Annotated in this window: 43 protein-coding genes, 2 pseudogenes and 1 CRISPR repeat array (1 of these 46 running past the window's edge); of the genes and pseudogenes, 29 read left to right on the top strand and 16 right to left on the bottom strand. The window is 61.9% G+C overall.

Annotated features, from left to right (window positions below; genetic code table 11):
- The 12 genes and pseudogenes from AB3X39_RS06895 to parC form a co-directional block, all read left to right on the top strand.
- Window positions 1–1025: the 3' portion of a choice-of-anchor D domain-containing protein gene (locus AB3X39_RS06895; RefSeq protein WP_369416625.1), read on the top strand. It extends 865 nt beyond the left edge of the window; 1025 of the gene's 1890 nt are visible here — the last part of the coding sequence; its start codon lies beyond the left edge, outside the window; the stop codon is at window positions 1023–1025.
- A gap of 42 nt (window positions 1026–1067) precedes the next feature.
- A complete protein-coding gene (locus tag AB3X39_RS06890) occupies window positions 1068–2993 on the top strand; it encodes a choice-of-anchor D domain-containing protein (protein ID WP_369416624.1) in 1926 nt (641 codons plus the stop codon).
- 321 nt (window positions 2994–3314) lie between these two features.
- The gene (locus AB3X39_RS06885; protein ID WP_369416623.1) at window positions 3315–4295 is read left to right on the top strand and encodes a choice-of-anchor D domain-containing protein; all 981 of its coding nucleotides are present in this window, start codon (window positions 3315–3317) and stop codon (window positions 4293–4295) included.
- A 119-nt stretch (window positions 4296–4414) separates the two neighbouring features.
- The gene (locus AB3X39_RS06880) at window positions 4415–4921 is read left to right on the top strand and encodes a TlpA family protein disulfide reductase (RefSeq protein WP_369416622.1); all 507 of its coding nucleotides are present in this window, start codon (window positions 4415–4417) and stop codon (window positions 4919–4921) included.
- Between the two features lie 21 nt (window positions 4922–4942).
- A complete protein-coding gene (locus AB3X39_RS06875) occupies window positions 4943–5185 on the top strand; it encodes a DUF4266 domain-containing protein (RefSeq protein WP_369416621.1) in 243 nt (80 codons plus the stop codon).
- The gene (locus tag AB3X39_RS06870) at window positions 5172–6350 is read left to right on the top strand and encodes a DUF3570 domain-containing protein (protein ID WP_369416620.1); all 1179 of its coding nucleotides are present in this window, start codon (window positions 5172–5174) and stop codon (window positions 6348–6350) included. The genes AB3X39_RS06875 and AB3X39_RS06870 overlap by 14 nt, the downstream gene beginning before the upstream one ends.
- Before the next feature lie 35 nt (window positions 6351–6385).
- Complete coding sequence (locus tag AB3X39_RS06865; protein WP_369416619.1) at window positions 6386–7342, top strand: FAD:protein FMN transferase; 957 nt, start codon at window positions 6386–6388, stop codon at window positions 7340–7342.
- Window positions 7343–7478: 136 nt separating this feature from the next.
- Window positions 7479–9380 (top strand): protein-disulfide reductase DsbD, encoded by a 1902-nt coding sequence (dsbD, locus tag AB3X39_RS06860; protein ID WP_369416618.1) that lies wholly within the window; start codon window positions 7479–7481, stop codon window positions 9378–9380.
- 108 nt (window positions 9381–9488) lie between these two features.
- Window positions 9489–10007 (top strand): ribonuclease E activity regulator RraA, encoded by a 519-nt coding sequence (gene rraA / locus AB3X39_RS06855; protein ID WP_369416617.1) that lies wholly within the window; start codon window positions 9489–9491, stop codon window positions 10005–10007.
- Between the two features lie 18 nt (window positions 10008–10025).
- Window positions 10026–10565 (top strand): annotated as a pseudogene (locus AB3X39_RS06850) (DUF1186 domain-containing protein); the annotation flags it as partial.
- A 387-nt stretch (window positions 10566–10952) separates the two neighbouring features.
- A pseudogene (locus AB3X39_RS06845) lies at window positions 10953–11027 on the top strand (SEC-C metal-binding domain-containing protein); the annotation flags it as partial.
- Between the two features lie 13 nt (window positions 11028–11040).
- Window positions 11041–13374, top strand: coding sequence for a DNA topoisomerase IV subunit A (gene parC, locus AB3X39_RS06840; RefSeq protein ID WP_369416616.1), 2334 nt, complete (start codon window positions 11041–11043; stop codon window positions 13372–13374).
- Here parC and AB3X39_RS06835 read toward each other — a convergent pair.
- The 5 genes from AB3X39_RS06835 to cas7g all read right to left on the bottom strand — a co-directional run bounded on the left by AB3X39_RS06835 (window position 13371) and on the right by cas7g (window position 22017).
- Window positions 13371–14024, bottom strand: coding sequence for a DUF2238 domain-containing protein (locus tag AB3X39_RS06835; RefSeq protein ID WP_369416615.1), 654 nt, complete (start codon window positions 14022–14024; stop codon window positions 13371–13373). The two genes, parC and AB3X39_RS06835, sit on opposite strands and share 4 nt — an antisense overlap.
- A 235-nt stretch (window positions 14025–14259) precedes the next feature.
- Window positions 14260–15733: direct repeats of the CRISPR family, unit length 37 nt; unit sequence GCTTCAACGATGCCCAGCCAGCGGTTGGGTAATGCGG.
- Between the two features lie 114 nt (window positions 15734–15847).
- Window positions 15848–16792 carry a type I-G CRISPR-associated protein, Cas3-extension family gene (locus AB3X39_RS06830; protein ID WP_369416614.1) on the bottom strand — a complete coding sequence of 315 codons (945 nt, stop codon included), beginning with the start codon at window positions 16790–16792 and terminating at the stop codon, window positions 15848–15850.
- Complete coding sequence (gene cas3g, locus AB3X39_RS06825; protein WP_369416613.1) at window positions 16785–19430, bottom strand: type I-G CRISPR-associated helicase/endonuclease Cas3g; 2646 nt, start codon at window positions 19428–19430, stop codon at window positions 16785–16787. The genes AB3X39_RS06830 and cas3g overlap by 8 nt, the downstream gene beginning before the upstream one ends.
- Window positions 19427–20818, bottom strand: a complete 1392-nt coding sequence (gene csb2 / locus AB3X39_RS06820; RefSeq protein ID WP_369416612.1) for a type I-G CRISPR-associated protein Csb2 — start codon at window positions 20816–20818, stop codon at window positions 19427–19429. Before csb2 ends, cas3g begins: the two co-directional genes overlap by 4 nt.
- Window positions 20819–20826: 8 nt before the next feature.
- Window positions 20827–22017 (bottom strand): type I-G CRISPR-associated RAMP protein Csb1/Cas7g, encoded by a 1191-nt coding sequence (gene cas7g / locus AB3X39_RS06815; RefSeq protein WP_369416611.1) that lies wholly within the window; start codon window positions 22015–22017, stop codon window positions 20827–20829.
- Window positions 22018–22359: 342 nt separating this feature from the next.
- Here cas7g and bioA point away from each other — a divergent pair, with 342 nt between their 5' ends.
- From bioA to AB3X39_RS06795, 4 genes are read left to right on the top strand one after another with little or no spacing between them, the layout of a single operon-like run.
- Window positions 22360–23724 (top strand): adenosylmethionine--8-amino-7-oxononanoate transaminase, encoded by a 1365-nt coding sequence (bioA, locus tag AB3X39_RS06810; protein WP_369416610.1) that lies wholly within the window; start codon window positions 22360–22362, stop codon window positions 23722–23724.
- Window positions 23721–24965: an 8-amino-7-oxononanoate synthase gene (locus tag AB3X39_RS06805; protein WP_369416609.1), complete on the top strand. Its 1245-nt coding sequence runs from the start codon at window positions 23721–23723 to the stop codon at window positions 24963–24965. The genes bioA and AB3X39_RS06805 overlap by 4 nt, the downstream gene beginning before the upstream one ends.
- Window positions 24962–25723, top strand: a complete 762-nt coding sequence (bioD, locus tag AB3X39_RS06800) for a dethiobiotin synthase (protein WP_369416608.1) — start codon at window positions 24962–24964, stop codon at window positions 25721–25723. The genes AB3X39_RS06805 and bioD overlap by 4 nt, the downstream gene beginning before the upstream one ends.
- Window positions 25720–26943: a cytochrome P450 gene (locus tag AB3X39_RS06795; RefSeq protein ID WP_369416607.1), complete on the top strand. Its 1224-nt coding sequence runs from the start codon at window positions 25720–25722 to the stop codon at window positions 26941–26943. The genes bioD and AB3X39_RS06795 overlap by 4 nt, the downstream gene beginning before the upstream one ends.
- Here the strand turns inward: AB3X39_RS06795 and AB3X39_RS06790 are convergent.
- The gene (locus tag AB3X39_RS06790; protein WP_369416606.1) at window positions 26907–27140 is read right to left on the bottom strand and encodes a hypothetical protein; all 234 of its coding nucleotides are present in this window, start codon (window positions 27138–27140) and stop codon (window positions 26907–26909) included. The two genes, AB3X39_RS06795 and AB3X39_RS06790, sit on opposite strands and share 37 nt — an antisense overlap.
- Before the next feature lie 128 nt (window positions 27141–27268).
- Here AB3X39_RS06790 and AB3X39_RS06785 point away from each other — a divergent pair, with 128 nt between their 5' ends.
- The gene (locus tag AB3X39_RS06785; protein WP_369416605.1) at window positions 27269–27997 is read left to right on the top strand and encodes a response regulator; all 729 of its coding nucleotides are present in this window, start codon (window positions 27269–27271) and stop codon (window positions 27995–27997) included.
- The gene (locus AB3X39_RS06780; RefSeq protein ID WP_369416604.1) at window positions 27994–29376 is read left to right on the top strand and encodes an ATP-binding protein; all 1383 of its coding nucleotides are present in this window, start codon (window positions 27994–27996) and stop codon (window positions 29374–29376) included. The genes AB3X39_RS06785 and AB3X39_RS06780 overlap by 4 nt, the downstream gene beginning before the upstream one ends.
- Here the strand turns inward: AB3X39_RS06780 and AB3X39_RS06775 are convergent.
- Window positions 29358–29909, bottom strand: a complete 552-nt coding sequence (locus tag AB3X39_RS06775; RefSeq protein WP_369416603.1) for a hypothetical protein — start codon at window positions 29907–29909, stop codon at window positions 29358–29360. The two genes, AB3X39_RS06780 and AB3X39_RS06775, sit on opposite strands and share 19 nt — an antisense overlap.
- Window positions 29910–30182: 273 nt before the next feature.
- A complete protein-coding gene (locus tag AB3X39_RS06770; protein WP_369416602.1) occupies window positions 30183–30953 on the bottom strand; it encodes a lytic transglycosylase domain-containing protein in 771 nt (256 codons plus the stop codon).
- 224 nt (window positions 30954–31177) lie between these two features.
- On the opposite strand from AB3X39_RS06770, the gene AB3X39_RS06765 reads away from it, so the two are divergent.
- A complete protein-coding gene (locus AB3X39_RS06765) occupies window positions 31178–31873 on the top strand; it encodes a response regulator transcription factor (protein WP_369416601.1) in 696 nt (231 codons plus the stop codon).
- A gap of 2 nt (window positions 31874–31875) precedes the next feature.
- Entirely contained in the window at window positions 31876–33321 is a 1446-nt protein-coding gene (locus AB3X39_RS06760) for a sensor histidine kinase (RefSeq protein WP_369416600.1), read from the top strand.
- On the opposite strand, the gene AB3X39_RS06755 is transcribed toward AB3X39_RS06760, so the two are convergent.
- Window positions 33246–33716, bottom strand: a complete 471-nt coding sequence (locus tag AB3X39_RS06755; protein WP_369416599.1) for a disulfide bond formation protein B — start codon at window positions 33714–33716, stop codon at window positions 33246–33248. The two genes, AB3X39_RS06760 and AB3X39_RS06755, sit on opposite strands and share 76 nt — an antisense overlap.
- A gap of 62 nt (window positions 33717–33778) precedes the next feature.
- Window positions 33779–34255 (bottom strand): RidA family protein, encoded by a 477-nt coding sequence (locus AB3X39_RS06750; RefSeq protein ID WP_369416598.1) that lies wholly within the window; start codon window positions 34253–34255, stop codon window positions 33779–33781.
- A 71-nt stretch (window positions 34256–34326) separates the two neighbouring features.
- Between AB3X39_RS06750 and AB3X39_RS06745 the strand changes: the two genes are divergently transcribed.
- The 7 genes from AB3X39_RS06745 (at window position 34327) to AB3X39_RS06715 (ending at window position 46557) form a co-directional block, all read left to right on the top strand.
- Window positions 34327–36750 carry a DNA internalization-related competence protein ComEC/Rec2 gene (locus tag AB3X39_RS06745; protein ID WP_369416597.1) on the top strand — a complete coding sequence of 808 codons (2424 nt, stop codon included), beginning with the start codon at window positions 34327–34329 and terminating at the stop codon, window positions 36748–36750.
- 60 nt (window positions 36751–36810) lie between these two features.
- Entirely contained in the window at window positions 36811–38244 is a 1434-nt protein-coding gene (locus tag AB3X39_RS06740) for a circularly permuted type 2 ATP-grasp protein (RefSeq protein ID WP_369416596.1), read from the top strand.
- A gap of 2 nt (window positions 38245–38246) precedes the next feature.
- Window positions 38247–39203, top strand: a complete 957-nt coding sequence (locus tag AB3X39_RS06735) for an alpha-E domain-containing protein (RefSeq protein ID WP_369416595.1) — start codon at window positions 38247–38249, stop codon at window positions 39201–39203.
- Window positions 39204–39220: 17 nt separating this feature from the next.
- Complete coding sequence (locus AB3X39_RS06730) at window positions 39221–42703, top strand: transglutaminase family protein (RefSeq protein WP_369416594.1); 3483 nt, start codon at window positions 39221–39223, stop codon at window positions 42701–42703.
- Between the two features lie 81 nt (window positions 42704–42784).
- Entirely contained in the window at window positions 42785–45328 is a 2544-nt protein-coding gene (locus tag AB3X39_RS06725) for a circularly permuted type 2 ATP-grasp protein (RefSeq protein ID WP_369416593.1), read from the top strand.
- A complete protein-coding gene (locus tag AB3X39_RS06720; protein WP_369416592.1) occupies window positions 45325–46257 on the top strand; it encodes a transglutaminase family protein in 933 nt (310 codons plus the stop codon). The genes AB3X39_RS06725 and AB3X39_RS06720 overlap by 4 nt, the downstream gene beginning before the upstream one ends.
- Window positions 46258–46368: 111 nt before the next feature.
- Complete coding sequence (locus AB3X39_RS06715; RefSeq protein ID WP_369416591.1) at window positions 46369–46557, top strand: hypothetical protein; 189 nt, start codon at window positions 46369–46371, stop codon at window positions 46555–46557.
- 45 nt (window positions 46558–46602) lie between these two features.
- Here AB3X39_RS06715 and AB3X39_RS06710 read toward each other — a convergent pair whose 3' ends face one another.
- The 6 genes from AB3X39_RS06710 to gabT are packed head-to-tail and all read right to left on the bottom strand — an operon-like array spanning window position 46603 to window position 54053.
- Window positions 46603–47904: a class I SAM-dependent methyltransferase gene (locus tag AB3X39_RS06710; RefSeq protein WP_369416590.1), complete on the bottom strand. Its 1302-nt coding sequence runs from the start codon at window positions 47902–47904 to the stop codon at window positions 46603–46605.
- Window positions 47905–47962: 58 nt separating this feature from the next.
- Window positions 47963–49579, bottom strand: a complete 1617-nt coding sequence (locus AB3X39_RS06705) for an Eco57I restriction-modification methylase domain-containing protein (RefSeq protein WP_369416589.1) — start codon at window positions 49577–49579, stop codon at window positions 47963–47965.
- The gene (locus AB3X39_RS06700) at window positions 49567–50544 is read right to left on the bottom strand and encodes a XamI family restriction endonuclease (RefSeq protein ID WP_369416588.1); all 978 of its coding nucleotides are present in this window, start codon (window positions 50542–50544) and stop codon (window positions 49567–49569) included. Before AB3X39_RS06700 ends, AB3X39_RS06705 begins: the two co-directional genes overlap by 13 nt.
- Window positions 50537–51499, bottom strand: a complete 963-nt coding sequence (locus tag AB3X39_RS06695) for a hypothetical protein (RefSeq protein WP_369416587.1) — start codon at window positions 51497–51499, stop codon at window positions 50537–50539. The genes AB3X39_RS06700 and AB3X39_RS06695 overlap by 8 nt, the downstream gene beginning before the upstream one ends.
- A complete protein-coding gene (locus AB3X39_RS06690) occupies window positions 51492–52682 on the bottom strand; it encodes an acyl-CoA dehydrogenase (RefSeq protein ID WP_369416586.1) in 1191 nt (396 codons plus the stop codon). The genes AB3X39_RS06695 and AB3X39_RS06690 overlap by 8 nt, the downstream gene beginning before the upstream one ends.
- Before the next feature lie 30 nt (window positions 52683–52712).
- Window positions 52713–54053, bottom strand: a complete 1341-nt coding sequence (gabT, locus tag AB3X39_RS06685) for a 4-aminobutyrate--2-oxoglutarate transaminase (protein ID WP_369416585.1) — start codon at window positions 54051–54053, stop codon at window positions 52713–52715.
- A gap of 132 nt (window positions 54054–54185) precedes the next feature.
- Between gabT and alaS the strand changes: the two genes are divergently transcribed.
- Complete coding sequence (gene alaS / locus AB3X39_RS06680) at window positions 54186–56903, top strand: alanine--tRNA ligase (RefSeq protein WP_369416584.1); 2718 nt, start codon at window positions 54186–54188, stop codon at window positions 56901–56903.
- A 32-nt stretch (window positions 56904–56935) separates the two neighbouring features.
- Window positions 56936–57568, top strand: a complete 633-nt coding sequence (locus tag AB3X39_RS06675) for a hypothetical protein (protein ID WP_369416583.1) — start codon at window positions 56936–56938, stop codon at window positions 57566–57568.
- Window positions 57569–57671: the final 103 nt, after the last annotated feature.

Here is a 57671-nt window from a genome sequence, read left to right as displayed (position 1 = left end):
GTCATGCCGCTTTCACGGTCAGCCACACTTGCGGTACCAGCTTGGCGGCCACGGGCAGTTGCGTGATTTCCATCCGCTTTGCGCCCACAGTCAGCGGTGCTGTTTCTGGCACCCTGAGCTTGGTCACCAACGCCGGCAGCTCCCCCAACACGGTCACGTTGAGTGGTACCGGCGTTGCACCCGTGGTGACTGCACCTGTGGTGTCGCTTTCACCCGCGATCGGGCTCAACTTCAGTGCGACGGTGGGGACACCGACGCTTGCGCAAACGGTCACTTTGACCAACAGCGGTACAGCTGCATTGGTCATCAACAGCATCTCTGCCACCAACGCGGCCTTCACAGTCAGTCATACCTGTGGCATCAGCGTGGCGGTGGGTGCGAGTTGTGCGATCAACATCGTTTTCACGCCTGCGGTGGCTGGTCAAACTCCGGCCAATGTGGTGATTGCGACCAACGCCAGTTCGACTGCCAGCACCGTGGCGATGGTCGGCACGGGCATGGCTGTGGGTGTACCGACAGCGTTGCTGCATTGGGACAGTCCGGTGCCGTTCAGCTTTGGAACTTCGGTGGCTGTGGGCACGAGCTTGTCGCACACCTTCACCCTGAGTAATGCGGGCACTGTGGCTGCCAACTCGGTGTTGCTGGCGTTGAATGGCACAGATTTGGCTGATTTTCAGATCACCGGTCCTTGTTTAGCGACCGGTGGAGTCACCTTGGCTCCGTTGAGTAGCTGTCAGATCACCGTCACTTTTGCCCCGACCACGGGCGGTGCCAAGTCTGTGAGCCTTGGGGTGACGGGCCAAGGCGGCACGCTGCCGACAGCACTTGCCTTGAGCGGTACCGCTTTGGCTTCGACATCTGGCCTGACGGGTGCTGGGGTGACGCCGAACAACACGTCGTCTGCTGCCGCCTCATCCGGTGGTTGCACCTTGGGTGCGGCTGATCAGCCGATCGATCCCCTGTGGCTGTTGATCCTCGGCGCTGCGGCTTGGGTGCTGCGTCGCCGTCGTTTTTTTCCTGTCTGACCCCGCGAGGGTTCCTTTTCAACCTCGATTGAGAGATCACACATGACCTTGCGCTCCTCTTCTCGTGCCTTTTCTCGCACGGCCACCGCTGGTGCTATCACCGCCCTTACTTTGATGACCATGGGGGGTGGGGCAATGGCGCAGGTGGTGCCTAGTGCTACGAATGGTGCAACTCTTTACGCAACTAAGATGTGTACGAGTTGTCATACTGCACCTCCAAAATTGACCGATAGCAATCTTGTCTATTCGGGTGCTAGTGCCGCACGGATTAAGAATGCGATTTATGGAGCAGGGCTAGATAGCAAGGGACGCATGACGGCTGGTGGTGGACAGATGGGCCTGTACATGGCGACGGGCTTCATACCTCTGGCGGATGCTGATTTGAATGACTTGGCTGCTTACATCGCGCAGTCGGTCAACAGTGCAACGTATCCCTTGCAGTGCGTGGCTTCATCCGCGACGACCCCAACCACTGCGAGCCCTGCTACGACGGCGGCCTGCCCGGTGCCAACATCCCCAGCGGTTTCTTTGTCCAGCACTGCCCAGGCCTTTGGCAACATCCAAGTGGGTGCCACGGGAACGGCAACCATCACCGTCAACAGCACGGGCACAGGGGCTTTGAGCATCACCTCGATCGCGATGGTGGCTGGTAGCAACGCGGCTTACAGCGTCTCGGCACAAACCTGTGGCACTGTGCCAGCCACGATCGCTGCGACCAGCGGTACGTGTACGGTCACGGTGCAATTCGCACCGACCGTTGCGGCCGCCGCAACCGGCACCCTCAACATTGCCACCAGCGCCGGCACCCAAACGGTAAGTTTGTCGGGCACGGGCACGGCTGTTCCTACGCCTGTGGCTGGGTTGTCGTCGAGTGCTGCGCAGGCTTTTGGCAATGTGAATGTGAATGCAACCGGCGCGGCCAAGACCATCACGCTGAGCAACTCGGGTAACGCTGACCTGACCGGCATCAACATCACCGTCCCGGCTGGTTTCACCAGCTCGACCACCTGTGCGGCGACTTTGCCCGCAGCGACCAGCTGTGACATCACCACCAATTTCGCGCCGACAACAGCCGGCGCAGCCAGTGGTAACCTGAGCATCGCCACCACCAATGGCGGCACACATACGGTGGCTTTGAGCGGCACGGGGACAGCGCCAGCCATCACCCTGAGTGCATCGAGCCTGAGCTTCACCGCCTTGGCGGGTGGCACAAGCGCCGTGCAACATGTCACCCTGACCAATTCAGGTAACGGTCCGTTGACGATCTCGGCGGTGGGCCTGCCTGCTGGGTTCTCGGCCTCCGCAAACACCTGTGTTGCCACGATTGCCGCTGCAGCGACTTGCGGTTTGGATGTCACCTTCACGGGTGCTGCTTTGGCGGCCACAGGCACCGCTGCTGCCGTGACCATCACGTCGGATGCTGCCACCAGCCCGACCTTGAACCTGACGGGCAACACCCTGGCAGCCAACGCTCCAGTGCTGACTTGGTCTGGCGCCTTGGCTGGGGTGGCCGCTCCTAGCGTGACCGTGGGCACGGCCGTGACCACCGGCACCACGACCACGCAAACCATCACACTGAACAACGTTGGTCAATCGGCTACGGCTCAAGCTCTGACAGTCAACCTGATCGGCGCGAATGCGGCGGATTTCACCGCCAGCGGTACCTGCCTGACCGCAGCAGCGGTGCCGACGACCACCGGCAGCAACAGCTGCACGGTGATCGTGAGCTTTGCACCGACCAGCGCCGGCACCAAGACGGCCACGCTGACGGTCAATAGCCTTGATGGTTTGCCGCCGGTTTCGGTGGCGTTGAGTGGCACGGCCGTGGCTCCGGCTGCTGCACCGTCCTCCAGCGGCGGTGGTTGCACCTTGGGTGCAGCTGATCAGCCGATGGATCCGCTGTGGATGCTGATGCTGGGTGGGGCTGCTTTGGTGTGGCGTCGTCGCGCTAGCCGCCAAGCTGTGTAAAAAGTCCGGTGTGAGGTGCGGGGGCGGTGGTGGCTGATAAGCAACAACTCAGACAAACGCTACCCCCCATCGTTACGATTCTGTCTATGGCATTTCCTCAAATCTGAGCAACCGACACACCGACTATTTATGCGCACAACTCACCGCCAGCTCGCTTCACTGACCTCTTCGTTGCGTCCGCTCTTGTCCACGCTGTTGGTGGCTTCAGCCTTCGGCTCGGTTTCCGTCAATGCGATGGCGGCCAGTGCCACGTCGGGACAGAGCCTTTACACGGCGGGTAGTTGTTTTGCATGTCACGGAAGCACGCCCGGGACATTGAACATGTCCAAAATTTGGAACGGTGTCAGTGCACAGGCCATCAAAAACGCATGTGGCGTCAAGATGGTGTGTCCGTCCATGACCGACAGCCAATACAACGATCTGGCCATGTACATCGCCACAGCGCGTGGTAACGCTGCTTTGGCGACCTGCATCGGTGGTAGTTGCAACCCCTTGCCGGCTGTGACTTTGAGTGCCACGGCCTTGGCTTTTGGCAGCGTGGATGTGGCTCGTCAGAATGCGGCATCGCGGACTAAAACCATCACGGTGACCAACAGCGGTCAAGGTACCTTGAACGTGACTTCGGCCAACTTGACGTCTGGTACGCAATTCACCAAGGTGGCCGGTGCAGATACCTGCACGGGGGTTGCGGTGGCGCCTGCGGCGACGTGCTCCGTGGGTGTGCTCTTCACACCGACAGGGTTGGGTACCCCGGTGCAAGACACCCTCACGCTGACCACCAATGCAACACCCACGACCAACGTGGTCACGATGAGCGGGCAGGGCACCAATGTGCTGGCGCCCTTGAGCTGGTCGAGCACCACGGTGGCAGCTTCCAATACGACCGTCGGTTCGACCAGTGCTGCTTTGACAGCCACTTTGACCAACGTTGGCGGCCCGGACTCAGCTTCTGTGGTCGTGCCCTCGCTGGCTTCCGCCGACTTCACGGCGCTGACGGGGACTTGTCTGACGGTGGGAACCTTGGCCGCCAATGCCTCTTGTACCCTGAGCACCACCTTCCAACCGACGACAGCCGGTGCCAAGACTGCGACCCTTGATATTACGACCACCGGCCAAGTGCCCGGCACACTGACTTTCAGCGGTACGGGCTTGGCTCAGGCCACGGCCGGTAACAACGCTGGCGGTGGTGGCTGCACCCTTGGCGGCGCTGATCGTCCGATGGATCCGCTTTGGGTACTGATGCTCGGTGGCGCTGCTTTTGTTTTGCGTCGGCGTCTGCCCGGTGCCAAGGTCGCACGTTAAGGTACTGGCTGACCCGAAAGGTTGACCCCTATCCGGCACAAGAGTCGGGTTTGGCGGGCCGGTGCGAGAGTACCGGCCCGTTTTTCAAAGTCTTTTTTAATTTTGTTCAGGACTGAACCATGAAACGTCTGATTGCTCTTGCCTTTGCGGCGGCTGCCGTTGCTACCGCTCCGATGAGTGCCATGGCCGCCCATGCGGGCGAAGTTGCGCCCGAGATCCATGTGGATAGCGCCAAAGGCGCCCTGAATCTGGCTTCGTTCAAGGGCAAGGTGGTGTACCTCGATTTCTGGGCCTCGTGGTGTGGCCCCTGCAAGCAATCCTTCCCGTGGATGAACGATATGCAGACCAAGTACGGTGCCAAGGGTTTGCAAGTGTTGGCCGTCAACTTGGACGCCAAGAAGGCCGACGCTGAAAAGTTCCTGCTCGATACGCCCGCCAGGTTCCAAGTTGCCTTCGATCCCAAGGGCGAAGCACCGCGCACCTACGGCATCAAGGGCATGCCCACCGCTGTGTTGATCGGCGCTGACGGCAAGGTCATTGAGCAACACGGTGGCTTCCGTGAAGAAGACCGGGCGCACCTTGAAGAGCAAATCGTCAAGGCACTGGCTGCGGCCTCGGCCAAGTGAGTTGAACCCTAGGAGATCCCCATGACCCTTTCGATGACATGGCAGCGCCGCGTCGGTGTGGCCAGCGTGATGCTGGTTGCCCTGCTGGCCGGTTGCAGCACCTTCCAGCCGCCCCAGCCTTGGGAAAAGGCCGATCTGGCCAAAAAAGAGATGACGATGGAGACCGATGCTCTGGATCAGGGCTACGTCCAGCACATCTATAGCAGCAAGGAAAATGCATCGGGTGGTTATGGGGTGGGCGGAGGTGGCTGTGGCTGCAACTAAGAACGAAAAGAACGCGACTGGGGCTGCTGTGGATGCACCACGTCCTTTGGGTGCGTTGGCCTTGGCCGCTTTGGCTTTGCCCGGTGTGATGCCTCAAGTGGCGCACGCTGAGCTGGCCCCAGAGCAGGCGACGTTGTCGGTCAAGTGGCTCAACTACCACGACGCCCAACCCGGTTTGGACCGGATCAACGTCAATGCGACCTCGCTCAACCTCGTGGCTCCCATGGGTCACCGCTGGTCGTTTGACGGTACCTTGGTGCGCGATCAAGTGTCTGGTGCCACACCGCGCTCCCACACCGATATCTCCAGTGCGACCAAAGTGGTCGGCGGGGTGGGCGGCATGCATGACACCCGCAATGAATACGGCGGCAAGATCACGCATTACTTCGAACGAGCAGCGGTGGGTGCCGGGATTTCGCACTCGGCGGAGCACGATTACGTGTCCGATTCTTGGTCAGTGGATGGTCGAATCGCCAGCGATAACCAGAACACGACGTGGAATGCCGGTATCGGCGGCTCCAACGATTCGATCAACTCGGTCAATCAAGTCGCTGTGGGCAAGACCAAAACCTCGATGGATTTCATCGTTGGGATGACCCAAGCTTGGAGTCCGTTGGATTTGGTTCAGGTCAACTTGAACATGAAGACGGCCAACGGTTATCTGAACGATCCCTACAAGAATTTCGACCAACGCCCCGAAAACCGTGATGCCACGGTTGTTTTGGTGCGCTGGAACCACCATTTCACCAACCGTGGCACCACCTTGCGCAGCAACTATCGCTATTACAGCGATACCTACGGCATCAAGGCACACACGGTCGATACCGCTTATGTGATCCCGGTGAACGACAACCTTGTCGTGACCCCGAGTGCACGCTACTACGCACAAAAGGCGGCGTCGTTCTATTTCGATCCTGTCGCCGGCAATCCGTATTGGTCACCCACCGGGCAAGCCTTCTTCTCGGCGGATCAGCGTCTGTCGGCCTTTGGTGCCGTCACTGCGGGAGCGAAGGCGGAGTACCGCATCAATCAGCACTGGAGTGCCGACGTCAAGTACGAGCTCTACAAGCAGATGGCGGGCTGGCGTCTCACCGGTGCGGGTTCGCCGGGCGTGGATGCCTTCACTGCCTCGTTCCTGCAAATCGGGGCGAGCTACCGCTTCTGATGCCTGATGCTCGGCACTGATTCGATGCTGCTGTGTTGACCAACGCTGCATTGCCCAAATCCCAACTGGTTCGGCCGGAAGGCCATCCAGCGGGGCCGGAATTCGGCTTCGAATTCATGGCCATGGGCTCGCCGTGTCGGCTCAGGCTGGCTCGGCTCGACGAGGCCAAGGCGCGCGCTTTGGCGGAAGAGGTGGTGGCGGAAGTGCGGCGTATCGAAGCCAAGTTTTCGCGCTACCGCGCTGACAGCGTCGTGTCGCGCATCAATGTCAGCGCGGGCAGTGGTCAGGCGGTGGCTGTGGATGCTGAAACGGCCGCGCTGCTCAACTTGGCCTCCAAGCTTTATCTGGGCAGCCAAGGCCGCTTTGATATGACGTCAGGCGTGCTGCGTCGGGCGTGGAATTTCCGCACCGACCGCATCCCGACCCAAGCTGACATCGATGCCGTTTTGCCTTGCATCGGCTGGGACAAAGTGCATTGGCATGAAAGTTCACGCCGTATCGAGCTGACCCAGCGCGGTATGGAGCTGGACTTTGGCGGTCTGGGCAAGGAATACGCCGCAGACCGTGTGGCCACGCGGCTGATCGACGCGGGAGCCACCAGTGGCTTCGTCAACCTGGGTGGCGACATCCGGGTGCTGGGGCCTCAGTCGGACGGTTTGCCTTGGCGCATGGGCATTGCGCATCCACGTGTGGATGGCGCGGTGATTGCGGGCATCGATTTGTCGGGCGGCGCTTTGGCCACCAGTGGTGACTATGAGCGCAGCATCGAACACCAAGGGCGGCGTTATTGCCACATCCTTGATCCGCGCACCGGCTGGCCGGTGAGCTATTGGCGTTCTGTCAGCGTGGTGGCGCCGGGCTGCTTGGCTGCCGGGGCGCTGACCACAATTGCGATGCTGCTTGAAGGTGACGCCTTGGATTTCCTGCGGGGGCAGGGCGTCGGCTTTCTCGCGATCGATCAAGACGGTCACATCACCCAAGAGGGTGTATGAGGCTCAGCGTTCTTTTCCCAGCATTCTTTTGAGTCCTTCTTCAACAACCGAGAAAACCATGAATCCACGCATTGTTCTGGGGGCCGCCGGGGGCGGATGGACCCTGCAGTTGCACCAACGAGCGAGAGAGCTGCTGATGGCTGCACTCGCCTTGACGTTGCTCTTTTTGCAAACCTTGGTGCCGGCACAGGCCGCAGAAGAGTTTTTGGAGCCCGATCAGGCCTTCAAGCTCAGCAGCCGAGTGGCGGATGCCCGGACCCTGGAACTGCGTTTTGAAGTGGCCAAGGGCTACCACTTGTACCGTGAACGCCTGAGCTTTGAAGCGGCTCCGGCGGCTGTGGTCTTGGGTCAGCCGGTGCTGCCGGCCGCGATCAAGAAGTTTGACGAAACTTTCGGCAAGGAAGTTGAGATCTATCACGACACCTTGATCGTGGGTCTGCCGGTGCAAGCCGCTCCTGCCGATTTCAAGCTCAGCGTGGGCTATCAAGGGTGTGCCGAGAAGGGCCTGTGCTACCCACCGCGCACCCAAGTGCTGCGTGTCAGCAGCACGGGTGGGGCCCTGAGCAGCGTGCAGATTCTGAGCGATGACGAAGCCGCTCGCTTCGACCCGGCTGCCAGCGCTCCGGCTCAGTTGCTGACGGGTTCGGCCATGACCCCGGTTGCTGCGGCTCCGCAAGTTGCCGCCGTCGAGGTTTCGCCGGCTTCCACACCTGCGGTCAAGAAGTCAGAAGGTTCGGGCATCGACGCTGCGTTGCGCTCGGGCAGCTTGCTGACCGTCGTGGGCGTGTTCTTGCTGGCCGGTCTGCTGTTGTCGTTCACGCCTTGCGTGCTGCCGATGGTGCCTATCCTGTCCTCGATCATCGTCGGTCAAGGTGAAAACGTTTCGCGTCTGCGGGGCTTCACGTTGGCCGTGGCCTATTCGCTGGGCATGGCGCTGGTCTACACCGCCTTCGGTGTGGCTGCGGGTCTGGCCGGTGAAGGTTTGGCGGCTGCGCTGCAAAAGCCGGGCGTGTTGCTGGGCTTTGGGGCCTTGCTGGTGACGTTGTCGATGTCGATGTTTGGTTTCTATGAGCTGCAAATGCCCAGCTTCATCCAGACCCGTTTGACGGAAAAGTCGAGCCAGATCGAAGGTGGCAGCTACATCGGCGTGTTCTTGATGGGCGGCATGTCGGCCCTGATCGTGGGTCCTTGCGTGGCAGCTCCGTTGGCCGGCGCGCTGGTCTACATCAGTCAAACCAAGGACGTGCTCTTGGGCGGTTTGGCGCTGTTTGCGCTGGCTTGCGGCATGAGCACCCCGTTGCTGCTGGTGGGCCTGTCGGCGGGCTCCTTGCTGCCGCGAGCTGGCGGCTGGATGGACGGCGTCAAGCGCTTCTTCGGTGTGATGCTGATCGCGGTGGCGATTTGGATGATCACCCCGGTGCTGCCGACGTGGCTGCTGATGCTGGCTTGGGCGACTTTGCTGCTGATCAGTGCTTCGTTCATGCACGCCTTTGACAGCCTGCCGTTGCATGCGACCGGCGGTTCACGCTTCATCAAGGGGCTGGGCATCATCATCGCCATCGTCGGTGGCATGCAATTGGTGGGCGCACTCTCGGGCGGTCAAGATCCGATGCAGCCGCTGGCTCACCTGATCGGTAGCAGCCACGCTGGCGCTGCCGGTGAGGGCGCTGCGGTGGCCAAGGGTCCGAGCTTCAAGCGCATCAAGTCGGTGGCTGAACTCGACGCCGCTTTGGCCAGCGCTGGCAAGCCGGTGATGCTCGACTTCTTTGCCGACTGGTGCGTGGCTTGCAAGGAGTTCGAGAAGTTCACCTTCCACGATCCGCGCGTCCAAGCCAAGCTGGCGGGTGTGTTGCTGCTGCAAGCCGACGTCACGGCCAACTCGGCCGACGACAAGGCGCTGATGAAGCGGTTCGGTCTCTTTGGCCCTCCCGGCATCATCTTCTTTGATGCCAAGGGGCAAGAAGTGGCCGGGGCGCACGTGATCGGCTATCAACCGGCCGATCAGTTCCTGCAAAGCCTCGGCCAAGCTGGGATCTAAAGCCCCGACAAGGCCCGACCGATCTTGAGCTGACACCTGTTTTGTCAGCTTGATGCGAAGAAGCCGTGCTCCACTGCACGGCTTCTTTTTTTTATTGGGATGACTTCCATGACCCCGTCTTCGCTGTCTTCGCTGTTGGCTTCTCCGCAGTCCACCTGCGACCTTTGCGATACCCACAAGGGCGACGGCAGCGGCGCTTTTCGCGTTTTGCCGCCGGTGTTTCGCTCCTTTGGCGGTTGGCGGCACTTTGCCGGCCCGGTGGTCACCGTCAAATGCTTTGAGGACAACACCTCCGTCAAAGCCTTGCTCGAAGGCCCCGGCTTGGGTCGGGTGCTGGTGGTCGATGGTGCGGCCTCGCTGCGCCGGGCCTTGATCGGCGGCAACATCGCCGCCGCTGCGGCCAAGAACGGCTGGGCCGGGGTGGTGGTGGATGGCTGCGTGCGGGATGTGGCCGAGCTGGCCCAAGCGCAAGTCGGCATCGTGGCTTTGGCCGCTATGCCGCTGCCGACCGAGCGCCGCCAAGCCGGTCAGGTCGATGTGGCGGTGCAAATTCAAGGCGTCTGGGTGCGTCCCGGCGACCACTTGGTGGCCGACGACGATGGCATCGTCGTCATGGCTGCGGTTTAATCGCTCCCTTTGAGAAAGATGGCTGCTTTGAACACGTCCTTTTTGCCTCCTGATGCTGCTGCGACCCCTTTGGCCGACTGGCCGGCCCTGCGGGCGCAGATTGAGACGATCACCGAGCTCTATCCCGAAGCGGCCATGGCGCAGCTCGACGCCCAGCGCGCCGCCTTCGCCGAGCCTATGGTGCAAGTGCTGATCGATGTGGCGGCCGACCCTGAGCCAGCGTGCATGCCGGACTACGCCTTGCACATGCTGGCGATGCACTGGCTGGCCGTGGGCCGCGATACCCGTGCCTATGCGCCGCTGATCGCCATCGGCCGGCTCGACGCGCACTTGGTGATGGATGAGCTGCTGGGGGACGTGGTGCATCAAAGCTACGGCCGCTGCTTGGCGGCGGTCTGTGACGGCCATCTGGAGCCGTTCAAAACGCTGATCGAAGACGACAAGGCCTCGCTTTGGGTGCGCATGGCCGCGCTCGACGGCTGGGCGGTGCGCGTGCTCGAAGGCGACGCCGAGCGCGCTGAGCTGATCGCGTATTTGCAAGATCTGGGCACGCGCGAAGCCGAGCGCCAAACCGCGCTGCGCGCTGCCGGTCAAGGCCCAGCCCCGGCCACCGATGAAGATCTGGGGGATCTGACCTTGCTCGACGCCGTGGCGACGGTGGCGGCGGACATCAGCGCCCAAGAGCTGGGCCCGCAACTCAAGGCGTGGATCGACAGCGGCGTGTTGCACGAGGAATTCGCCGACTGGGCTTACCTTGAAAAGAACCTGAACACGCCCTTGGAAGAGCATGTGCGCGAAATGCGTGACAACGGTCGGGGCTACCCCGTCGATGTGCAAACCGAAGTGGCGTGGTGGTATCACCCCACCGAAGTTGAAGATGAAGGCGTCGGTGCGGCCTATGCCCGCGAAGCCCTGAGCGAGTTGCCACAACCCTTTGTGCGCGAAACCCCCAAGGTCGGCCGCAACGACCCATGCCCCTGCGGCAGCGGCAAAAAGTACAAAAAGTGCCATGGGGCTTGAGGGTATGAGCGTGATGGAAGACACCCCAAGCGCCGACGCCCTGACCTTGGCGCATTACGCCGAGCGGGCTTACCTGGAGTACGCCTTGAGCGTGGTCAAGGGGCGGGCGTTGCCGGATGTGTGCGACGGCCAAAAGCCGGTGCAGCGGCGCATTCTTTACGCCATGCATCGCATGGGTTTGGCGACGTCGATCTCCCGTGGCACAGCCGGGGCAACGGGCGTAAGTGCTGCAAGTGGTGCGAGGCCGGTCAAGAGTGCGCGGGTGGTGGGCGATGTGCTGGGGCGTTTCCATCCGCACGGTGACCAAGCGGCCTATGACGCCATGGTGCGCATGGCGCAGGACTTTTCGCTGCGCTATCCGCTGATCGACGGCCAAGGCAACTTTGGCAGCCGCGACGGCGACGGTGCGGCGGCGATGCGCTACACCGAAGCGCGTTTGGCCCCGATTGCGCGCTTGTTGATGGACGAGATCGACGCCGGAACGGTCGATTTCATGCCCAACTACGACGGCTCGACCGAAGAGCCGCGCCAGCTGCCGGCGCGGTTGCCTTTTGTGCTGCTCAACGGTGCTAGCGGCGTGGCGGTCGGTTTGGCCACCGAGATCCCGAGCCACAACCTGCGCGAAGTGGCCGCCTTGGCGGTGGCGTTGCTGCGTGACGCGAGCTTGTCGGACGAGGCGATGTACGCCCTTTTGCCGGGGCCCGACTTTCCCGGCGGGGCGCAGATCATCGCCAGCAGCGAAGAAGTGCAAGCGGCATACCGCAGCGGGCGCGGCTCGATCAAAGTGCGGGCGCGCTGGGTCATCGAAGAGCTGGCACGCGGGCAGTGGCAATGGGTGGTGACGGAGTTGCCGCCGGGCACCAGCTCGCAAAGAATTCTGGAAGAAATCGAGGCCCTGACCAACCCCAAGATCAAGCTGGGCAAGAAGGCGCTCACGCCCGATCAGGTGCAGCTCAAGGCTTTGGTGCTGAACGTGCTCGACACCGTGCGCGATGAGTCGGGCAAAACGGCGGCGGTGCGTTTGGTGCTGGAGCCGCGCAGTCGCACCACCGATGTCCAAGAGCTGATCGCGTTGCTGTTGGCCCACACCAGCTTGGAAACCTCGGTGCCGATCAACATGACCATGATCGGTCTGGACGGTCGGCCGGTGCAAAAGGGCTTGCGCACCATCGTGCAAGAGTGGCTCGACTTCCGCCAAGTCACGCTGCGGCGTCGCAGCCAGCACCGCTTGGATCGGCTGCTGGAGCGCATCCATGTGCTTGAAGGTCGGCAGATCGTTTGGCTGAATCTGGACGCTGTGATCCGCGTGATCCGCGACAGCGACGAGCCCAAGGCCGCTTTGATCGCGCAGTTCGCCCTGAGCGAGCGCCAAGCCGACGACATCCTTGAAATCCGTCTGCGTCAACTCGCCCGCTTGGAGCATTTGAAGATCGAGCAGGAGCTGGCCCAGCTGCGCAGCGAGCAGCAGCAGTTGGAAAACCTGCTGGCGCACCCTGAGGTCTTGCAGCGGCACATGATTCGGGAGATCGAGGCCGACGCCAAGCAGTACGGCGACGAGCGCCGCACCTTGATTCAGGCCGAGAAAAAGACCGTGACCGAGTTGAAAGTGCTCGACGAGCCGGTGACGGTGGTCATCAGCCAAAAAGGCTGGGTGCGCAGCCGCCAAGGCCATGGTCACGAGGCCAGCGCCTTTGCGTTCAAGGCGGGCGATGGCCTGTACGCCACCTTCGAGTGCCGCACCGTCGATCCGCTTTTGGTGCTGGGCAGCCACGGCCGGGTCTACACCGTGGCCGTCAGCAGTTTGCCGGGCGCGCGCGGCGACGGCCAGCCCATCACCAGCTTGATCGACCTTGAGCCCGGCACCCAGCCGCTGCACTACGTGGCCGCCGCGCCCGAGACGCGCTTTTGGTTGGCTCAGAGCGGTGGCACCGGCCTGATCGCCAGCGTGGCCGACATGGTGAGTCGTCAAAAGGGCGGCAAGAGCTTCCTGAGCCTTGAGCCTGGCGAGCAGCCCCTGCGCCCCATGCGCCTCAGCGCCAGCCACACCCAAGCGGCGTGCCTGAGCCGCAGCGGTCGCTTGTTGGTCTATCCGCTGACGGAGCTGAAGCACCAACCCGGCGGCGGCCGAGGCCTGACCCTGATCGGGGCCACCGACCCGCTCACGGACCCGCTGATCGCCGTTCAACCCTTCCACCTGAGCCTGCGCCTCACCGGCCAAGGCCGAGGTGCCAAAGCGCGCGACGACGAACTCAAAGGCGCCCGCCTCGCCACCCACACCGCCAAACGCGCCCGCCCCGGCGTGGTGGTGGCCGGGTTTGTGAAGGTGGAGGCGATGGCCGCTGATTAAGCCTCACGCTGCTTGGGGGGCGGGGTCTTGCCCCCCATCGCTGCGATTTGCCGATCCTGAAGACGGGTCAGCGTCAGCAGCGCCGCCACCGAGCCCAGCAGGGCAAAGAACATGTCCGATTGGGTATCCCACGGGTCTCCTTGGGTGCCAAGGAATTCATCCGCGCCTTGCCCCATGGCGAGGGCTGCGCCCCATTCGATCAGTTCATAGGTCGCGCTGATGGCCATGACGACGCAGATGGCCAGAAAAACCACCATCTTGCGACCTTGCACAAAGCCGCCCCGGAGCAAGATTTCCCGCGCCACCAGCGCCGGCACCAGTCCTTGGAAGAAGTGACCGATCTTGTCGTAAGGGTTGCGATGCAAGCCCAGCAGCTGCGCGATCTCAAACCCTAATGGCACCCGCGCATAGCTGTAAGCCCCGCCCACCATCAACACCACCGCGTGCCAAAAAATCAGGACGTACAGCAGTGAACTGAGCGGGAAGCGGCGGTAGCTGAGAAGCATCACCGGCACCGCGATCAAGATCGGTGCGATCTCCATCCACCACGTCGCCCGGTCATAGGGTCGCACCCCCGACCAAGCCAGCAAGGCCAACATCAGGCCCAAAGCGATAAGCAACCAGTGATGGCGTTGGGTGTGGTTGTGCATGGCTTTCTCCCGATGTGAAACAGCTGATGCGTTGATTCTGCGTATGGCGAGCGCTTTCAGGCCTTGATAAGGCGCAGAGGATGGTGATCTTGATCGCTGCGTCATCCCCCAGCCCGCGTTTGCGGGCGAGGGGAGTGTTTTTTACCGTTCGCCCTGAGCTTGGTCGAAGGGCCCGAGAACCACACCACCGTTCGGGCTGAGCTTGTCGAAGCCCAGCCTGCTTGGCTCTTACCCAACCCAAACGATGCCCAGCCAGCGGCTGGGTAATGCGGTGCCTTCTTGGCTGCGCTTGGCGGCCGAGTCGTAGCTTCAACGATGCCCAGCCAGCGGCTGGGTAATGCGGGGGTGCCTATGGCAGCAGGCGGAGCCACGTTATAGGTGCTTCAACGATGCCCAGCCAGCGGTTGGGTAATGCGGAACATTATCTTTACTGATTTGTTTGATAGCTTCAGCTTCAACGATGCCCAGCCAGCGGTTGGGTAATGCGGTGGAGCAGGTGCGGAATGGCAGCAATTGATGATCAGCTTCAACGATGCCCAGCCAGCGGTTGGGTAATGCGGATGCACGTCTTGCAGCCGAAAAGCTCGCCTACGCGCTTCAACGATGCCCAGCCAGCGGTTGGGTAATGCGGATGCGGCGCACCGTCCGCGATCAGATCCAATAGCCTGCTTCAACGATGCCCAGCCAGCGGTTGGGTAATGCGGAAGATGCCATGGTCATAGCTTTTCCTTTTTACGCTGTGCTTCAACGATGCCCAGCCAGCGGTTGGGTAATGCGGCCGTACCGCCCCAAGGGGTGGATTCGTCTTTCGGGCTTCAACGATGCCCAGCCAGCGGTTGGGTAATGCGGGCCCTCTCACGCTACTTTGCGACCAAGCTGGTCGAAGCTTCAACGATGCCCAGCCAGCGGTTGGGTAATGCGGCCGTACCGCCCCAAGGGGTGGATTCGTCTTTCGGGCTTCAACGATGCCCAGCCAGCGGTTGGGTAATGCGGTGGTGGTCATATGTCAGTCCTTGCAGGGCATGGGTGCTTCAACGATGCCCAGCCAGCGGTTGGGTAATGCGGAAACAGCATGTTCCGCTCGAACTCCGAGCCAGTCTGCTTCAACGATGCCCAGCCAGCGGTTGGGTAATGCGGCTGGCCAATGGGACGATGCGCAGGCCGAGTTGATGCTTCAACGATGCCCAGCCAGCGGTTGGGTAATGCGGCCCCAAGCCGCGCCACCTGGGCGCGCCAAGCGCCTGCTTCAACGATGCCCAGCCAGCGGTTGGGTAATGCGGCCCGACCACACCGCCGGGGCTGTGACGGTGGCTTGCTTCAACGATGCCCAGCCAGCGGTTGGGTAATGCGGGACGATTAAAGCGGTGCGGCGAACAGGGGCCTTGAAGCTTCAACGATGCCCAGCCAGCGGTTGGGTAATGCGGCTTGATAACCTTCATCCTTCAAAAACTTGATGGCTGCTTCAACGATGCCCAGCCAGCGGTTGGGTAATGCGGCCTCATCCCATTGCCCAGCATTGACGCGACGGCTGCTTCAACGATGCCCAGCCAGCGGTTGGGTAATGCGGGGCTGCCATGGCGGTCAACCGGCTTTCTTGCTCAGCTTCAACGATGCCCAGCCAGCGGTTGGGTAATGCGGACCACGCCGACGCCAGAGCCTCCTGCCACGCAGTGCTTCAACGATGCCCAGCCAGCGGTTGGGTAATGCGGCCTATGCGGCCAACTGTCTGTGACAGCTATGTTTTTATTTCACGTGGCGCGAAACGCCAATTGGGTGGGCATGCTTCTGCGTCAAATAACGGCATGTCTTGTACAACTCTTTGATTAACCAGCGTTTTCTTCCTTCGCGAATGTCTCTGGGTGAAGCCTGATACATGAGGTTCGCGTAGCGGGGAGGAGAAAGCCGTATTTGCCGACGCTGGTGACGTTGGACGACCAAAGGGCGCTGAGGTCGGGGAGGCGGTGGAGGGTTTCGACGGGGCGGTGACGTAGGAGTTCGACTTCGTTCAGGGTCAAGGGCACCGACCATTGCGGCCAGACGTAGGCGCTGGCACTGGCAAAGCCGGTGGTGCGGGCGCGTTGGGGTTCGATGGGGATGACGGGGTGCAGGGGCAAGGCTTCGATGGCGAGCCAGATGGTCATCGGTTGACCGGGTGTGGCGCTGTCGGTGGGGGCTTCCTTTTGGTGGGCATGGGTCATCAAGCTGACCGGATCCCATCCCAAGGTGTGGCGTTCCTCATACGGCCCTCCGTAGAGCGCACGTTCAATGCGTGTGGCCAAGGGAAACGCCGGGCGTTTGGTTTTGGGATCGAGGTCGGCGGCCAAGGTGCGGAAGTCATGCATCAGCTTTTGCTGACCTGAGCTGAAATCCAGCCGAGTGCGCGCCACAAAGCCCTTGTCACTGACCACCGTATCGGTGGCAAACCCGGCGAGAAACCCCAAGGCCCGAGCATCACCACGGCAGGCTGCGACGGCAGCGCGATAGTCCTGCGGCTGGATGGTGCGTAGATGCGTGACCGGCTGGCGACCACCGCGCTCATCAGTGACTTCGAAATTGAATTCCAAAGCTTTGGAGCGCTCCCGCATGTGTTCGCTCAGCAGCGCGGCAAGCGTTGTACGGTCCATGCCATGCAGCCGAGCATGGTGTGACCACGACAACTGCACGTCTTGGCCGTGATCCTGCGTGCAGATCCGCAACAAGCCCAAGGCGGCCATGAAGCAGATTGGTGATGCCACGGGCAAGCCTGTGAGTTCAACCACGTCATCCATGCCGATCCCCTTCTTCCTCTTCCTTCGAAGCGCGTGCATCCGCTGCGCGCAACAAGCATTCGGCCCACGCCAAGCCCCAAGGGCCAAGACTGGTCACGCTGCGTGCCCAGACCGCCGGCCAATGGGCATCCAGACGGGCAAACTTGGCTCCCTTTGCCTGCGGGTCTTCGCACGGGTTGAGCCAAGGCCGCCCGTGGCCGTGATGGGTCGCCACCAAATAGCGCGTCAGTTCGTCGTCGATGACGCACAGGTCCAAGCTGGCAAATTCATGCCGAAAGCCGCGAGGCAGGCCCGACGCCGCCAGCGCTGCCAAGCGTTGATCGTTGCGTCGCATGCCTGACTTGGCCAAAAGCGGCCCGCGTGCTGCGGCCAAGGGGTGACCATGCAACAGGTTTTGCATGCGCGGCTCAGCCTTGCCGATGTCATGCACTTTGCCCGCCGCCTCGATGGTCTGGGCCAGCGGGTCGTTCCCCGCCAAGTGGGCTCCCCAGCGCCCGACATCGGCCAGATGCACATCCAACGCCACGACACAGCCGGTTTCCACGGTGTCTTGGCCTTCATGGGCTCCGCGACCTGAAACCACCACCCCGGCAGGATGCGGTTCGATCTGCATCTCGTGCATGCATTCGATCAACGGATGACCACTGGCTCTCAGGGCGTCAAGCAGATCCTCTCGGGCCGCTTCGATGGTGTCTTCAAGGTCCTCTTCAGCGTTGGTCGCCTGCGCTTCTTGCCATTGCATCAAGGCTTGCACCTTGGTGCGCAGCGTCTCGGTGGCTGCGCCAAAGCTGTCCCAATGGCCTTCGGCCAGACGCAACACCACCCGTTGCATGGTGGCTCCGGCACGGTGTCGTTCGGCTTGGCAGATATCTGCCAGATCGCGCACCGCTGTGCTCACGTGGGGTGCCCATCCCCACGTATCGCAGCCGCCATAACGGGTGGGCAAAACGATGGTGTCACCGGGCTTCAAGGCTTGGGCTGGGATCACGTGGCAGTCATCGATCCCCCGCCATAAGAGCACGGGCCGGTCGGGCTCTGGGCCGAGGGCGCTGATGTCGTCGGTGTCTGAGCCGGCGTCATGCCACCCGTCGCCGGGGCGGCCGCGCGTCAACCAACGGCGGACAGCGGTGGCTGGCATGGCCAAACCTTCGCGCAGCATGGGTGGGAGCAACGACAAAGCACGCGGCCATGCGTCCGTGTCTGCTTCGCTCAAGTCATCTCGCCACACCATCAGCACATCTGGTGCTCGAGTTTGGACACCATGCAACCAAGCACTGATATCCAGCGTGGGTGCGCAAACGCCGGTTTGGGCCAGCAGGCGCACATGGGTTGGTAGCAAGGATGGTGCGAAAGGCGCGGGCTCCAAGGGTGCCGGATGTGCGCTGAGCAAGGCTTCTAAAGCCTCAATCCCAAAATCGACCGTACCCATGTCGGCGTTGGCCTGCAACCACGCCCAAGTACGGGCAAGGGCAGGGCCGTACACCGGATCGTCTTTGTCTTCCTTGAGTGCGCGATGCAGGATCACCGCCTCGGCATGCCCACGCAGACCCAAACGATCCAATCGGCCAAAGCGTTGCCGCAGGGCTGACAGCGGTGCCGATTCGCTCACCAGCGCATCAAAGTCAAAATCAGCGCCCACTTCGACCGTTTGCGTGGCAACCACCACATAAGGCGCAGAGCTGGTTTCGCGCGTGCGTTCGGTGCTGACCAAGGGCACTACGTGGGTCAGTTCTTCATCACGTTCAACCGCTCTGACTCGTCCGGTGATCAACGTGCAAGCCAATCCTTGCGCACGTAGGCGTTCAAAGCAGCGTCGGGCCGTGGCGACCCGATTGACAACCACAAGCACACGACGGTGCTCGGGATGCGCCAAAAGTCGCTGGGTTTGTTCGCTCGCCAATCGAATCAGCTCGTCTTCGGTGGTGCCGCCTTCCATCAAGATGGCTCGCTTGCTGGTTCGCAGACGTTGTGCCACTCCTTCGGTGGCAAGATCGGCAGCTTCGAGTCCAATCACTTGGCCAGCCCAGCCGGGGGGTGGCGTGGCCGACATGGGCACCACGCTGATTCCGGCACCCTGCTCTTGCAAGGTCTGGAGGGTTTGCAAAAAGGCTGTGGACAGATGCGCTTCATCGACCACCACCAAGGTGTCATGCCCGAAAAAACCAGCATGCATTGACCACCGTTTGGGACTCACCCCGTAGCCCCGAAAAAGCAGTCGCGAGCCTATTTGATCCACTGTGCTCAGCACAACCGTCAAACGCTCGGGGTACAGCACCCAATCGTCATCCCCAAACACCCCGCCGCGTAGGCGCACCACCTGCATATCACCGACTCGTTCGGAGAGCGCCTGTAGTTCTGGATCGGTGGAGGCGAGCAACTTGGCTTTGATGCGTTCAGCCCGTTGGTGTACGGCATCGACCACGATGCGTCGATCCACCACAAAAACAATGCGCCTCCACCCGCCTGAGGCCGCAGCCCAGATAGCGGCATCCACCATGGCCGATTTGCCCATGCCGGTTGGGACCGTGACGGCCATCGGGGTGCGCTGCACCAAGTGGTTGGCGGCCCTGACTTGCCATGGAAAGGGGGCGTAGCCATGCAGCCGCTGAAAATATGGCTTGAAACACAGCGTGTTCATGTTCTGAACTCCTTCGGGGTCGGCCGGAACAGCCCGATGCCGAAGTTTTTCCATCGACCGGCGATGACCGGCCCCTCCACCAGATCGGCAAACACCACCCGCACATGAAATCGCGGTATGCGTGTCGGAACGGCCAAAGCATCTGGCGCACCATCGAAATCACTGCTGGAAGACACCTGCACGCTGACTGGCTCAGGCAGGCCTGCGAGCCGAAGGGATTCGGTCACCGCTGCGACAAGGTGGGCTGGTTCATGCCGTTTTGGGGGGCGATCCAGCAACACCGGTGTGACCGTGGACCAGTGCGTGGACGGACCGAGCCATGTGTTGCTGCGCAAAACGGTGGGCGTTTCAGGCCCATCCACGCTGGCCATCACCCGAGCGATCTGGGCATCCGGTAAGACCACCCGTTCTAGTCGGGCCAAGCCCGCTAAGGCTAAAGCCTGATCGCGCGGCGACATCGACTTTGGCAGACCGACCCCCAAGCCCCTGATCTTGCCGCGTGCAAAGGGGTGGCCGACGTCAGCAAGTGGTAGCCACGCGAGGTGGGCCACGGTGCCGTCATGACCATGCACCGCCGCTGGGGCGTCATCGCCCAAGAGGGACATCACGGCTCGACGCACAGCGCGTGCCAAGGTGTGCGCTGTGTCTGCGCCCCAAGCGGCATCCAGCAGGCGCAAACCGATCCAAGTGTGCGTGGACGGTATCACCTGGCGCTCGGCCTGAACGGGGGCGTAGGCCATCAGCACTTCATGCAAAGGTTGGGGCCTTCGAACGGTGCCCGCGCCTTCAGTGGCCAGTCGGTCAAGTTCAGCCAACCGACCTTGCCGAGTGATCCGCAAATACTGCGTGCCACGCACATCATTCGGGACCCAATGGAACACGGGCGTGCCCTCAGGGCGGATGAACCGGGCCGTGGCCATCGAATGCGAGGTTCCCACATGGGTAATGCGGGAGGCGATGCCATCCAAAACGGCCAACGACGCGTCGTCCATGTCGAGCGCCCAAGTCAGCGTGACTTCTGGATCACCGAGCAAGAACGCTGTTGGAAATTGGCGGACTTGGCGATTGGGGTGCAAGACCCCGCGTGTCCGGCCTTTTTTGTCGTTGAAGACGACGCGATTTTTCTCATCATTGACCGGCACAAAGACATCCGCTCCTAGGCTGACGTCGGCGTCTGGAAAGGTCAGTGCGGGTGGGTCAGCCGCTTCCAATTGCTCCAACAAACGGCGCTCGCTGGCGGTGGGTGTGCGCGTTCCATGGGCATAGGCTGCGGCCACCAAGGCCGAGAAAACACGTGATGGGTGAGGTGGCCACTCGGGCTGCCGAGGGTCGGACATGCTGGCCGCGCAGTAGCGGCCGCTGGGAAAGCGTAACTGGAGCTGGAGCATGGCCAGCCTCACGCTTCTTGCTCTGAATCCCCTTTCGAGGCCGCTTCACGGCTACGCCGGACCAGATCAATCAGCCGATCATCGGCGGTCAAACGCAACACGCTATCGCGGAAAGCCAGTCCAAACTGCGTGGCATGTTCGCGGGCTTGTGTCAGGAGTTGTCGCGCTCCATCGGAGTCCAGTTGAACCGTTTCGGTGTCCGCCAACGTCCGTCCGAGCACTTCCAAGCGGCCAGCGTCGCGGGGAATCAATTCGCAGCGTGAGCGCAGCAAATATCCTGCTTCATTCTGTGCAATCAGCCCGTACAGACCCAAGGCCGCCAAGACGGCTCGGCCGGCTTGATCGCGTTCGGGGTTGATCTCACCGGAACCATCGGGGAAAGAAATTTGGCGTAACCCCGAGCACGACAAAACGCTCGATTGCATCGCTCCACTGATCACCGCCGCCCGTGGTGCGGCCGTGGATGGCACGCTACCAAAACCAAACTCGCTGGGTTTTTTGCCTTTATCTTTGGACTTGCCTGTCGGCGACTTGATTTCAAAGCGTCGCACGGGGTCATTCGTGCCAACCAGTTCCGCCACCATGCTGCGGATGTCCATCGGATCAAACTTGGTTGCAGAAATCGATGCTGGTTGGGCGTCTAATCCAACGATTTCTGAGGTCAATAGCCGTGGAATCTTGGCTGCCAAGGGGCCAGCGCCGCCATTGCTATCCCAAGCACCCAGCAACAGCGTGACGGGCGCATGGGTCAAAAGCGGTTCGGCGGAAGAAATCCGAGCCGACACAATTGCTCGCCCGATGCCCGTCTCGAAGAAGGGCTGATCACCCAGCAAAGCGGCCCGCATCACAGCGTCATAAACCCGGTGGGAAAGCTGCAACACCGAATAAATCGGTTCACCGCTGTCAGGCGGAAAAGCAATTTCAATGTCTGGGTAGGCGATCCGCTTGGCTCGGCTGGCTGCAAGGAGAGCCGATTCAATTCGGTTGGATTGGCTTTGAGGCGAGTCCAGCACCACGACTTGGCGGACTGCTCCGTCGATATAGGCTGAACGAAATGCGATGTATGGGGGGTCTCCGCGCTTGGCTGCGGCGTACGTCGGTGGACAAACCAGTCCATCACCACTCAGGGGTGCCAATTGAACGGCATACCGAATCACAGAACTTGTTTCGACACATTGCAACAGTTGTTCGAGACGCATGTTTCCTCCAAGCAGGTCGTGTAAAGCGAGCGCCATCGTAGGCGATGCTCGCAAGACTTTGACTTTGCTGTCGGAAAAATGTCAGGTCGGTCCTGACTTACCTGTTGGCCCTGAGCACCACACCACCGTTCGGGCTGAGCTTGTCGAAGCCCAGCTTGCTTGGCACACCGGCCCTTCGACAAGCTCAGGGCGAACGGGCAAAAGGGGAACGGGTGTGCTGCACGGCTCAAGCCCCTCGCCCACGTCTGTGGAAGAGGGGTTGGGGTGCGGGCGGTGAGCTTGGTCATGGGCCATCCACCCGGTTCCACCATAATTACGGGTTGACCCTCATGGTTTGGACCGATGGATGCTTCTTTGATTTCTGCGCCGCAAGGGCTTGTGGCGAGCGACTTGGTGGCGCGCAGTTTGCGTCATGTGTGGCATCCGTGTACCCAGATGAAGCGGGCGTCGGAGCACAGTCCGCCGTTGCCGATCGTGCGCGGCACGGGGCCGTGGTTGATGGATGCTGATGGGCGGCGCTACTTTGATGCCATCAGTTCGTGGTGGGTCAATCTGTTTGGGCACGCCGATGCGCGGCTGAATGCGGCGTTGAAGGATCAGCTCGATACGCTCTCGCACGTCATGTTGGCCGGGTGTACCCACGCGCCGGCGGTGGATCTGGCCGAGGCGTTGTCGAACCGCACCGGCGGGGTGTTGGGCCATGCTTTTTATGGCAGCGATGGGGCCTCAGCCATCGAGATCGCGCTCAAGATGAGTTTTCACGCTTGGCGCAATCTGGGGCAGGGCGCGCGGCGCGAGTTTGTGTGCTTGCGCCAGAGCTATCACGGCGAAACCTTGGGCGCGTTGGCGGTGACTGACGTGGCGATTTTTCGCGATGCTTATGACCCGTTGCTCATGCGCGCCCATCTGGTCGATAGCCCCGATGCGCGCCAGGTCGAGCCGGGCGAGCGCCCTGAGGACGTGGAAGCCCGGGCGCTGGCTGATCTGGAGCGCTTGCTGCAAGCACGCGGGCCGCACATTGCGGCCGTGATCATCGAGCCCTTGGTGCAGTGCGCCGCAGGCATGGCGATGCATGCGCCGAGCTATGTGCGCGGCGTGCGGGCGCTGTGCGATGCCTTTGGGGTGCATTTGATCGCCGATGAAATCGCGGTGGGTTGTGGGCGCAGCGGCACCTTTTTTGCCTGCGAGCAAGCGGGCATCTGGCCGGATTTCATCACCTTGTCCAAGGGCATCACCGGCGGCTATTTGCCGTTGTCGGTGGTGCTGACGCGCGATGCTGTGTACCAAGCGTTTTGGGACGACAGCATGGCGCGGGGGTTTTTGCATTCGCATTCCTACACCGGCAACCCGCTGGCGTGCCGGGCCGCGACCACCGTGCTGCAACGCTTTGCCGACGACGATGTGCTGGCGCGCAACGCGCTGCTCAGCCAAGGGGTGATGCCCACGTGGTCGGCGGCTTTGGCCGGGGACGAGCGCGTGACGGCTTTGCGTCAGCGCGGCATGATCTGGGCCTTTGATGTCAGCCCTGAGCGCGCCGGGGTGGATTTTTCGGAGCGGTTCCACCAAGCGGGTCGCCGCCATGAACTGATGATCCGGCCCATCGGTCGCACGGTGTACGTCATGCCGCCGTATCTGCAAGCGGCTGAGGTCTACGTTGATCTGGCCGAGCGCGTGCTGGCGACCCTTGACGAGGTGGTGCCGCGATGAGTGTCTTGAGGGGTGGCTTGCTCGGCACGCTGGCCGAGCAGCTCCAAGCCCGGCGCGATCAGCATGCCTACCGCAGCCTGCGCGTGGCCGAGAGCCCGTGCGGGCCGCATCAGCGCTTGCGCGCCGAGAACGGCTTGGTGGTTGAACGTTTGGCTTTTTGCAGCAACGACTATCTGGGCTTGGCCCATCACCCGGCGCTCATCGACGCTTTGGCTGAAGGGGCTCGGCGCTTTGGCGCGGGCAGCGGGGCGTCGCACCTGATCAACGGTCACAGCCGCGCCCATGCGGATCTGGAGGATCAGTTGGCGCAGCTGATGTCGCCGTGGGTGCCCGAGGCGCGCGCGCTGTTTTTCTGCACCGGCTACATGGCCAACTTGGCGCTGCTGACGGGCCTGGCCAGCGCCGGGGATCGCAGCACGACGCTGTTTTGCGAAAAGCTCAATCACGCTTCGCTGATCGACGGGGCCAAGCTTTCGGGCGCGCAGGTGCAGCGTTATCCGCACGCTGACACGGCGCGGCTGGGTGCTTTGCTGGCGCAGAGCACGGCGGGGTTGAAGATCATCGTCACCGACGCCGTGTTCAGCATGGACGGCTGCCTAGCGCCCTTGGCTGAACTGCTGGCGCTGGCCGAGACGCACGACGCTTGGCTGGTGGTGGACGACGCCCACGGCTTTGGCGTGCTCGGCCCCCAAGGTCAGGGCAGTCTGGCTGAGTTGGGTTTGCGCAGCGAGCGGCTGATCTACATGGGCACCTTGGGCAAGGCGGCTGGTGTCGGCGGCGCGTTTGTGGCTGCGCATCCGCTGTTGATCGAATGGCTCATCAACAGCGCTCGGCCCTACATCTACACCACCGCTGCGCCGCCAGCGGTGGCCTTTGCGCTTCAAACCAGCCTGGATCTGATCACTGGGCCCGAAGGGGACGCCCGCCGCACGGCGTTGCGCGCGCGCATCACGCAGCTGCGCAGCCACTTGCCGGCAGCCGTGGCGGGCCGGGGTTGGCGGCTGCTGGATTCCCCAACCGCGATTCAACCCTTGGTGGTGGGCGACAACGCCACCGCGCTGGCCCTGACGGCGGCTTTGGAGGCTCACGGCCTGTGGGTGCCGGCGATTCGGCCACCCACCGTGCCGGTGGGGGCGGCGCGGTTGCGCATCGCCCTGAGCGCCGCGCACACCGAAGCGGATGTGGCGCACTTGGTGCAAGTGCTGCATGCCCTGCATGTCTTGACGGGGGGCGCTCCATGAGCCGTCCTATAAGCCGTCCCATAAACCCCACCTTGCGCGGCTGTTTTGTCGCGGGCACCGACACCGACGTGGGCAAAACCTGCATCAGCGCCGCCTTGTTGCATCTGCTGGGCCGCCAAGGCTGGCGCTGCGCTGGACTCAAGCCCGTGTCCGCTGGACAAGACGAGCGTGATGGCGCGTGGAGCAACGAGGATGTGCGCCTGTTGCAGGCCGCCTCCACCATGCCCTTGTCGAGCGACCAAGTCGGGCCGGTGCAGTTTCGCCAACCCTGCGCGCCGCACATCGCTGCCGCCTTGTCCGGCCAAAACATCGCGCCGCATATCGGCCTCACGGCCGCTCAAGCCTTGATGGACGCTGGGGCCGAGGTTTTGGTGGTCGAAGGGGTGGGCGGTTTTGCCGTGCCTTTGGCGGCTGACTTGTCTTGGGGCATGGACGATCTGGCCGCTGAATTGGCTCTGCCGGTCATCTTGGTGGTGGGCCTGCGTCTGGGCTGCTTGAACCACGCGCTGCTCACCGCGCAAGCGGTTGCCGCCCGTGGTTTGAAGCTGGTGGGCTGGGTAGCCAACACGGTCGATCCCGCCATGCCGCATCGCCAAAGCAACATCGAAGCCCTCAAAGTGGGCTTGCAAAGGCGTTATGGCAGCGTTTTTTTGGGAGAGGTGCCGCGTTTGACCGAGGTCACCCCCGTGACGGTGGCGGCTTGTTTGGATGGCGTTGCGCTGCGCCAAGCGTTGGATTTTGAAAAGGTAAGGCCATGACGACGAGCAGTCCCTTGAGCAGTTCCAACACACCCTTGGTTTGGAGCGAGGACTACTTTGGTGGGGCCTGGCTGGTGCGGGGTTTTGACGATGTGGAGCAGGGCTTGCGCGATACGCGCCTGTCGGCACGGCGCACCGGCGGCTGGCTGCACAAGAACCAACCCGAGGCGACCGAGCCCGCTGAGACGACCCAAGCGACCATCAGGCCCTTCCAAGGCATGTTGGCGCGGGCGCTGCTGTTTGTGGACGCGCCCGATCATGGGCGCTTGCGCGGCGTGATGATGGGCGCTTTCCAGCCCCATGCCTTGCAGGCGCTGGGTGAGCGTTTGCGCGCGCAGGTGCGCCGCTTGCTGGACGACATCGATCCGACCGAGCCGTTTGACTTCATCCAGCGCATTGCCCAGCCCGTGCCGGCCCAAGTGGTCTCACAGATGCTCGGGCTGGACTACACCCAAGCCGAAGCGGCTTTGCGGTCCGCGACCGATCTGGCCGCGTTCATCGAACACCCTGATCCTTCGCCCGAGATGATTCAGCGGGCGCAGCGCTCGGCGCTTGCCATGGCGGGGCTTTGGCGGCGCTGGCTCGATGGGGACGGGGATGGCGACAGGGATGGGGCCCCCAAAGTGATCGATCCGAACGCGCCCGACGCTTTGCTGAGCCGCTTGCTGGCGGCCCACCGCGCAGGCCGGATCGAGAGCCGCGAAGAATTGTTGGCGCAGTGCGTGACGCTGCTGTTTGCCGGCCACGAAACCACGCGCCACCTGCTCGGGCTGGCGCTGGATGCGCTGCTGGCTGATCCGGTGCTGCGCGCTGAAGCGCAGCGCGATTCCGCCACGATGCGGCGTGCGGTGCGCGAGGTGTTGCGCCACAGCAGCCCGGTCAAGTACACCGCTCGGCGCGTGGGCGTGCCCTTCACGTGGCACGGCCACGCGCTGCGGCGCGGCGAGCTGGTTTTGTTGATGGTGGCGCAGGCCAATCGGGATGCCACGCATTTTCGTGAACCCGATCAGCTCGACTTACGCCGCGATGAGGGCATGCATCTTGCCTTCGGTGTTGGGCCGCACGTGTGCATCGGTGCGGCTTTGACACAACTCGAAGCCGAGATCGTCCTGACCGAGGTCTTGACCCGTTGGCCGAATCTGCACCGCGTGGCGGGGGCTGTTCGGATCGAGAGCGGGCTGTATCAGGGCTGGCGGTCGTTGCCGGTGTCAGCTGCCTGATGCTTGGCTGCCGGTGTTCCCGGCATGGGTGGCAGGGCGGACATCCACCATGAAAGCCAGATCTGGTTGGCTTCGGTCAACTCAGTGAGTAAGCGTTGCTGGTGCTGCATCAAGGCCACCATGTCCCAAGGCGCAGCGCCTAGGGGGGTGTCTTCGTTGTCCAGCGTCAACGGCCAAGGGGTCCACCACGGGTTCATGTTCGTCTCCTTGATGACAGGTCACACGGTTCGGAGGGATTAGGTCCGTGCGCATCATCGCCGAGCTTGCCGCTGCCCGCTAAACTTTTTCAAAGCCCCTTCATACCGACACAGGTGACAATCACATCATGAGAATCTTGCTTGCTGAAGACGATCCCCTCTTGGGCGATGGCCTGCGTGCTGGTTTGCGCGCCCAGGGTTTCTTGGTGGACTGGGTGCGCGACGGTGTGGCCGCTGAGCATGAGCTGCTGGGCAACTCCTATGCGGCTGTGGTGCTGGACCTCGGTTTGCCGCGCATGGACGGCATGTCGGTGTTGGAAACCATCCGCGCCCGAGGGGTGGTGGCCCCGGTCTTGGTCTTGACGGCGCGTGACGATGTGCGCGATCGCGTCGGGGCCTTGGACTTGGGCGCCGACGACTACGTCGTCAAACCTGTGGATCTGCACGAACTGGCTGCGCGGCTACGCGCCTTGATCCGGCGCTCCAACGGTCAAACCCAAGATCGCTTGCATTGCAATGGCGTCGATTTGCATCTGGCCTCGCGGGAGGTGTGGGTCGATAACGAATCGGTCAAGCTTTCAACGCGTGAATTCAATTTGTTGCACGCCCTGATGCTGCGTCCCGGTCGGGTGCTGACTCGCGAGCAGCTAGAGAATCATCTCTACAGCTGGGGTGAAGAAGTCGGCAGCAACACGATTGAAGTGCATGTGCATCATCTGCGGCGCAAATTGGGTTCGCAGCGGATTCGCACGGTGCGCGGTGTGGGTTACGCGATCACGGTCGGGCCCGTGGTCGGGTCAGAAGACGAGGGTCAGCCGGGCTCGGATCGAGCTGCCAACCCTGATGCATCCTTATGAAATGGAGCCGGCGCGGCTTGCGCGCTGAGTCCTTGCAAGGGCAGTTGTTGGTTTGGGTGCTGACAGCGGTGACGCTGCTCTGGGCCACGGCCACTTTTTTTGCGTGGCGTGACGCCCGCTACCAAACCGACGAGCTGCTTGACGGCCACCTTGCCCAAGCGGCGGCGATGTGGGTGGTGCACTTCGGTGATGACGATGAGGTGCATCTGCACGGTGAGTTGCGGGTTGCACCCACCTTGCATCGCTTTGCACCGCGCATGGCTTTTCAGCTCTGGCACGACGGCTTATTGGTGTTGCGCTCAGCCAATGCACCCACTTCGCCTTTGGGTCCGTTGACCCAAGAGGGCTTTGCCGATACCCAGATTGAGACGCAGCACTGGCGGGTTTTTGTGGCGCACTCCAAAGGCCACGAGACCGTGATCATGGTTGGAGAACTGCGCGATGCTCGTCAGGAGATCGTGGAAACCATGCTCAAGGGCACCTTGGTTCCTTTGACGGTGGTGTTGCCTTTGTTGGCCTTGGTGATTTGGTTGGCCGTCCGACGGGCCTTGTTGCCCCTGCGTCGTTTGGGTTTGGTGGTGGCCGGGCGACGGGCAGACCATTTTGAGCCGGTTGAACTCAAAGATGCCCCGATCGAAATCCGTCCCTTGGTTGTGGCCTTGAATGGCTTGTTTGAGCGCATTGAGGCCCTGCTCGAATCGGAACGCCGGTTCACAGCGGATGCCGCGCATGAACTGCGCACCCCAATCGCGGCGATTCGCGCTCAAGCCCAAGCTGCATTGACGGTCCAAGACCATGCTTTACGTCGGCACGCTTTGCAGTCCACCTTGGCCGGATGTGACCGTGCGACACGGGTGATTCAGCAACTTTTGACCTTGGCTCGCTTGGAAGCGACGGTCGGACTTGAGGGCAAGCGCTGCGATTTGACCGCGTTGGTGCGTGAAGAGATGGCCGAGTTGGCTGGACTTGAACAAGCTGACGAGCATGACTTGCAACTGGATGCACCTGACCAAGTTTGGGTCATGACTCAGCCGGGATTGATGTCGATTTTGGTGCGCAATCTGACCGATAACGCTTTGCGTTACAGCCCGATGGGCTCGGTGGTGCGGGTGCTGATTGAACCGATAGAGCCCGGATTCATCCAACTGGTGGTGGAAGACAGCGGTCCGGGCATGACCCCGGAGCAACGACAACGTTTGGGGGAGCGGTTTTTCCGGGTCACCGGCAACCAAGCCAGCGGAAGTGGGCTGGGTTGGTCGATCGTGCGGCGCATCAGCGCAGCCTTGGCCGCCCCGGTCAGTGTCGAAGCTTCTGCTGATCTGGGGGGGCTGCGGGTTTGCGTCCGGCTGCTTGCTGCGGATCAGCGAATTTCCAGTTGACGGACCTCTGCCTGCTTGTTCACGTATTGCATGACACAGGTGTAGAACAGTCGGGTTCGAGCTGCGCCGGGGTTGATCCGGGTGATTTCGCCATCGACCAGCCATTGGGCCTCTGTGCTGCTGACGTGCAAATCATGGTCTGAGTCAAAGGTTGCTCCTGGTGGGAACTGCTCTGATTGACGCACGAAGGTTTGACAGTCGGTCACCGCTTGTTGGCGGGTGATGACGGTGGTGTCGTCCCCGCCATTGAGCCACATTGAAAGCTTGGGAAAGACCACCGTCCATGTCACTACACCCATGACACCAAACAACGTGCTGATTCCGAGCACCCAGCCCAACATGCGGCGGCGGCGGCCAAGGCTGCCAATCACTTGCGCATCGGGGTGGTGGCGTTGCAGCGTTTGTTGGCCCTCTTCTGAACCGGCCGGAACCAAGTCAAGTTGGTGACAGACTTTGCACAACTTGCCGTTGCCACCAGCGATGCCCAGCACCCGGACCACCCAGTGCGGTAAGAGATGCCGAAGACTCGACACGTAGTTCCGATGGATGGTTTGAGCATCGATGGTGCCGCAGTTCTTGCAAACCAGCGAAGAGGCATCTAGGCGCAGAAAGTGTCTGCGTACTCGGCGTGATCGCGGCGCTGTTTCCGCGGGTTCACCCAAAGACGCGCCACATTCAGGGCAAGTCTCTGGAAGGAACCCCTGTAGCGAGCTCAAATCATGATGGCAGTGGGGGCAGACGGTAGGGCTCATCGGCGGATAGGCGGTAGGCCGGCAAAGCGTTCAGGTTAGTTCGGCGAAGGCGGCTCAGTGACTAAGCCGCCAAGGTTGATGTTTAGGGCCAGAGTAGACCGAACGCAGTGCCAAAACGTGTGGCACATAACGTTGTGTTTCATCGATGTCGGGCACTTTGCCTGCACGAATGACCCGGTTCTCACCCGCGTTATACGCTGCCAGCGCCAAGCTGAGGTCCCCAGAGAAGCGATTGAGGAGCCAACGCAGGTAAGCCGCACCACCGCGCAGATTCTCTTCACTTGCGTGGATGTTGCGGACGCCGAAGCGTTTGGCTGTTTCTGGCATCAGTTGCATCAAACCCACCGCACCCCGAGGAGATATGGCGCTGGGGTTGAAACCTGATTCCGTCGCAGCCACGGCGGCGATAAGGTGCATGTCAAGGGCAAACTCGTGCGCCACACGCTGGATGATGGGGCGCAGCTTGTCAGGAATGGGTTTGGCATCGATGGCCGCGACGGCAGAGACGGTAGAGACGGACGAAGAAGGCGAGGCCTTGTTGGTTGTGATCCACGTCAGGGAGGTTTTCGTCGGCTGAGTGGTTTTTTCTGGGGCAGTCGGGTCCGAGATCAGAGTCTGTGGTGTGGCTTCCGAATGAAAATCGGACAAGATGACCGTGCTCTGGTGAGCGGTTGGGGTATGGTTGGTGAAGATTTCTGCTTGAGCGGTCAACGGTGGCGCCAAGCTGGCACAGAGGGCTGCCCCTGCGAGGACTCGGGCAGCAGGTCGATGGGACCAGCGTCGGTATCGTCGGGTATCGCGAAGGGGCAGTGTGTGGATGGACATGTTGAATGGGGGTCGTTATGAGGGGACGGATTCGGGTTGCGCCATCACTTCTGGCGCGAATTGGCGCAAGGATGTGCGCAAACAGCGCTGCTGTCGTCCAAAAACTACCGCTTGCTCATGATCCAATCGCACACAAATGCGAAGAGTGTTGAATGTGCAACACATGGGCAAGCCCATAGGTGAGATGCATTCGGGTTCCATAGGAAGACAAAAGGGTAAAGAAGATGCGCGTCTTGCTGGCTGAGGACGATTCGATGTTGGGCCGAGCCATGTGCTTGGGATTGATGCAAAACGGTTATGCCGTCGATTGGGTGACGGATGGTGAGGCTGGTTTAGCGGCCCTCAAATCACATCGGTATGACTGTGTGTTGTTGGATTTGGGGTTGCCCAAGCTCAGTGGAGAGGAGTTCCTGCGCTTGGTGCGATCGTCGGGTGATAGCTATCAGCCGATCATCGTGATCACTGCGCGCGGTCAGGTCGAAGATCGCATCCTGATGCTGGATCAAGGGGCTGACGACTACTTGGTCAAGCCGTTTGATTTGGAAGAAATGAGTGCTCGCATGCGTGCTGTTGTGCGCCGCAGCCAAGGCATTGAGCAAGAAACCGGTCAACTGGTGCATGGGCCCTTGATGATGTCGCCGTCCAGTCGTACGGTGACGTGGCAAGGCCAACCTGTGGCGTTGACCACCAAGGAGTTCTGGATTCTTGAACTCTTGATGCGTCGGCGCAACCGTGCCGTGTCGCGCCAACAGATCGAAGATGCCCTTTATGGTTGGGGTGAAGAGGTGGAGAGCAACGCGGTGCAAGTGCATGTGCACCATCTACGCCGCAAGCTTGATTCAAGGGTCATCCTGACGGTGCGGGGTGTGGGCTATCAGCTGTGTCCCGAAAGCGACATCCGTGCGCCGGAAATGAGCTAAGCATGAAACACGCTTGGCTGCCGCGTCGGTTTGCCCATCGTTGGTCGATGCGCAGTCGCTTGCTATCGATCGTGTTGAGTTCCACCGTGGTGGCCGGTCTCGTGGGCGTGATGGCGATGTACTGGGCCGCCACCGTTGAGAATGAGCGTATGCATGACGAGCATCTGGCCGAGTTGGCTCAGACAGTCATGCGTTTTGCTGAGCACGAACTCCTCGAAAGCATGCCCGCTAGTGGCCCGCCTGCTGGCGGTGTGGTGGATGATGAAACCACCACCACCCTTGGAACACGCTTCATGTATCAGATCTGGTCACAGGATGGCCGTCTGATGTTGCGCAGTCACAACGCCCCGCCGACACCCCTCGCGGCCTTGGGGCGCATGGGCTACGGCACGCAAGAGTTCATCGGTGGTGCCGCTGTCACTTTCGTCGCTCGGGGGGCCTCCCATGCCCTTGAAGTCCATGTGGCGGATCTGGTTGAACAGCGTAACGACGTGGTCTTGGGCAGCTTGGCGGCACCCATGGGTGGGTTTGCGCTGGCGGTCTTGATCGTGTTGGTGCTGGCATGGCGTGCCATGTCCCAAGCGGTGGGACCCATGACGGAAACGGCGGCACAACTGGTGAGTCGCAGTCCCACCGACCTCACGCCGCTCGAAGTGGCTAACATGCCCATTGAATTGCAGCCCATCGTGGATGCGATCAATGCCCTTTTCACCCGCATCATGGGGGCGTTGATCCACGAGCGTGATTTCAGTGCCATGGCCGCCCATGAACTGCGTACGCCATTGGCGGCTTTGCGGCTTTACGCGCAGGTGGCCCAATCCGCATCAAGGGGTATTGATGATGCGATCCTCAAAGAATCTTTGGGCAACTTGTTGGTCAATGTGGATCGCTGCTCGCACTTTGTGGACCAGCTTTTGGCCTTGGCCCGTGCTGAAGGGGCCCCGGAGTTGGCTTTGACGGGTCCGATGGATCTGGAGCGGGTGGTGGCTGATGTGTTTGACGATATGGCGTTTGAAGCCGATCGGCGCAACATCGGACTCCGTTCACATCTGGGTGTTTTAGCCATGCATGGTCGCAGGGCTGGCGTGCAGACCTTGCTGCGTAACTTGGTGTCCAACGCCATCCGATACAGCCCTGAAGGCGGCGAGGTCGAGGTCCGTGCTTTCGAGGCCGAAGATGCGGTTGTGCTGGTGGTGGATGACAACGGCCCCGGTATTCCGGTGGCTGACCGCGATAAGGTGTTTGACCGCTTCCGCCGTCTCAGTGATGACGGACGCGGTTTCGGTTTGGGCTTGGCGATTGTGCGGGCTGTGGCCGACACCCATCGAGCCACCATCGAGCTGTCGCAAGCCCCCCTTGGCGGCCTGCGGGTTCAGGTGCGTTTTCCGCGCCCTGAGCCGGTCATGCCCAACACCACGCTGACGGCCGCCACACCCAACGAGACGTAAAGAGCCAAGCTCCAGAGCTCAAAAGGTACGCCGAGCAACCGCACGGCGGCTTCGGCGCAAGAGGCCCGTACTTCGAACACGTCGGGCAGCAGCGCATCGACACCCAAGCCTGAAATGATTCGATCCGCCAGGGTCATATCGCAAGAGGCTAGGTTGACGGCCACGCGGTTTTGGTAGAGCGCAGCACACGCTCCGGCGGCTGAAAACAGGCTGATCAGCATCAACACCACGCGCCGTCCCGCTCCTTTGCTTGGCAAGGTGATGCCGATGACGGCGACGATGGCGATCACGACATAAATCAGGCGTTGCAGGATGCACCAAGGGCAGGGCTGCATGTCGAAGCGGTGCTGGCCCACCAAGGCGGCGGCGACCACTGCGGCACTGGTCATCGCCATCACCCCCAAAATAAGGCGTTCCCTTTTGACGCCCCGAGCTTTGCGTTGATCGCCCCAAGCCATCACACCCCCTCGGCGATCAGTTCGATCTCAACACAAGCGCCCAACGGAATCTGTGCCACGCCAAAGGCGCTGCGGGCATGGGCGCCACGCTCCGATCCGAGCACGTCAACCAGCAGGTTCGAGGCGCCATTGGTCACCAAGTGCTGTTCGGTGAAGCTGGATGTGCTGTTGACCAAGCTCATCACCTTGACGATGCGCTTGACGTTTTCCAAGTCACCCACCGCCGCTTGCAAGGTGCCCAGCAGATCAATGGCCACCAAGCGGGCCGCTGCTTGGCCGTCAGCGGTGCTGAGGTCTTTGCCCAGCTGACCGGCCCAAACTTGGCCGTCGCGCTTGGCGATGTGGCCGGAGAGGAACACCAGCGAGCCGCTGCGCACAAAAGGCACATAGGCGGCGGCGGGGGTGGCCACGGCGGGCAGGGTGATGCCGAGGGCTTGCAGGCGTTGGGCGATGGTGCTGGTGGAGGACGTGCTCATGGGTCAATACGGGGTGAAAGTCACAAAAGATCGTCAGATCCTACACTGCACCGACAAGGTGGGAGGCGAGCATGCATGCTTGGATCTTGGGTGCGGCCCTGGTGGCGGGGACGGCGCTGCAACTCCAACAAGCCACGTTGTGGGCGCTGCATTGGGCGCAGGGTGCCGTGGTTTTGGGGGGCATCAGTCTGATGGTGGCTTGGTGGCTTCGAGCTTCGCGATGGCGCTTCATGGCGGTTTTGGTCGCCGGTGTTTTGCTGGGATGGGGGCAAACCGCGTGGCGCGCCGATGAACGTCTGGCCCAAGGGGCGCTGGCCCCAGCGTGGATTGGGCGCGACATCGAGATCACCGGGGTGGTGGCTTCCTTGCCGGTGTGGCGCTCGGATGGGGTGCGTTTTGTCTTTGAGGTGGAGTCCGCCAATGTGCCCACCCAAGACATCCCCAAAATGCTTTCGCTGGGCTGGTGGCGTGGTTGGCACGAGGGCGATTTGAACGCCCTGCATGCGTCTGGTGTGCGCGTGGGTGAGCGCTGGCAGTTGCAAGTGCGGCTCAAGCCCTTGCGCGGGGCCTTCAATCCGCACGGTTTTGACGTCGAACTGTGGGGCTTTGAGCAGGGTCTGCGTGTGCAGGGCAGTGTGCGCGCCTCGGGTTCAGCCAAGGCGCCGATCAAGCTGGCCGAAGGCGTGGGTTATCCGGTCGAGCGCTTGCGGCAACACGTGCGTGATCGCATCGAAGCCACCCTCGGGCCGGAGCGTGACGCCACTGCTGGTGTGATTTCCGCCTTGGTGGTCGGTGATCAGGCCGCCATTGAGCGTGAAGACTGGCGCATTTTTCGGCTCACCGGCGTGGCCCATCTGATGTCGATCAGCGGCTTGCACATCACGATGTTGGCTGGGTTGGGTGGGGTGCTGATTCGCTGGTTTTGGTGCCGTAGCGAGCGCTTGGTGCTGCTTTGGCCGGCCGCCAAAGCGATGGCGCTGGGCGGTGTGCTGGTGGCTGTGGCGTATGCGATGTTGGCCGGTTGGGGCGTGCCGGCGCAGCGGACGGTCGGGATGCTGACCGTGGCGGCGGTGCTGCGTCTGAGGGGGTTGATTTGGCCGATGCCTGCGGTGCTGGCGCTGGCGTTTGTGAGCATCGTGGTGTTGGACCCATGGGCGTTGTTGCAGGCCGGGTTTTGGTTGTCGTTCATGGCGGTGGCGATTTTGTGGAGCTCGTCTGCGGATGCAACGGACAGCGCTTCGGCCGGAATCATGGGTTGGCGCAGTTTCCTCCGCACCCAGGCGGTCGCCACGGTGGGTTTGGCGCCCCTGAGTTTGCTGTTCTTTCAGCAAGTGTCGCTGCTGGGTTTGGCCGCCAATGGGGTCGCGATTCCTTGGGTGACGCTGCTGGTGACCCCGGTGGCTTTGCTCGGCATGCTGGGGTCCGAGCTTTGGTGGCTGGCCGCTTGGGCGATCGACGCCTTGATGGCCTTGCTGCGGCCGATGGCGAGCTGGGCCTGGGCGAGTCCGAGCGTGGCCGTGGCGCCGGTGTGGGCTCAAGGCTTGGGGCTGCTTGGGGGCTGGTTGCTGATCGCACCTTTACCGTGGCGGGTGCGCTGCATGGGGTTAGCGCTCTTGGTGCCGCTGTTCAATCCGCCCATCGAGCGCACCGATGAGGGCGAAGTGCTGCTGCTGGCCGCTGACATCGGCCAAGGCAACGCGGTGCTGGTGCAGACCGCCAAGCACACCTTGCTGTACGACACCGGCCCCATGATCGGCCGCGACAGTGACGCCGGCGAGCGCGTGCTGTTGCCCCTGTTGCAGGCTTTGGGGCAGACCGAACTGGACGTCTTGATGCTTTCGCACCGCGACAGCGATCACGTGGGCGGTGCCGCCACCTTGAGTCGCGCTCTGCGCATCGATCAGGTGATGTCCTCGCTGGAAGCCGAGCATCCGCTGCATGCTCTGTGGACGGAGAAACAGATCGTCCATACCGCTTGCGAAAAGGGCCAGCACTGGTCGTGGGATGGGGTGGATTTTCGGGTGTTGCACCCTCGGCCACAGGATTACGAACGCGCGCTGCAAGGCCGCTTGAAGCCCAACGGGCTGTCGTGTGTGCTGGAAATCCGGACCGCCAGCCAGCAACGCATCCTCTTGGTGGGGGACATCGAACGGGAGCAGGAACTGGCCTTGGTGGAAGCGGGCGTGTTAGCGCCCGGGACGGCGGTCCTTCTCGCACCGCATCACGGCAGCCGCACGTCTTCGACGCGTGCATTCCTTGAAGTGGTGCAGCCGCGCCTTGTTTTGGTGCAGGCGGGTTATCGTAATCGCTATGGACACCCGGCTAAAGATGTGCTTGAAAGGTATCAAACCGGCCATGCTCACGTCTTGCGCAGCGATCGTTGTGGTGCAATGCACTGGCACAGTGCACAAGCCGCGCTATCGGCCACACCGTGGTGCGAGCGTGAACGACGTCAACGCTACTGGCATGCAGTGATGGAGGGTGAACCCGAGTAAGGTGGCCCCGAACTTGCTAGCTAAAGCGTACGTTGAGGGTGTCCATTCAGATCGAAAACCATGAAACCGATGTTCGATGAAATGCATGCGGGCCCAGCGGCCGTCAGGGATCACTACCGCAGCTACGCCGAGTGGCTGGCGCAGCAGCCCCAAGAGGTGATGCGGGACCGTCGGGAGGAGGCGGAAATGATCTTCCGCCGGGTTGGCATCACCTTTGCGGTGTATGGCGACAAGGATTCGGGCGAAGGCACCGAACGCCTTATTCCTTTTGACCTTATTCCACGCGTCATTCCGGCGCATGAGTGGCGTGAGATGGAAAAAGGCTTGAGTCAGCGGGTCACGGCCTTGAACCGATTTATCCACGACGTGTATCACGGCCAAGAGATCATCAAGGCGGGGGTCGTGCCGGCCGAGCAAATCTTGAACAACGCCCAGTTCCGACCCGAAATGGTCGGTGTCGATGTGCCAGGTGGGGTGTATTCGCACATCTCCGGCATCGACATCGTGCGGGCGGCGAATGCGGATGGCTCGGGCAGCTATTACGTCTTGGAAGACAACTTGCGGGTGCCTTCGGGCGTGAGCTACATGCTCGAAAACCGCAAGATGATGATGCGGCTCTTCCCCGACCTGTTCGCCGAAAACCGCATCGCTCCGGTGGCGCATTACCCCGATTTGCTGCTGGAGACGCTGCGCTCCGTCGCTCCTGGGGGTGTCAACGAGCCCACGGTGGTGGTGTTGACGCCGGGCATGTACAACTCGGCCTATTTCGAGCACGCCTTTTTGGCGCAGCAGATGGGCATTGAGCTGGTGGAAGGGCAGGACTTGTTCGTCAAGGACGACTTTGTTTTCATGCGCACCACCCAAGGACCGAAGCGCGTCGATGTGATCTACCGTCGTTTGGACGATGACTTTCTCGATCCAGACGTGTTCCGCAAAGGCTCGACGCTGGGTTGCCCGGGGCTGCTCTCGGTGGTGCGCAAGGGCAACGTCACGCTCTCGAACGCCATCGGCACCGGTGTGGCGGACGACAAGTCGATTTACGCCTACGTGCCCAAGATGGTCGAGTTTTACTTGGGTGAGAAACCGATCCTGAACAATGTGCCGACCTATCTGTGCCGCGAGAAGGACGACTTCAAGTACGTCCTCGACCATCTGCCCGAGCTGGTGGTGAAAGAAGTGCACGGTGCGGGCGGCTACGGCATGTTGGTGGGTCCCGCTGCCAGCAAGCAAGAGATCGCTGATTTCCGCATGCATTTGCTGGCCAACCCAAGCAACTACATCGCCCAGCCGACCTTGAGCCTTTCTACCTGTCCCACCTTTGTGGACCAAGGCATTGCGCCGCGTCACATCGATTTGCGGCCGTTCGTGCTCTCCGGCAAGGACGTGCAGATGGTGCCGGGCGGTTTGACCCGCGTTGCGTTGAAAGAGGGCTCACTGGTGGTCAATTCGTCACAAGGTGGCGGGACCAAAGACACCTGGGTTTTGGAGGACTGAACATGCTGTCAAGAACGGCGGATCACTTGTTTTGGATGGCGCGCTACATGGAGCGCGCCGAGAACACGGCACGCATGCTGGATGTGAATTACCAGACCTCGCTGCTGCCGCAGTCAGCGGCGGTGTCTGAGCAGGGCTGGCGCGGGTTGCTGAGCATCTCTGAGCTCAGCACCATCTACCAAGACCGCTACGGTGCGGTCGAGGCCCGCAAGGTCATGCAATTCATGGTGCGCGACGAGAGCAATCCGTCCAGCATCGTGTCGTGCCTGCGTGCGGCGCGGGAGAACGCTCGGGCGGTGCGTGGTGCGCTGACCACCGAGGTCTGGGAAACCACCAACCAGACGTGGCTGGAGTTCAACCGCATGCTCAAGGACAGCGCTTTTGAGCGCGATCCGGGGGCTTTCTTTGAGTGGGTCAAGTTCCGCTCGCACCTCTCACGCGGGGTGCAGGTCGGCACCATGCTGCAAGACGAGGCGCTGCACTTTGTGCGCATCGGCACCTTTTTGGAACGCGCCGACAACACGGCTCGCTTGCTGGATGTGAAGTTCCACGCTGTCGAGAGCGATTTTTACGGCGCGGCGGATGCCAAGGATCAGGAGTACGACTTCTATCACTGGAGCGCCATTTTGCGGTCGGTCTCGGGCTTCGAGGTCTATCGCAAGGTCTACCGCAACGTCATCCAGCCCGAGAAAGTGGCGGAGCTTTTGATCCTGCGCCCCGACATGCCGCGCTCCTTGGCCGCCTCCATCAACGAGGTGGTGACCAATTTGGCCTTGGTGGCCAATGACCATTCGGCCGAGACGCAGCGCCGCGCGGGACGTCTGCGCGCCGATCTGGCGTTCAACCGCATCGATGAAATTCTGACCACTGGCCTGCACGCCTATCTGACCCAGTTTCTCGACCGGGTGAGCGATTTGGGCGGGGGTATCAGCCGCGACTTTTTGGTTTCGGCCCGTTGATTTTTAAGGGATTACTTGTGTCCATTCACGTTGCACTGAGTCACATCACGCACTACCGCTACGACCGTGCGGTCAGCTTGTCACCGCAGATCGTGCGTTTGCGGCCGGCGCCGCACTGCCGCACGCCGATTCTGTCCTACTCGCTCAAGGTCGAGCCCGAAGGTCATTTCGTCAACTGGCAGCAAGACCCGTTCGCCAACTACCAAGCCCGGCTGGTTTTTCCGGAAACCACCACCGAGTTCAAGGTCAGCGTCGATCTGGTGGCCGAGATGTCGGTCTACAACCCGTTCGACTTCTTCTTGGAGCCGGGGGCTGAAAACTTCCCCTTCAGCTACGAAGAGGATCTGAAGCTGGAGCTGGCACCGTACTTGGTGGCTGAGCCTGCCACACCGGTGGTGCAAGCCTTCCTTGACAGCATCGACCTCAAGGAAGTGCGCACCATCGACTTCCTCGTGGGCATCAATCAGCGCTTGCAGCAGCAGATCAAGTACACCATCCGCATGGAACCCGGCGTGCAAACGCCCGAGGAAACGCTGGTCAAGGCTTCGGGTTCGTGCCGCGATACCGGCTGGCTGCTGGTCGAAACCCTGCGTCATTTGGGCTTGGCCGCACGCTTTGTCTCTGGCTACCTGATCCAGCTCAAGAGCGATGTGCTGGCGCTGGACGGCCCGAGCGGTACCGAGGTCGATTTCACCGACTTGCACGCTTGGTGCGAGGTTTATTTGCCCGGTGCAGGCTGGGTCGGCTTGGACCCGACCTCGGGCTTGATGGCGGGTGAGGGTCACATTCCGGTGGCCTGCACGCCGCAGCCGTCGAGCGCAGCACCGATCAGCGGTGCCGTGGACAAGTGCGAAGTGACGTTCGAGCACACGATGCGCATCAGCCGCATCGTCGAAACCCCGCGGGTCACCAAGCCCTACACCGAAGAGCAGTGGGCCCAGATGCTGGCGCTGGGCGAGGCGGTTGATGAAGAACTGGTCGCGGGCGACGTGCGCCTGACCATGGGCGGCGAGCCGACCTTCGTTTCGGTCGATGACCGCGATGGCGATGAATGGAACACCGAAGCGTTGGGGCCGACCAAGCGACTGTTTGCCCAAGACTTGGTGCAGCGTCTGCGCGACCACTACGGTGCGAGCGGTTTCTTGCACTACGGTCAAGGCAAGTGGTATCCGGGCGAGCAATTGCCGCGCTGGGCGCTGTCGATCTTTTGGCGCGCCGACGGCCAACCTTGCTGGCACGACCCCAGCTTGTTTGCTGACGAGCGCGAGCCGCATGCCTACACCGCTGCGGATGCCAAGCGCTTCATCAGCCTCCTCAGCACCAAGCTGGGCGTGGGTGACAAGACGCTGCAAACCGCCTACGAAGACACGTGGTACTACCTGTGGCGCGAACGCCGCTTGCCGGTCAACGTCGATCCCTTCCACAGCAAGCTCGACGACGAGATGGAGCGTCAGCGCCTGCGCCGCGTCTTCGATCAAGGCTTAGAGGCCGAAGTCGGCTATGTCTTGCCCTTGAAGCGCGACGGCGAGCCGGGTTCGGGCTGGGATCGGCCTTGGCGCACCGGGCCGTGGTTCTTCCGCGACGAGCGCATGTACCTGATCCCGGGCGATTCACCGATGGGCTACCGCCTGCCGCTCGACTCCCTGCCGTGGGTCAAGTCGGCGGACTACCCCTATCACTTCGAGCACGACCCGTTTGCCCCGCGTGACGCTTTACCGACAGCGGCCACCTTGCGCAGCCAGTACGCCCCGCACGCGGTGGGTGGCGGCTTTGCCGAAGGCGGGACGGTGGGCGTGCAAGCGTTGGCGGGCGAGCTGTCGCAGCAGCCCTCACCCCGGTCTTCTCCCAAGATGGGCGAGGGGGAAAGCCCCGCCGCCTTCCTGAGCACCGACGAGTTGGCACGCTCACCCGAGCGGTTCGAATCAGCCCATTGGATCAGCCGCACCGCCTTGTGCGTCGAAGTGCGTGATCCTCGCCGGGCCAATGGGCCCAAGGCTGAAGCTGTCGGCAGCCCCAGCGGCGTGCTGTATGTCTTCATGCCGCCCTTGAAGCATCTGGAGGACTACCTCGATTTGCTGGCTGCTTTGGAAGCCACGGCGGCTGAGTTGGGCATGAAGGTGGTGCTTGAAGGCTATCCGCCACCGCGCGATCCGCGCTTGAAGATGCTCCAAGTCACCCCGGACCCGGGCGTGATCGAGGTCAACATCCATCCGGCGCACAACTGGACCGAACTGGTCGAGCACACCGAATTCCTCTACGACGCGGCCTGGAAAACCCGCCTCTCGACCGAGAAGTTCATGCTCGACGGTCGCCACACGGGCACCGGCGGCGGCAATCACATGGTGTTGGGCGGGGCCACGCCGGCCGATTCGCCTTTCCTGCGTCGGCCTGACTTGCTGGCCAGCTTGCTGCGCTTTTGGCACAACCATCCTTCCTTGAGCTACTTGTTCAGCGGCTTGTTCATCGGCCCGACCAGCCAAGCGCCCCGGGTGGACGAAGCGCGCAACGATCAGCTCTATGAGCTGGAAATTGCGCTCGAACAGATTGAACGCAACAAAAAGGCCTATCGCCAAGACATGCCGCCATGGCTGGTGGACCGCACGTTGCGCAACATCTTGATCGATGCGACCGGCAACACGCACCGCAGCGAGTTCTGCATCGACAAGCTCTATTCACCCGATAGCTCAACCGGCCGCCTGGGTTTGCTGGAGCTGCGTGCGTTTGAAATGCCGCCGCATGCCCGCATGTCGATCGTGCAGCAGTTGCTGCTGCGCTCCTTGATCGCGCGCTTCTGGAAAACGCCCTACACCACGCCGCTGGTGCGTTGGGGCACCGAGTTGCACGACCGCTTCTTGTTGCCGACCTTCATCCAGATGGATTTCGACGACGTGATGGACGAGATGAACCAGTCGGGCTACGCCTTTGACAAGGCGTGGTTTGCACCGCACTTCGAGTTCCGTTTCCCCAAGGTCGGCGAGGTCACGGCGCGTGGCGTGCACATGACGCTGCGCAACGCCTTGGAGCCTTGGCACGTGATGGGCGAAGAGGGCGCGGCCGGCACCACGGTGCGCTACGTCGATTCCTCGCTGGAGCGCATCGAGATCAAGGTCACGGGCCTCATCAACCCGCGTCACGTGGTCACGGTCAACGGCGTGCCGGTGCCGCTGCAACCGACTGGGCGGGTGGGCGAGTTTGTCGGCGGGGTGCGTTACCGCGCTTGGGAAGCGCCTTCGGCCTTGCATCCGAGCATCAAGGTGCATGCACCGCTGACCTTCGACTTGGTGGACAGCTGGATGCATCGCTCCTTGGGGGGTTGCCAGTACTTCGTGGCGCATCCGGGCGGGCGTAACTACGACACCTTCCCGGTCAATGCTTTCGAAGCTGAAAGCCGGCGTTTGGGCCGCTTCTTTGCGATGGGTCACAGCATCGGTCGCATCGACGTCAGCCCCCCCGAGCAGAGCCAGGAGTTCCCCTTCTCGCTGGATTTGCGCCGGGTCTAACGCCGAATGGGGCGGCGTCTCAGCGTGCATTAAGGGATAGGGCGGTGCGTTGTGGTGCTTGGCCTCGGGCATCATGACGCTATGCATGCACGTCCGATCACCTCGCCCACATCCAGTCCTGCCGCTGATCCGCTGGTCAACGCTTGCGCTGGGCCGCTTTGGCAGCGCTTTCTGAGCGTGCTTGGTCCGACCGGCTGGTCGGACCTCGCCGCCCGCCACGCCCGGGTCCAGCGCCGAGTGCGCGAAGACGGGGCCACCTACAACGTCTACGCCCAAGAAGGCGATCAGGCCCGTGTTTGGCCGCTGGAGCTGCTGCCTTTCCTGATCGGCGCCGAGGAATGGCGGCAGATGGAGCGTGGTGTGGCGCAGCGCGCGCGCCTGCTCAACGCCACCTTGGCCGATGTCTACGGGCCGCAAAAACTGCTCTCTGAGGGGTTGCTGCCGGCCTCGCTGATCTGCGCTCATCCGCAGTATCTGCGCCCGCTGGCGGGCATCCAGCCCCATCAGGATCAGTGGCTGCATGTGGTGGCGGTTGATCTGGCCCGAGGGCCGGACGAAAAATGGCGGGTGGTGGGCCAGCGCAGCCAAGCGCCTTCGGGTTTGGGCTATTTGCTGGAAAACCGCCTGATCGTGGCCCAGCAGTTCATCGAAGCGTTCCGTGAACTCAAGGTGCAGCGCATCGCTTCAGCGTTCCAAGCTTTGATGGAAGGCTTGATGCGCTCCAGCCCGGCAGGCGAGCGTTCGCGCATCGCCTTGCTCACGCCAGGGCCGCGCAACGAAACCTATTTCGAGCACATTTTTCTGGCGCGCTACCTCGGTTTGACCTTGGTCGAAGGCAGTGATCTGACGGTGCGCAAGCAAAAGCTCTACCTCAAGACCCTGCATGGCCTAGAGCGTGTCCATGTGCTGCTACGCCGCGTCGATGACGAATGGCTTGATCCGCTGGAGCTGCGTGCCGACTCGGCCTTGGGGGTGCCTGGCTTGATTCAAGCTTTGCGCGCGGGTGAGGTGGTGGTGGCCAACATGCCGGGCGCGGGGGTGCTGGAAAGCCCGGGGCTGACCGCCTTCTGGCCGGCTGTTTCGCGCCGCTTGCTGGGCGAAGAGCTGCTGCTGCCGGCCACCACCAGTTGGTGGTGTGGTGAGGCGGCGGTCTGGCGGCAGCACCGCGAGCGGCTGGCGGAATTCGTCGTCTTGCCGACTTTCCCCGCCACGGAGGTCACGGGGCGTTTTGAGCCGCGCATCGCCGCTTTGCTCTCGCCCCTTGAGCTCAAAGCCTTGCAAGAGGCGATCGACGCCAATTCAGCGGCCTACACCTTGCAAGCGCCGGCACGGCTGTCGCGGCATCCTGTCTGGTCTGAGGGCCAGATCGAAAGTCGGCCCGCTGTGGTGCGCTGCTACGCCGTGGCCGACGGCCAAGGCGGCTGGCGGGTGCTGCCTGGCGGCTTGACACGGGTGGGCACAGGGCAGGGCGGCAGCGCCGACGCGTTCCTCTCCATCCAGCGCGGTAGCGCCAGCACCGACACGTGGGCGCTGACCGATGGTCCGGTCGATCCGACCTCGCTTTTGCCCAAGCCTTTGGCGCCTGAGGATCTGGTGGGTTGGCACCGACCCATCACCAGCCGGGCGGCCGAGAACCTGTTCTGGATCGGTCGCTACACCGAGCGCGCTGAAAACACCCTGCGCCTAGCGCGTTTGTTGTTTGATGCTTTGGCCGGGGCCAGCGCGCCGGTGCTGGCGGTGTTGCACGCTTTGGCGGTGCGCAACAGCATGGTGAGCGCCACCGTGCCGGGGCCGTTGGACGCCAAGGGCCAAGTCTCGGTGGCCACCTCGCGGGCCTTCGAGCACGCCTTGCTCCAAGCCATGCTGCAAGCGCCCGGCGCCGGTCCGGTGGCCAGCGTCGGCTACAACCTCAAAGCCCTGCGAGGTTGTGCTGAAGCGCTGCGTGAGCGGCTCTCGCCCGAGCACTGGACCTTGATCCACGAAATCGCCGATCGCTTTGACACCGACTTGCGCACTGTCATGGGCAGCGAAGAGGGCGAGCCGGTCAGCGAGGTGCTGGGTGTGCTCGATCAAGTGGGAACTTACTTGGCGGCGATCACCGGGGCGCAGACCGACCGCATGACGCGCGATGACGGTTGGCGTTTGCTGAGCGTGGGCCGTCAGATCGAACGCTTGGATATGTTGGCCGACGCCTTGGCGACCGGCTTTGAGCACGGTTTGCATCGCATCGAGGACGGTTTTGCCCTGTTGCTGGGTCTGTTTGACAGCACCATCACCTACCGAGCGCAGTTCCAAGCGCGCCGCGAAGTCCCGCCGCTGCTGCATCTGTTGGTGCTTGATACCGACAACCCGCGTTCTTTAGCGTGGGTGGCACGCACCTTGCGCGACCGGCTGCGCAAGTTGGCGCGTCACGACTCAGATTGGGCCGAGTCGGTCACTGCGACGTTGCCGCAGCCCGAGGCGTGGTCCTTGGCCGTGCTGGCCACCCCGGATGAACTGGGTCAATACAGCGCGCTCATCGCCGCCTTGCGCACCTGTAGCCAAAGTGCGCAGCGTTTGTCCAGCGAAGTGAGTCGGCGGCTTTTTTCGCACGCAGCAGCTGAAGAGAAGGCGGTTTGGCAATGAGTGACGGTGAAGCGAGTGCTGAGGCTTTGGCCCTCTTGGACACCCGCCAGTTGCGGGTGTTGCACGAAACACGCTATGTCTACGGCGCCCCCGTGGAGTTGGCACATCACATGGCGCACCTGCGTCCACGCAACACCCCGTGGCAAACGGTGCATGACTGGCGTTTGCTGATCCACCCCGAGCCCGAAGGCGCGGTCCAAGGCATCCAAGAAAGCGAGGACACCTGGGGCAACTGGCGGGCGGTGTTTTCGCATGCGCGGGTGCATGCGCAGTTGGTGGTGTCCGCCTCGTTTCGGGTGGTGGTGCAGCCCATCAAGCCTTGGGTGGCCGACAAAAGCCCCGCGTGGGAGGCGGTGGCCGAGCGCTTGCGCTATCACGCCAAGGCGCGGCTCGACGAAGCGGCTGAATTTGTCTTGCCTTCGGCCTATGCCCCGGTCCATGCTGAACTGGCTGCCTTTGCCGCACCGATCTTCACCCCCGGGCGGCCCTTGCTTGACGCAGCCGATGCGCTGATGCGCCACATCCACAGCGACTTTGCCTACCGCCCTCAAGCCACCTCGGTCTCGACCAAGGCGCTTGAAGCCCTGCGGCGGCGCGAGGGCGTGTGCCAAGACTTTGCCCACGTCATGATCGGCGCGCTGCGCTCGCTGGGCCTGGCGGCGCGCTACGTCAGCGGTTACTTGTTGACCCATCCCCCCGAAGGCCAAGAGCGCCTGATCGGTGCCGACGCCTCACACGCGTGGGTGGCGGTGTGGTGCCCCGTGCAAGGCTGGATCGCCTTCGATCCGACCAATGCCGTCACCCCGGGTCTGGATCACGTCACGGTGGCTTGGGGCCGCGACTACACCGATGTGGCCCCCTTGCGCGGTGTGATCCGGGGTGGCGGTCGCCCTGTGCCACAGGTCGCGGTGACGGTGGAGCCGGTCTGAAGCATCGCCCAGAGCGCTCAAGGGTTGCTTGGGGTGTTGTTTCCAAGTCGTTCGTTGCTGTTTGGTTACAGGGCTGTCGCACAATGGGCACCCATATCAGGAGCACCTACTTTGGCAACACCCAACTATTCCTACGAAAAACGGCAACGTGAATTGGCCAAGAAGCGCAAGACGGAGGAAAAGAAACAGCGCAAGCTCCACAAGCCCGACGGCAGTCCTGCTGATGATTCGGGGCAACAAGACCCGAACCACCCCTCGAACGAAGGCACTGGCGACGTCGCCGCTGCCCCCAACGTCTGACCCCGACGGATGCGGGGCGAGAGAGTGCCTAAGAACCCACCGTTCTCACCCCTCACTTCGCACCAACATCTCCAAGCACTGCTCTTTCAACCCATAAAACTGTTTGATCGCGTCGATCTGGCGGTGAATGTGGGCGCGGTGTTGCGGGGATGACGGATTCTGGCGCCGCACGGCCAGAATCATCTTGTTTTTGAGCGTGTGCTCCAGCGTCGTGAACTCGAAGACTTGCGTGTCATAGCCCTCGGCGTCCAACAGCAGGGCGCGCAAGCCGTCGGTGATCATTTCCGCTTCCTGCCCCAAGTGAATGCCGTGGTTGAGCAGCGGGCGCAGCAGCGCCGGGCTTTGCATCTGCGGGCGCAGTTCCTTGTGGCAGCACGGGGCGCACAGGATGATGCTGGCACGGGCTCGCAGGCCCAAATGGATGGCGAAATCGGTGGCGATGTCACACGCATGCAAGGCCACCATCACATCCAGCCCCAGCGGCGTGTAGGTGCGCACGTCACCCGCATCAAAGTGCAGACCGTTCATCGCGTGGGCTTGGGCTGCCGTGTTGCAGAGCTTGACCAGCTCGGGGCGCAGCTCCACGCCAGTCACATCGGGCTTGCGGCCCATGCTGTGCAGCGCGTCGTGCATGGCAAAGGTCAAGTAGCCTTTGCCGCAGCCAAAGTCCACCACCCGCACCGTTTCTTGGTCCAAGGCCGAAGCCTTGAGGGCGCTTTGGAAAATCTCGACAAATTTGTTGATCTGCTTCCACTTGCGCGCCATGGCCGGCACCAGCTGCGGCGCATCCACCGCGCCATGGCTCAGGCCCAGATCACGCCAGAAGGGGCTTTGCAGCGTCAGGGGCCGCACTTTTTCGCGGTTGTGCCCGCTGGCCGGCGTTGAAGCCTCGTCGCCTTCGGCTTTGCCACCCTCTTGCCCATCCTCGTCGGCCATCGCCTTCATGCTCAGATGGCTCTTATCCCGCCCGCCCTTGGCTTTGAGCGTGAGCTGCACCTCATGGCTGCGGCTGAGCAAATGCGCGCTCTCAAAGCCCTTCAGCGCCACCAGTGCGTCAATCACCGCCAGCGCTTCAGCGGTCGGCACGTTGTGCGTGATGTCTTGGGTGCTGTGCCGATACACCAACTGCACATGCGCCACCCCACGCAACATCACCGGCCGCCCCAGCACCCGCTCCAAACTCTTGTCCTCGCCCCGAAAGCGCCCCAAGCTCAACTTACGCCACTGCCCACTGGCCAGCGCACTGCCCAACACCGCCAAAAACCGCTCCCTCGCCGGCCTCTCCCCCGAAGTCTCTTGAGTCGCGGCAGTGGGTTCAATGAGTTGCGTGAACATGGAAGCGGTCATGGTCTGAGTCTTTAAGGGGCTGGATTGTGGGGGAGCGGGCCACCAACATGATCAACATCTATGTGTACTGGATCTGGCCAAACAAATCGTAGTCTTGCGCCATATCGATATGCAAAAGGGTGGCGATCTCTTCCACGGCCACTTGGGCCAATTCTTTGGGCTCGATTTTGTGCAAACCCCCGCCGTAGACGCGTCCCTCGGTCAAGAGGTGCGCTGGGCTAAGCCGGTTCAGGGCAGACCAGAGGGCCTCAAGGAGTTCCGGGTGTTCAGCAAGTCGCTGGGCGACGTGGGGTTTGGGGTAGAGATTGAGATACGTATTGGCCACCACTGCTCGCGAACGGTTCAGGATGAATCGGAATGGACGGGCTTTGTCGCTGTCGTTGCGGCCCATGTAGGTGCAGAGCAGCGGTGCTGGCGGGCGGTTCTCTTGCAGATACCACGGTGAACGGTGCGAGCAGATATAGCGTTTGAGCATCGCCTCACGGCCGCTTTGCAAATACGCCCACAGGCTGGGGTATTGCGCTTCGATCAGCGATTCTGGCAAACGGCAATCGACCAGAAACAGCGAGCGCGACACCAGTGGATGCCCTGCGCTGTTGGCCTCGATCCGGTCGTCGCTTAGATAGCGCGGTCCGGGCAGGATCGGTTTCATCTGGCTCCATGGCAAACCAAGGGCGATCACTTGATCAGCCGGAAGGATGAAAAAGGCGTTGTCGCCTGTGGCGATACCGCGCCGAATGTCAAAGAAGTCCTTCAGCCTAGGAGGCTCTTCGGTTGCCTTGAGCAGCGCCGGCTGGGCCGCATGGGCTGGAAAGCGCGTCCATTTGATGCTGTCACTCAGCTCGTTGAGGGCCACGTTGCGCTGGATTCTGGGCATGCGATGGCTACCACCCTCGGTGAACTCGACCACATGGTTGGGTGGCGGTGGGGCGTTGCGCAGCCAGACCACAGCCGAAGAGACCAACGCATCGTCAAATTGAGCGTCGTTGGGATCAAAGCGATGGATGCGTAGCAGCGTGACGCGCTCGCGCAAATAACGCTTCACCTCGCGCCCATAGTTCACATCCATGAACTCGCTCGGAATCAACCAGCACGCCACCGCCTGCGGGGCCATCCATGGGTGAGCCAAGGCCATGAAGTGGGCGTAGAGCCCAGCTAGACCGGATAACGCCATGCCTGCCGCTTGGGCGCTCAAGGATTGCAAGCGGGCCTTGGTGTCGGCACCCAGATGATGGTGGCGCACATAAGGAGGGTTGCAGATCAACAGGTTCGCGCTTGATGCAGCCGGAGTGGGGGCACGTTGGCGAGTGAAGTCTTGGATCTGAATGTCGAGCCGTGGACTCGTTTCGGCCCACAACGCTTGGGCAGGCAAGCCGTAGTGTGGATCGATCTCAAAGCCCAGCGCGTGAGCCATGCGGGTGCTGGCAGTTTCACCAAGCTCGGCCAACAAGGCCGAGAAAAATGAGCCCGTACCGATGGCTGGGTCCAGAAAGCGCACCTTCTCTTTGGGGTCAAACAAGCTCAGAGCGTGATTCAAGATGTCCCGCGCCAAGGCGGTTGGTGTAGCGAACTGCCCCAAGGCGTTGCGGGCCGGTTTGGATTTGCCGGCATCCAAAATTGCTTGCTGGGTACAGCGGATAGCTTCGAGGGCGGGCAGATCATTCATAGCGCGCATGCAGCCAGATCGTCGATACGGTGTTCCCATACCCAGTCGATACCTTCGGCCGCCTCGTAGCCCAGATAGTCGGAGCCGAAATAGCCGCATAGAAAAAGGATGAAGCGCACATCTGGCCCATGGGTGGCGCGCAATTGCTGCATCTTGAGGGCCTCTTCCTTCCGCCGTTTGTTTGTGTTGGTGAAGTCACCTGCCGACTTGGCCTCAATCATCAAAGGCAGTGCACCGGGTGCGGCATGCTTGGGCTGGATGGCGGTGTCGATGGGGATGTTGATCTGTTTGACCACACCTCGTTCGTTGATGAGTTGGATCGGCACATTCAGTCGCATCGCATAGGTACCAGCCGCCATGGCATTGAATTTGGTGCCTGGTGCCGCAAGCACATACCCTTTGGCTTGTAACCAGTCACTGATGCGTTGGAGTTGCCGCCGCTCTTGTGCGTTGCGAATAATGGGGTCCGACGCCGAGCCGCACAGGCGATCTGCTACGACGGTGGCTGCCCGTTCGATCTCTACGGCTGTTGCTGGTGCATCTCGGTTCAACCACGTGAAGATGTCCGGGTCGGCGAGGCGACGCAGGATGGCGGCAATTTTGAGCAGCTCGGTCTGGCTTTGCTCCGAAGACATGCGCGGCGGCACCCGAGGGTGTTCAGCATCCTCCATGCTCTCGACCAAATTCTTAGAGACACCCGCTAAACCGATCAGTCGATCCCGTGCAATCGGTGGGCACGTTGCCATGCGCAACATCGGCAACACGCCCGGACTTGCTGCCAGTAATTCAGGTGTGATCTTCATCAGGTTGTTCGTGGCCGCCAAGGCGCTGGCAACATCCCGTGCCGTTTTGACCCGCATCGCCCGAAACGTGCTCGGCGCAAAGTCCATGAACCACGTGTTGTAAAGATCCACAGACGCCGCAATATCCGCTTTCCAACGGTCCGGCTGATTGCGGTTGATGTTATTAATCATGACTGTTGGCGTCACTCTTTGGCTCTGAACCTGCATAAGTAACGACCGCTGTTGTGATCATCAAAACCAGATGTGCGCCGACTCGATCAAAATGACTATTCGGGCTGTGGTGGGATTTGTTGGTGGCGTCTTTGAGACTGCTAAGCGTTGTATTTAGCCAGTCGTATGTTGCCTGCCCGAGTTTTGTTTCCCACGATTTCTTGAGTCTGGGTATTTTCTTTGTATTGCCTTTGTTGTCTGGAATTTCAACTTGTTCAAAGAACTGTTCCAGTGATATTCTGCAAAGACTGGCTGCCTGATCGTAATCGCCATTGATAAATAAATCATTCGCTTTTTTTAGGGCTTTATAGGCGTGCTGATTTTCTTCTATCGCCTCAATTGAAATGGTCGGCATCTCGATGGAAATAATTTTCCCAAATCCAAGCTGCGGTAGGTGTTGCTCTTGCCACTTTCGACCTGGCACTGTGAATTCAAGTTTTCGAGTGGTGTCTATCGCATCGATGATTCCATGCTCACTGTGAATCTGCGTTGCGATATGAAAATCAAGAGCCAGTGATAAATCATCGCCCGCCCGACGCTTTTCTATCCATTCAATTTGTCGATGGCTGATCGGAAAATAAAATGAAATATAAAAGTCATCCGTGTATTCATATCGATACAGTCGGTTCACCGATGTTGGTATGGCGTGAGTAATTAGGCCATTGCCCATAAATAAGCTACCGCTAACATGACCTAAGTACGCGGTTTTTACGTTGTTTCTTTGCCAATTATGTTCGGCAGAGATTTTGAAAGTGGTGTTAATCACGAGGCATGGTTGATATCCTTCGTGATTGCCTTGCAAGTTATTCGTGTCGATATGAGCTTCGATGGAAAATCGAGAGTTCGTTGGTGAGAATCGTGAATGCATTGCGTCACTTTGGTTGTTTTGATGATTTTCAGTCGGATTTTTAACCAAACGCCTGAATCCCCGTCTGCGCCCGGCCCAGGATGAGGGCGTGGATGTCGTGGGTGCCTTCGTAGGTGTTGACGACTTCGAGGTTGACGAGGTGGCGGGCGATGGGGAAGGTGTCGCTGATGCCGTTGCCGCCGAGCATGTCGCGGGCGGTGCGGGCGATGTCTAGGGCTTTGCCACAGGAGTTGCGCTTCATCATGCTGGTGATTTCGGGGGCATCGATGCCTTCGTCTTTCATGCGGCCTAGGCGCAGGCAGCCTTGCAGGGCCAGGGTGATCTCGGTTTGCATGTCGGCCAGCTTTTTCTGCACCAGTTGATTGGCGGCCAAGGGACGGCCGAATTGGTGGCGGTCGAGGGTGTAGCGGCGCGCGGTGTGCCAGCAGTCCTCGGCGGCGCCAAGTGCGCCCCAAGCGATGCCGTAGCGGGCGCTGTTCAAGCAGGTGAAGGGGCCTTTCAAGCCACGCACGTCGGGGAAAACGTTTTCTGCGGGGCAGAAGACCTCGTCCATCACGATCTCGCCGGTGATGCTGGTGCGCAGGCCCACTTTGCCGTGGATGGTGGGGGTGCTGAGGCCCGCTGCACCGCGCTCAAGCACAAAGCCTCGGATCTCGTTGGCCTCGTCCTTGGCCCAGATGACGAAGACATCGGCGATGGGCGCGTTGGTGATCCACATTTTGCGGCCCGTGAGCTGATAGCCGCCCGGCACCGCCCGAGCGCGGCTGCGCATGCTGGCGGGGTCGGAGCCTGAGTCGGGCTCGGTCAGGCCGAAGCAGCCGATCAACTCGCCGCGCGCCAGTGGGGGCAGCAAGCGCTGGCGCAGGGCCTCGGTGCCGAAGCTGTGGATCGGCAGCATCACCAGCGAGCTTTGCACGCTCATCATCGAGCGATAGCCTGAATCGACCCGTTCGACCTCACGCGCTGCCAGCCCGTAGCAGACCTGATTGAGCCCACCGCCGCCACACTCCAGCGGCAACGTCGAGCCCAAGAGTCCGAGCGCGCCAAACTCCTTGAACAAACCGGGATCGGTTTGTTCGTGGCGAAAGGCGGCGCAGACCCGGGGCGCTAGGGCTTCTTGGCAAAAGCGCCGGGTTGCGTCACGCACTTGGCGTTCGACCTCCTCAAGCTGCGCCTCAAGGTGCAGCGGGTCGTCCCAGAGGAAGCGTTGGGGGAGATGCGTCGTCGTCATGGCGATGTCAAGAAGTCAAACGGGTCGTCTTTAGGCTGTCGCTTCGAGGCTGGCCCCGAGGATGGCCAAGCCTTCGTCGAGTTGGGCGTCGGAAGCGGTCAGGGGCACCATCAGGCGGATGACGTTGGCGTCTGAGCCGCATGACAGCAGGATCAAACCGCGCCGGGCCGCTTCGGCGATCACGCGGCGGGTGCGGTCGGCGTCGGGCAGCAGCAAGTTGCCGTCGCGGCCGAGCTCAATGGCCACCATCGCGCCCAAACCGCGCATGTCGGCGATGCACGGGTGCAGCGTTTGCAAGGCGCTCAGGCCGGTGCGCAGGCGTTTGCCCAGCTTGGTGGCGCGCTCAAGGAGGTTCTCGCTCTCAAACACGTCCATCACCGCCAAGGCCGCCGCGCAGGCCAGCGGGTTGCCGGCGTAGGTGCCCCCAAGGCCGCCGGGCGCCGGGGCGTCCATCAGCGCGCTGCGGCCCAAGACGGCCGAGATCGGCATGCCGCCAGCCATCGACTTGGCCATGGTGATCAGGTCCGGCGCAATCCCGGCGTGTTCGTACCAGTGCTCGCAGGCCAGCCAGCGCCCGGTGCGGCCGGCGCAGGTTTGCACCTCGTCGGCGATCAACAAAATGCCGTGCTGATCGCAGATTTGACGCAGGCGCTGCACCCATTCGATGGGTGCGATGTGGAAGCCGCCTTCGCCTTGCACCGGCTCCAGCAAGATGGCGGCCACGCGGCTGGGCTCGATGTCGGCCTTGAAGAGGTGCTCAATGGCGTAGAGCGAGTCTTCGATGCTCACCCCGTGGCGTGGGCTGGGAAAGGGCGCGTGGTAGACCTCGGCCGGGAAGGGGCCGAAGGACTTTTTGTAGGGCGAGACCTTGCCGGTCAGCGCCAAGCCCATCAGCGTGCGGCCATGAAAACCGCCGCCAAAGGCGATCACCCCGGGGCGGCCGGTGGCGGCGCGGGCGATCTTGATGGCGTTTTCCACCGCCTCAGCGCCGGTGGTCATGAAAAAGCTCTTCCAGTGGATGCGCTGTTCGCCCTCGGCTGCTGCGCCTGGGGCGCGGGCGTTGAGCTTTTCGGCCAGCGCCACATAGGGCTCGTAAGCCAGCACTTGGAAGCAGGTGTGGGTGTAGTGCGCCAGCTGAGCTTGGACGGCGGCCACCACGGCGGGGTGGCGATGCCCACTGTTCAGGACGGAGATGCCGCCAGCAAAGTCGAGATAGCGTTGGCCCTCGACGTCCCAAACCTCGGCGTTGTCGGCGTGCTGCACAAAGATCTCGTGCGTCTGGCCCAAGCCCGCAGGCAAGGCGGCGCGGCGGCGAGCCATCAGTTCAGCGTTGGTGGAAGGGGTGCTTGAGACGCTTGTTGTTGTGGACATGATGGAAAGCCGGTGGTGTGACGGCCGGTGGTGGAGGTGTGGTGCTGTGATTCTGCCCAAGATCGTGGCCGGTAGAATCGCCGCCATTCATCATCAGACGCAGTGACCCGCCGCCCAAGCGCTGGGAACCCCATGAAAGCTTCAGAAATCCGTTCGACCTTCCTGAATTTCTTCGCCTCCAAGGGCCACCAGATCGTGGCGTCCAGCCCCGTGGTCCCGGGCGACGACCCGACCTTGCTGTTCACCAACGCCGGGATGAACCAGTTCAAGGACGTGTTCCTTGGCTTTGACAAGCGACCCTACACCCGCGCCACCACCAGCCAAAAGTGCATCCGCGCCGGCGGCAAGCACAACGATCTGGACAACGTGGGCTACACCGCGCGGCACCACACGTTCTTCGAGATGCTGGGCAACTTCAGCTTCGGCGACTACTTCAAGCATGACGCCATCAGCTATGCGTGGGAGCTGCTGACGGTGCATTTCAAGCTGCCCAAGGACAAGCTCTGGGTCACGGTTTACTCGGAAGACGACGAGGCCTATGACATCTGGCACAAGGTGGTCGGCGTGCCGGCCGAGCGGATCATCCGCATCGGCGACAACAAGGGCGGACGCTACATGTCCGACAACTTCTGGATGATGGGCGACACCGGCCCCTGCGGCCCCTGCACCGAGATCTTCTTTGACCACGGTGAAGGCATCCCCGGCGGCCCGCCGGGCAGCCCAGAAGAGGACGGCGACCGCTACATCGAGATCTGGAACAACGTCTTCATGCAGTTCAACCGCACGGAAGATGGTGTGATGCATCGCCTTCCGAAGCCCTCGGTCGATACCGGCATGGGTCTGGAGCGCATCACGGCGGTGCTGCAACACGTACACGCCAACTACGAGATCGACCTGTTCGTCGCCCTGCTGGCAGCGGCCAAGTCGGCCGTGGAATCATCGGGGGGCACGGACGTTGATCCGGCCAGCCCAAGTTTGAAGGTCATTGCCGACCACATCCGCGCTTGCTCCTTCACGGTGGTGGACGGTGTGATCCCTGGCAACGAAGGTCGCGGCTACGTGCTGCGCCGCATCGCCCGCCGCGCCATCCGCCACGGCTACAAGCTCGGTGCCCGCACGCCGTTCTTCCACAAAATCGTGGCTGAGCTGGTCAACCAGATGGGCGAGGCCTATCCCGAGTTGCGCGCCGCTCAAACCCGCGTCACCGAGGTGCTCAAGCAAGAAGAAGAGCGCTTCTTCCAGACCATCGCCAGTGGGATGGAGATCCTCGAAGCGGCTCTCCAAACCATGGGTGCTGAATCCTCCACCGTTCGGGCTGAGCTTGTCGAAGCCCCTGCGTCCGCCAGCCCTTCGACAAGCTCAGGGCGAACGGTGGCGGTAGAGGCGGTTCTTTCGGGCGAAACCGCCTTCAAGCTGCATGACACCTACGGCTTCCCGGTCGATCTGACCGCCGACGTCTGCCGCGAGCGTGGCGTGACGGTCGATCAAGCCGGCTTCAACGCCGCGATGGAACACCAGCGTTCGCAAGCGCGCGCCGCCGGCAAGTTCAAGATGGCCGCCGGCCTCGAATATGCCGGCACGCCGACGGCCTTCCACGGCTACGAGCATCTGGTGTGCGAAACGTCCAAGGTGGTGGCGGTCTATGTGGACGGCACGCCGGTTGACGCTGCGCAAGCGGGTGATGACGCGGTGATCGTGCTGGATCACACCCCCTTCTACGCTGAAAGTGGTGGCCAAGCGGGGGATGCGGGCGAGTTGCGCAACGCCACCAGCCGCGTGGTCGTGGCCGACACCTTCAAGATCCAAGCCGATGTGTTTGGGCATCACGGCCGGGTGGTGGAAGGCGGCGTGAAGGTGGGCGACAGCTTGGTCGCGCGCGTCAATGCCGAGCAGCGTGCCAAGACGGTGCGCAACCACAGCGCCACCCACTTGATGCACAAGGCGCTGCGCGAAGTGCTGGGCAGCCACGTGCAGCAGAAGGGCTCGCTGGTGACGTTTGAGCGCACCCGTTTCGACTTTGCCCACAACGCACCCGTCACTGACGAGCAAATCCGCAAGGTTGAAGCTTTGGTCAACGCGGAAGTCTTGGCCAATGCGGCGGCCAGCGCGCAGGTCATGGCGCTGGACGACGCGCAAAAGTCGGGCGCGATGATGCTGTTTGGTGAGAAGTACGGCGAAAGCGTGCGCGTGCTCTCGATCGGCTCCAGCAAGGAACTTTGCGGTGGCACCCACGTCAAGGCCACGGGCGACATCGGCTTGTTCAAGATCGTGGCGGAAAGCGGCGTGGCCGCCGGCATTCGCCGCATCGAAGCCCTGACCGGCGACAACGCGCTCAGCTACTGCCAAGCGCTTGAAGGCACGGTCAACGGCTTGGCCTCGACGCTCAAGGCCGCCCCGGCCGACGTGCCAGCGCGTATCCATAGCTTGCAAGACAGCTTGCGTGCGCTTGAAAAAGAAGTGGCTGCGCTCAAGGGCAAGTTGGCATCCACCCAAGGCGACGCGTTGAGCGCGCAAGCCGTGGACGTCAACGGTGTCAAGGTGCTGGCCGCGCAGCTCGACGGCGCTGACGCCACCACGCTGCGCACCACCATGGATCAGCTCAAGAACAAGCTGAAAACCGCCGTGATCGTGCTGGTCGCCGTGGACGGCGCCAAGGTGCAGATCGCGGCTGGCGTCACCGCTGACGTGACGTCCAAGGTCAAGGCGGGTGAGCTGGTCAACTTTGTCGCCGGTCAAGTCGGCGGCAAGGGCGGCGGCAAGCCCGACATGGCCATGGCCGGTGGTACCGAGCCGGCGCACGTGCCCGCCGCCTTGGCGAGCGTGCAGGCCTGGGTGACGCAGCGGGTCTGATCCCCACTCTGAGCCTTCCGAGCGAGCCGAGCATGCCCAAACCCAGTGATTTCTTTGTCGGTGTGCTCGACTTCTTTGCCATCTTGTTGCCGGGGGCGATTGCGACGGCGATGTTGGGGCCTCGGGTGGGGCCGTGGGTGTTGGGACCGCTGATCGACAAGCCGAGCTCAGAAGCGGTGGGTTGGGCGATGTTTTTGACGGCGGCTTATTTCTTGGGCCACCTGATCTTTCTGGTGGGCTCGTGGATTGACCGCTTCTACAACGCCTTGCGCGAGCGCTTCAACCCTTACGGCAACGAGAGCGCCTATCAGTGCGCCACGCGCATTCGCAACAGCTTGGTCGATCCTTCGGAGCAAAAAGCGCTCAACACCTACCAGTGGTCCCGCGCGGTGCTGCTGGCCAAATGCCCCGCAGCGGCTGAGGACGTGCATCGGCTGGAGGCCGATTCGAAGTTCTTTCGCAGTCTGTTGGTGGTGTGTGCGCTGGCAGCGGTGTTGTTTATCGCCGAGGGGCGTTTTCTGCCCGCGGGTGTGGCGTTGGTGCTGGCGCTGCCGTGTTTTGCGCGTTACTACGAACGCCGCCTAAAAAGCACCACCCAAGCCTACATCCACGTGGTGACGCTGCACCGCTTGGAGGGGCTCGGTGCGGGAATCGGTGGTGGCTGATCCTAGTGGACGAATAGCACGCTCATGCTGAGCACCCGTTGGCCTTGGATGGGTGGGAACGTCGCGTTCGTTCATGCCACCGATGGCACCAAGGCCCACGTAC

The organism is Leptothrix ochracea, from assembly GCF_041083635.1.
Classification (GTDB): Bacteria; Pseudomonadota; Gammaproteobacteria; order Burkholderiales; family Burkholderiaceae_C; genus Sphaerotilus; species Sphaerotilus ochraceus.
The sequence above is the reverse complement of the archived record's forward strand: the minus strand, read 5'-3'. Positions and strand labels throughout refer to the sequence as shown.

Excerpts from the sequence above, each read along its gene's own strand:
- AB3X39_RS06890 (WP_369416624.1), top strand. The coding sequence starts at position 1,068 with ATGACCTTGCGCTCCTCTTCTCGTGCCTTTTCTCGCACGGCCACCGCT.
- AB3X39_RS06885 (WP_369416623.1), top strand. The coding sequence starts at position 3,315 with ATGTCCAAAATTTGGAACGGTGTCAGTGCACAGGCCATCAAAAACGCA.
- AB3X39_RS06880 (WP_369416622.1), top strand. The coding sequence starts at position 4,415 with ATGAAACGTCTGATTGCTCTTGCCTTTGCGGCGGCTGCCGTTGCTACC.
- AB3X39_RS06875 (WP_369416621.1), top strand. The coding sequence starts at position 4,943 with ATGACCCTTTCGATGACATGGCAGCGCCGCGTCGGTGTGGCCAGCGTG.
- dsbD (WP_369416618.1), top strand. The coding sequence starts at position 7,479 with ATGGCTGCACTCGCCTTGACGTTGCTCTTTTTGCAAACCTTGGTGCCG.
- rraA (WP_369416617.1), top strand. The coding sequence starts at position 9,489 with ATGACCCCGTCTTCGCTGTCTTCGCTGTTGGCTTCTCCGCAGTCCACC.
- parC (WP_369416616.1), top strand. The coding sequence starts at position 11,041 with ATGGAAGACACCCCAAGCGCCGACGCCCTGACCTTGGCGCATTACGCC.
- AB3X39_RS06835 (WP_369416615.1), bottom strand. The coding sequence starts at position 14,024 with ATGCACAACCACACCCAACGCCATCACTGGTTGCTTATCGCTTTGGGC.
- AB3X39_RS06830 (WP_369416614.1), bottom strand. The coding sequence starts at position 16,792 with ATGGATGACGTGGTTGAACTCACAGGCTTGCCCGTGGCATCACCAATC.
- cas3g (WP_369416613.1), bottom strand. The coding sequence starts at position 19,430 with ATGAACACGCTGTGTTTCAAGCCATATTTTCAGCGGCTGCATGGCTAC.
- csb2 (WP_369416612.1), bottom strand. The coding sequence starts at position 20,818 with ATGCTCCAGCTCCAGTTACGCTTTCCCAGCGGCCGCTACTGCGCGGCC.
- cas7g (WP_369416611.1), bottom strand. The coding sequence starts at position 22,017 with ATGCGTCTCGAACAACTGTTGCAATGTGTCGAAACAAGTTCTGTGATT.
- bioA (WP_369416610.1), top strand. The coding sequence starts at position 22,360 with ATGGATGCTTCTTTGATTTCTGCGCCGCAAGGGCTTGTGGCGAGCGAC.
- AB3X39_RS06805 (WP_369416609.1), top strand. The coding sequence starts at position 23,721 with ATGAGTGTCTTGAGGGGTGGCTTGCTCGGCACGCTGGCCGAGCAGCTC.
- bioD (WP_369416608.1), top strand. The coding sequence starts at position 24,962 with ATGAGCCGTCCTATAAGCCGTCCCATAAACCCCACCTTGCGCGGCTGT.
- AB3X39_RS06795 (WP_369416607.1), top strand. The coding sequence starts at position 25,720 with ATGACGACGAGCAGTCCCTTGAGCAGTTCCAACACACCCTTGGTTTGG.
- AB3X39_RS06790 (WP_369416606.1), bottom strand. The coding sequence starts at position 27,140 with ATGAACCCGTGGTGGACCCCTTGGCCGTTGACGCTGGACAACGAAGAC.
- AB3X39_RS06785 (WP_369416605.1), top strand. The coding sequence starts at position 27,269 with ATGAGAATCTTGCTTGCTGAAGACGATCCCCTCTTGGGCGATGGCCTG.
- AB3X39_RS06780 (WP_369416604.1), top strand. The coding sequence starts at position 27,994 with ATGAAATGGAGCCGGCGCGGCTTGCGCGCTGAGTCCTTGCAAGGGCAG.
- AB3X39_RS06770 (WP_369416602.1), bottom strand. The coding sequence starts at position 30,953 with ATGTCCATCCACACACTGCCCCTTCGCGATACCCGACGATACCGACGC.
- AB3X39_RS06765 (WP_369416601.1), top strand. The coding sequence starts at position 31,178 with ATGCGCGTCTTGCTGGCTGAGGACGATTCGATGTTGGGCCGAGCCATG.
- AB3X39_RS06760 (WP_369416600.1), top strand. The coding sequence starts at position 31,876 with ATGAAACACGCTTGGCTGCCGCGTCGGTTTGCCCATCGTTGGTCGATG.
- AB3X39_RS06755 (WP_369416599.1), bottom strand. The coding sequence starts at position 33,716 with ATGGCGATGACCAGTGCCGCAGTGGTCGCCGCCGCCTTGGTGGGCCAG.
- AB3X39_RS06750 (WP_369416598.1), bottom strand. The coding sequence starts at position 34,255 with ATGAGCACGTCCTCCACCAGCACCATCGCCCAACGCCTGCAAGCCCTC.
- AB3X39_RS06745 (WP_369416597.1), top strand. The coding sequence starts at position 34,327 with ATGCATGCTTGGATCTTGGGTGCGGCCCTGGTGGCGGGGACGGCGCTG.
- AB3X39_RS06740 (WP_369416596.1), top strand. The coding sequence starts at position 36,811 with ATGAAACCGATGTTCGATGAAATGCATGCGGGCCCAGCGGCCGTCAGG.
- AB3X39_RS06735 (WP_369416595.1), top strand. The coding sequence starts at position 38,247 with ATGCTGTCAAGAACGGCGGATCACTTGTTTTGGATGGCGCGCTACATG.
- AB3X39_RS06725 (WP_369416593.1), top strand. The coding sequence starts at position 42,785 with ATGCATGCACGTCCGATCACCTCGCCCACATCCAGTCCTGCCGCTGAT.
- AB3X39_RS06720 (WP_369416592.1), top strand. The coding sequence starts at position 45,325 with ATGAGTGACGGTGAAGCGAGTGCTGAGGCTTTGGCCCTCTTGGACACC.
- AB3X39_RS06710 (WP_369416590.1), bottom strand. The coding sequence starts at position 47,904 with ATGACCGCTTCCATGTTCACGCAACTCATTGAACCCACTGCCGCGACT.
- AB3X39_RS06705 (WP_369416589.1), bottom strand. The coding sequence starts at position 49,579 with ATGCGCGCTATGAATGATCTGCCCGCCCTCGAAGCTATCCGCTGTACC.
- AB3X39_RS06700 (WP_369416588.1), bottom strand. The coding sequence starts at position 50,544 with ATGATTAATAACATCAACCGCAATCAGCCGGACCGTTGGAAAGCGGAT.
- AB3X39_RS06690 (WP_369416586.1), bottom strand. The coding sequence starts at position 52,682 with ATGACGACGACGCATCTCCCCCAACGCTTCCTCTGGGACGACCCGCTG.
- gabT (WP_369416585.1), bottom strand. The coding sequence starts at position 54,053 with ATGTCCACAACAACAAGCGTCTCAAGCACCCCTTCCACCAACGCTGAA.
- alaS (WP_369416584.1), top strand. The coding sequence starts at position 54,186 with ATGAAAGCTTCAGAAATCCGTTCGACCTTCCTGAATTTCTTCGCCTCC.
- AB3X39_RS06675 (WP_369416583.1), top strand. The coding sequence starts at position 56,936 with ATGCCCAAACCCAGTGATTTCTTTGTCGGTGTGCTCGACTTCTTTGCC.